The organism is Elioraea thermophila (ex Habib et al. 2022) (genome assembly GCF_003336755.1).
Lineage (GTDB): Bacteria > Pseudomonadota > Alphaproteobacteria > Acetobacterales > Acetobacteraceae > Elioraea > Elioraea thermophila.
In genome coordinates, this window is record NZ_QMDI01000003.1 from 1 (window position 1) to 55,737 (window position 55,737).

52 protein-coding genes and 1 tRNA gene (1 of these 53 only partly in view) are annotated in these 55,737 nt (G+C 70.6%); 26 read left to right on the plus strand and 27 right to left on the minus strand.

The features are described from left to right. Positions 1–115: 115 nt before the first annotated feature. The 4 genes from DWB05_RS07520 (at position 116) to DWB05_RS07535 (ending at position 3,065) form a co-directional block, all read left to right on the plus strand. On the plus strand, positions 116–427 hold the full coding sequence (locus tag DWB05_RS07520) for a 4a-hydroxytetrahydrobiopterin dehydratase (protein WP_114376610.1): 312 nt from the start codon (positions 116–118) through the stop codon (positions 425–427). 225 nt (positions 428–652) lie between these two features. After that, positions 653–1,618: an NUDIX domain-containing protein gene (locus tag DWB05_RS07525; protein WP_114376611.1), complete on the plus strand. Its 966-nt coding sequence runs from the start codon at positions 653–655 to the stop codon at positions 1,616–1,618. Positions 1,619–1,630: 12 nt separating this feature from the next. Next, positions 1,631–2,647 carry a sodium-dependent bicarbonate transport family permease gene (locus tag DWB05_RS07530; RefSeq protein ID WP_114376612.1) on the plus strand — a complete coding sequence of 339 codons (1,017 nt, stop codon included), beginning with the start codon at positions 1,631–1,633 and terminating at the stop codon, positions 2,645–2,647. A gap of 88 nt (positions 2,648–2,735) precedes the next feature. Next, a complete protein-coding gene (locus tag DWB05_RS07535) occupies positions 2,736–3,065 on the plus strand; it encodes a DUF3240 family protein (RefSeq protein ID WP_114376613.1) in 330 nt (109 codons plus the stop codon). Between the two features lie 108 nt (positions 3,066–3,173). Here DWB05_RS07535 and DWB05_RS07540 read toward each other — a convergent pair. After that, positions 3,174–3,263: transfer RNA gene (locus DWB05_RS07540), tRNA-Ser, on the minus strand. A gap of 194 nt (positions 3,264–3,457) precedes the next feature. On the opposite strand from DWB05_RS07540, the gene DWB05_RS07545 reads away from it, so the two are divergent. The 4 genes from DWB05_RS07545 to DWB05_RS07560 all read left to right on the plus strand — a co-directional run bounded on the left by DWB05_RS07545 (position 3,458) and on the right by DWB05_RS07560 (position 7,663). Next, the gene (locus DWB05_RS07545; RefSeq protein ID WP_114376614.1) at positions 3,458–3,718 is read left to right on the plus strand and encodes a twin-arginine translocase TatA/TatE family subunit; all 261 of its coding nucleotides are present in this window, start codon (positions 3,458–3,460) and stop codon (positions 3,716–3,718) included. Positions 3,719–3,881: 163 nt separating this feature from the next. Further along, positions 3,882–5,858 (plus strand): TRAP transporter permease, encoded by a 1,977-nt coding sequence (locus DWB05_RS07550; RefSeq protein ID WP_114376615.1) that lies wholly within the window; start codon positions 3,882–3,884, stop codon positions 5,856–5,858. 72 nt (positions 5,859–5,930) lie between these two features. After that, positions 5,931–6,569, plus strand: a complete 639-nt coding sequence (locus tag DWB05_RS07555) for an exopolysaccharide biosynthesis protein (RefSeq protein WP_157967125.1) — start codon at positions 5,931–5,933, stop codon at positions 6,567–6,569. 74 nt (positions 6,570–6,643) lie between these two features. Beyond that, on the plus strand, positions 6,644–7,663 hold the full coding sequence (locus DWB05_RS07560) for a magnesium transporter CorA family protein (protein WP_114376617.1): 1,020 nt from the start codon (positions 6,644–6,646) through the stop codon (positions 7,661–7,663). 48 nt (positions 7,664–7,711) lie between these two features. Here the strand turns inward: DWB05_RS07560 and DWB05_RS07565 are convergent, their stop codons facing one another. Both DWB05_RS07565 and DWB05_RS07570 read right to left on the minus strand, forming a co-directional pair. After that, positions 7,712–8,644, minus strand: coding sequence for a histone deacetylase family protein (locus DWB05_RS07565; RefSeq protein ID WP_114376618.1), 933 nt, complete (start codon positions 8,642–8,644; stop codon positions 7,712–7,714). Next, a complete protein-coding gene (locus DWB05_RS07570; protein ID WP_114376619.1) occupies positions 8,641–8,889 on the minus strand; it encodes a sulfurtransferase TusA family protein in 249 nt (82 codons plus the stop codon). The genes DWB05_RS07565 and DWB05_RS07570 overlap by 4 nt, the downstream gene beginning before the upstream one ends. A 116-nt stretch (positions 8,890–9,005) precedes the next feature. On the opposite strand from DWB05_RS07570, the gene DWB05_RS07575 reads away from it, so the two are divergent. The 6 genes from DWB05_RS07575 to DWB05_RS07600 are packed head-to-tail and all read left to right on the plus strand — an operon-like array spanning position 9,006 to position 15,411. Next, positions 9,006–10,214, plus strand: coding sequence for an acyl-CoA dehydrogenase family protein (locus DWB05_RS07575; RefSeq protein ID WP_114376620.1), 1,209 nt, complete (start codon positions 9,006–9,008; stop codon positions 10,212–10,214). Beyond that, positions 10,207–11,232: a phosphotransferase family protein gene (locus DWB05_RS07580; RefSeq protein ID WP_114376621.1), complete on the plus strand. Its 1,026-nt coding sequence runs from the start codon at positions 10,207–10,209 to the stop codon at positions 11,230–11,232. Before DWB05_RS07575 ends, DWB05_RS07580 begins: the two co-directional genes overlap by 8 nt. Next, positions 11,229–11,594 (plus strand): DUF6285 domain-containing protein, encoded by a 366-nt coding sequence (locus DWB05_RS07585; RefSeq protein WP_114376622.1) that lies wholly within the window; start codon positions 11,229–11,231, stop codon positions 11,592–11,594. Before DWB05_RS07580 ends, DWB05_RS07585 begins: the two co-directional genes overlap by 4 nt. Before the next feature lie 4 nt (positions 11,595–11,598). Then, on the plus strand, positions 11,599–13,236 hold the full coding sequence (locus DWB05_RS07590) for an AMP-binding protein (RefSeq protein WP_114376623.1): 1,638 nt from the start codon (positions 11,599–11,601) through the stop codon (positions 13,234–13,236). After that, on the plus strand, positions 13,236–14,132 hold the full coding sequence (locus DWB05_RS07595) for an ROK family protein (RefSeq protein WP_114376725.1): 897 nt from the start codon (positions 13,236–13,238) through the stop codon (positions 14,130–14,132). Before DWB05_RS07590 ends, DWB05_RS07595 begins: the two co-directional genes overlap by 1 nt. A gap of 28 nt (positions 14,133–14,160) precedes the next feature. Next, on the plus strand, positions 14,161–15,411 hold the full coding sequence (locus tag DWB05_RS07600) for a DNA polymerase IV (RefSeq protein WP_114376624.1): 1,251 nt from the start codon (positions 14,161–14,163) through the stop codon (positions 15,409–15,411). A gap of 8 nt (positions 15,412–15,419) precedes the next feature. On the opposite strand, the gene DWB05_RS07605 is transcribed toward DWB05_RS07600, so the two are convergent. Next, positions 15,420–16,220 carry a cell envelope integrity EipB family protein gene (locus DWB05_RS07605; protein WP_114376625.1) on the minus strand — a complete coding sequence of 267 codons (801 nt, stop codon included), beginning with the start codon at positions 16,218–16,220 and terminating at the stop codon, positions 15,420–15,422. 229 nt (positions 16,221–16,449) lie between these two features. Between DWB05_RS07605 and DWB05_RS07610 the strand changes: the two genes are divergently transcribed. Beyond that, a complete protein-coding gene (locus DWB05_RS07610) occupies positions 16,450–17,124 on the plus strand; it encodes a GGDEF domain-containing protein (RefSeq protein WP_198669103.1) in 675 nt (224 codons plus the stop codon). Positions 17,125–17,156: 32 nt separating this feature from the next. Here DWB05_RS07610 and aspS read toward each other — a convergent pair whose 3' ends face one another. After that, positions 17,157–18,941, minus strand: a complete 1,785-nt coding sequence (aspS, locus tag DWB05_RS07615) for an aspartate--tRNA ligase (protein WP_114376627.1) — start codon at positions 18,939–18,941, stop codon at positions 17,157–17,159. Positions 18,942–19,048: 107 nt separating this feature from the next. Between aspS and rnd the strand changes: the two genes are divergently transcribed. Next, a complete protein-coding gene (rnd, locus tag DWB05_RS07620) occupies positions 19,049–20,248 on the plus strand; it encodes a ribonuclease D (RefSeq protein WP_114376628.1) in 1,200 nt (399 codons plus the stop codon). Positions 20,249–20,385: 137 nt separating this feature from the next. Here the strand turns inward: rnd and DWB05_RS07625 are convergent, their stop codons facing one another. The 7 genes from DWB05_RS07625 to DWB05_RS07655 form a co-directional block, all read right to left on the minus strand. Next, a complete protein-coding gene (locus tag DWB05_RS07625; protein ID WP_157967127.1) occupies positions 20,386–22,527 on the minus strand; it encodes a hypothetical protein in 2,142 nt (713 codons plus the stop codon). Between the two features lie 185 nt (positions 22,528–22,712). Further along, positions 22,713–24,221, minus strand: a complete 1,509-nt coding sequence (locus DWB05_RS07630) for a Ppx/GppA family phosphatase (RefSeq protein WP_114376630.1) — start codon at positions 24,219–24,221, stop codon at positions 22,713–22,715. 11 nt (positions 24,222–24,232) lie between these two features. Next, positions 24,233–26,407 (minus strand): RNA degradosome polyphosphate kinase, encoded by a 2,175-nt coding sequence (locus tag DWB05_RS07635; RefSeq protein ID WP_232818464.1) that lies wholly within the window; start codon positions 26,405–26,407, stop codon positions 24,233–24,235. 138 nt (positions 26,408–26,545) lie between these two features. Continuing rightward, on the minus strand, positions 26,546–27,232 hold the full coding sequence (locus DWB05_RS07640; RefSeq protein WP_114376632.1) for a P-loop NTPase family protein: 687 nt from the start codon (positions 27,230–27,232) through the stop codon (positions 26,546–26,548). Beyond that, on the minus strand, positions 27,229–28,317 hold the full coding sequence (locus tag DWB05_RS07645; RefSeq protein WP_114376633.1) for an AI-2E family transporter: 1,089 nt from the start codon (positions 28,315–28,317) through the stop codon (positions 27,229–27,231). The genes DWB05_RS07640 and DWB05_RS07645 overlap by 4 nt, the downstream gene beginning before the upstream one ends. 2 nt (positions 28,318–28,319) lie before the next feature. Continuing rightward, the gene (locus DWB05_RS07650; RefSeq protein WP_114376634.1) at positions 28,320–28,862 is read right to left on the minus strand and encodes a CDP-alcohol phosphatidyltransferase family protein; all 543 of its coding nucleotides are present in this window, start codon (positions 28,860–28,862) and stop codon (positions 28,320–28,322) included. Between the two features lie 9 nt (positions 28,863–28,871). Next, on the minus strand, positions 28,872–29,492 hold the full coding sequence (locus DWB05_RS07655) for a hypothetical protein (RefSeq protein WP_114376635.1): 621 nt from the start codon (positions 29,490–29,492) through the stop codon (positions 28,872–28,874). An 83-nt stretch (positions 29,493–29,575) separates the two neighbouring features. On the opposite strand from DWB05_RS07655, the gene purM reads away from it, so the two are divergent. The 3 genes from purM to DWB05_RS07670 are packed head-to-tail and all read left to right on the plus strand — an operon-like array spanning position 29,576 to position 31,463. Beyond that, the gene (purM, locus tag DWB05_RS07660) at positions 29,576–30,634 is read left to right on the plus strand and encodes a phosphoribosylformylglycinamidine cyclo-ligase (RefSeq protein WP_114376636.1); all 1,059 of its coding nucleotides are present in this window, start codon (positions 29,576–29,578) and stop codon (positions 30,632–30,634) included. Beyond that, positions 30,631–31,269 carry a phosphoribosylglycinamide formyltransferase gene (purN, locus tag DWB05_RS07665; protein WP_114376637.1) on the plus strand — a complete coding sequence of 213 codons (639 nt, stop codon included), beginning with the start codon at positions 30,631–30,633 and terminating at the stop codon, positions 31,267–31,269. The genes purM and purN overlap by 4 nt, the downstream gene beginning before the upstream one ends. A 35-nt stretch (positions 31,270–31,304) precedes the next feature. Beyond that, complete coding sequence (locus DWB05_RS07670; RefSeq protein WP_157967128.1) at positions 31,305–31,463, plus strand: aa3-type cytochrome c oxidase subunit IV; 159 nt, start codon at positions 31,305–31,307, stop codon at positions 31,461–31,463. Positions 31,464–31,522: 59 nt separating this feature from the next. Here DWB05_RS07670 and ndk read toward each other — a convergent pair whose 3' ends face one another. Further along, complete coding sequence (gene ndk / locus DWB05_RS07675; RefSeq protein ID WP_114376639.1) at positions 31,523–31,945, minus strand: nucleoside-diphosphate kinase; 423 nt, start codon at positions 31,943–31,945, stop codon at positions 31,523–31,525. A gap of 125 nt (positions 31,946–32,070) precedes the next feature. Between ndk and DWB05_RS07680 the strand changes: the two genes are divergently transcribed. After that, on the plus strand, positions 32,071–33,945 hold the full coding sequence (locus DWB05_RS07680; RefSeq protein ID WP_114376640.1) for an ABC-F family ATP-binding cassette domain-containing protein: 1,875 nt from the start codon (positions 32,071–32,073) through the stop codon (positions 33,943–33,945). Here DWB05_RS07680 and rsmA read toward each other — a convergent pair. The 9 genes from rsmA to cysQ are packed head-to-tail and all read right to left on the minus strand — an operon-like array spanning position 33,905 to position 44,745. Beyond that, complete coding sequence (gene rsmA, locus DWB05_RS07685) at positions 33,905–34,750, minus strand: 16S rRNA (adenine(1518)-N(6)/adenine(1519)-N(6))-dimethyltransferase RsmA (RefSeq protein ID WP_114376641.1); 846 nt, start codon at positions 34,748–34,750, stop codon at positions 33,905–33,907. The genes DWB05_RS07680 and rsmA overlap by 41 nt on opposite strands. Then, positions 34,747–35,751, minus strand: a complete 1,005-nt coding sequence (pdxA, locus tag DWB05_RS07690) for a 4-hydroxythreonine-4-phosphate dehydrogenase PdxA (RefSeq protein WP_114376642.1) — start codon at positions 35,749–35,751, stop codon at positions 34,747–34,749. Before pdxA ends, rsmA begins: the two co-directional genes overlap by 4 nt. Next, on the minus strand, positions 35,748–37,016 hold the full coding sequence (locus DWB05_RS07695; RefSeq protein WP_114376643.1) for a peptidylprolyl isomerase: 1,269 nt from the start codon (positions 37,014–37,016) through the stop codon (positions 35,748–35,750). The genes pdxA and DWB05_RS07695 overlap by 4 nt, the downstream gene beginning before the upstream one ends. 60 nt (positions 37,017–37,076) lie before the next feature. Continuing rightward, complete coding sequence (locus tag DWB05_RS07700) at positions 37,077–39,254, minus strand: LPS-assembly protein LptD (RefSeq protein ID WP_114376644.1); 2,178 nt, start codon at positions 39,252–39,254, stop codon at positions 37,077–37,079. Then, complete coding sequence (gene lptG / locus DWB05_RS07705) at positions 39,255–40,367, minus strand: LPS export ABC transporter permease LptG (protein ID WP_114376645.1); 1,113 nt, start codon at positions 40,365–40,367, stop codon at positions 39,255–39,257. Between the two features lie 11 nt (positions 40,368–40,378). Next, a complete protein-coding gene (lptF, locus tag DWB05_RS07710) occupies positions 40,379–41,497 on the minus strand; it encodes an LPS export ABC transporter permease LptF (RefSeq protein WP_114376646.1) in 1,119 nt (372 codons plus the stop codon). Positions 41,498–41,519: 22 nt separating this feature from the next. Then, a complete protein-coding gene (locus DWB05_RS07715; RefSeq protein WP_114376647.1) occupies positions 41,520–42,962 on the minus strand; it encodes an FAD-binding oxidoreductase in 1,443 nt (480 codons plus the stop codon). A gap of 32 nt (positions 42,963–42,994) precedes the next feature. After that, positions 42,995–43,987, minus strand: a complete 993-nt coding sequence (locus DWB05_RS07720; protein WP_114376648.1) for an L-threonylcarbamoyladenylate synthase — start codon at positions 43,985–43,987, stop codon at positions 42,995–42,997. Next, positions 43,984–44,745: a 3'(2'),5'-bisphosphate nucleotidase CysQ gene (cysQ, locus tag DWB05_RS07725; RefSeq protein ID WP_114376649.1), complete on the minus strand. Its 762-nt coding sequence runs from the start codon at positions 44,743–44,745 to the stop codon at positions 43,984–43,986. Before cysQ ends, DWB05_RS07720 begins: the two co-directional genes overlap by 4 nt. Positions 44,746–44,832: 87 nt before the next feature. Here cysQ and DWB05_RS07730 point away from each other — a divergent pair, with 87 nt between their 5' ends. Genes DWB05_RS07730 through DWB05_RS07740 form a run of 3 tightly spaced genes read left to right on the plus strand, consistent with a single transcriptional unit; the run spans position 44,833 to position 48,263 of the window. Further along, positions 44,833–46,347 (plus strand): leucyl aminopeptidase, encoded by a 1,515-nt coding sequence (locus tag DWB05_RS07730; protein ID WP_114376650.1) that lies wholly within the window; start codon positions 44,833–44,835, stop codon positions 46,345–46,347. A gap of 31 nt (positions 46,348–46,378) precedes the next feature. Beyond that, the gene (locus tag DWB05_RS07735) at positions 46,379–47,806 is read left to right on the plus strand and encodes a leucyl aminopeptidase (RefSeq protein WP_114376651.1); all 1,428 of its coding nucleotides are present in this window, start codon (positions 46,379–46,381) and stop codon (positions 47,804–47,806) included. A 10-nt stretch (positions 47,807–47,816) separates the two neighbouring features. Next, complete coding sequence (locus DWB05_RS07740) at positions 47,817–48,263, plus strand: DNA polymerase III subunit chi (protein WP_114376652.1); 447 nt, start codon at positions 47,817–47,819, stop codon at positions 48,261–48,263. Here DWB05_RS07740 and DWB05_RS07745 read toward each other — a convergent pair. Beyond that, positions 48,260–49,030: a DUF3891 family protein gene (locus tag DWB05_RS07745; RefSeq protein ID WP_114376653.1), complete on the minus strand. Its 771-nt coding sequence runs from the start codon at positions 49,028–49,030 to the stop codon at positions 48,260–48,262. The genes DWB05_RS07740 and DWB05_RS07745 overlap by 4 nt on opposite strands. A 4-nt stretch (positions 49,031–49,034) precedes the next feature. Continuing rightward, on the minus strand, positions 49,035–49,988 hold the full coding sequence (locus DWB05_RS07750; RefSeq protein WP_114376654.1) for a Bug family tripartite tricarboxylate transporter substrate binding protein: 954 nt from the start codon (positions 49,986–49,988) through the stop codon (positions 49,035–49,037). Positions 49,989–50,159: 171 nt separating this feature from the next. Here DWB05_RS07750 and DWB05_RS07755 point away from each other — a divergent pair, with 171 nt between their 5' ends. From DWB05_RS07755 to DWB05_RS07765, 3 genes are all read left to right on the plus strand, one after another. Further along, positions 50,160–51,230, plus strand: a complete 1,071-nt coding sequence (locus DWB05_RS07755) for a tartrate dehydrogenase (RefSeq protein ID WP_114376655.1) — start codon at positions 50,160–50,162, stop codon at positions 51,228–51,230. Positions 51,231–51,395: 165 nt separating this feature from the next. Further along, positions 51,396–51,635: a hypothetical protein gene (locus tag DWB05_RS07760; RefSeq protein WP_114376656.1), complete on the plus strand. Its 240-nt coding sequence runs from the start codon at positions 51,396–51,398 to the stop codon at positions 51,633–51,635. Between the two features lie 48 nt (positions 51,636–51,683). Next, entirely contained in the window at positions 51,684–52,604 is a 921-nt protein-coding gene (locus DWB05_RS07765) for a glycerophosphodiester phosphodiesterase (RefSeq protein ID WP_114376657.1), read from the plus strand. Here the strand turns inward: DWB05_RS07765 and DWB05_RS07770 are convergent. The 3 genes from DWB05_RS07770 to DWB05_RS07780 all read right to left on the minus strand — a co-directional run. Further along, on the minus strand, positions 52,593–53,243 hold the full coding sequence (locus DWB05_RS07770) for a hypothetical protein (protein WP_114376658.1): 651 nt from the start codon (positions 53,241–53,243) through the stop codon (positions 52,593–52,595). The two genes, DWB05_RS07765 and DWB05_RS07770, sit on opposite strands and share 12 nt — an antisense overlap. Positions 53,244–53,642: 399 nt before the next feature. Next, positions 53,643–54,950 carry a citrate synthase gene (gltA, locus tag DWB05_RS07775; protein ID WP_408608477.1) on the minus strand — a complete coding sequence of 436 codons (1,308 nt, stop codon included), beginning with the start codon at positions 54,948–54,950 and terminating at the stop codon, positions 53,643–53,645. Positions 54,951–55,084: 134 nt separating this feature from the next. Next, on the minus strand, positions 55,085–55,737 hold the 3' portion of the coding sequence (locus DWB05_RS07780) for a hypothetical protein (protein ID WP_232818459.1). Its footprint extends 280 nt past the window's final position; 653 of the gene's 933 nt are visible here — the last part of the coding sequence; its start codon lies off the right edge, out of view — the gene reads right to left on this strand; it ends in the stop codon at positions 55,085–55,087.

The following is a 55,737-nucleotide window of genomic DNA, read 5'->3' on the forward strand; positions in this document are numbered from 1 at the left end:
CCTGCGAGCGGGTCGGCGACGGCCTGGCGGCGGCGCACATCATCGCCCGCCCGCACGCCGAGGTGGAGCAGATCCTGCCGAAGTCTCCGGTCGCTGACGGGCAGCCGCCCGTTTCATGACGGGCGCTGTCACGCTGCTGGATGGTCGAGGCGAGGCGGTGAGCGACATCCCGGAGGGCTGGTCGGTGATCGGCCGGGGCGGCAGCCTGTTCCGCCGCTTCGAGTTCCCCAACTACGCCGCGACCTCCGCCTTTCTCGATCGCCTGGCGAAACTGTCGGAGCAGACCGGCCGCTACCCCGATCTGAACTTCGCCTCCCGCCACGTCAACGTCACCATTCACCTCGAAGGGCAGGGTGATGAGGCGGCGGCGGAAGCAGCGCGGTTCGCCCTCGCGGTGGCGGCCCTCCTGGAGGGGGAATCGTCGTGACGGGGGGCTCGAAGCGAGGCGGGGCGACCGGCAAGGCAGGCGCTGGTCGCCGGGCATCGGGGCCCACGACGGCGGCCGACGCCACGGCGCTGGCTGAGCGGATCGAGTCCGCTCCCGCCGCCCCGCCGTCTTCTCCTCGGCGTTCGGCGGCGATCGGCCCGGAGGTCTGGCCGGACTGACCGCCGGGTCGGTCCCGCGGGCAGGGCAGCAAGGGGGAATCGAGCGATGTCCACGCGCTGGCCGCGCCCCCTGATCGACGCCGGTGTTGCGATCGTGCGGGATCAGGCCGGGAAGGTCCTGCTCGCCGAACGTCAGGCCTTCCAGCTTTCTCCCGGCTTCTGGGAACTGCCGGGCGGCAAGATCGAGGACGGGGAGACGCCGGCGCAAGCTGCGGCGCGCGAACTTGCCGAAGAGGTGGGGCTCGAGGCTCTCGCCCTCGTGCCCTTCGCGGTTCACGAGCACCTCTTCGCCACCCGGCGCATTCGCCTGCACCTCTTCCTCGTCACCGCTTGGCGCGGGACCGCGCAGGGGCGGGAAGGTCAGCGCATCGCCTGGGTTGATCCTCGCTTCCCGGAGGTCGGGCCGATCCTGCCGTCGAACCTGCGCGTGATGGCGGTGCTCGGCCTGCCGCCGGTGATCCTCAGTACGCGCGCCGGCCCGCACGCGATGGACGCCGCGTTGGCGCTTGCGCCGGCTTTGGCCGCCGCCGGCCGCGCCGCCCTTCTGGTCGACGAACCCGAGCTCGCTCCGGCGCCACGACGCATGCTGGCGCGTCGCCTTGTCGGGCTTGCGCGCGGTGCGGGCGGTGTCGTGCTGGTGCGGGGGGATCTGCAGGCGGCAATCCAGGCGGGGGCCGCCGGGGTGGCCGATATGCCCGACCGTCTTCCGGTGCCGACGGCGCGCGCCCCGTTTCTCCGTTTCGCGACCTGCGCCTCCGCTGCCGATGTCGCGGCGGCAGCGGCGGCGGGAGCGGATGCCCTGCTGATCGACGCTCCGACGGAACGCGCGCTCGCTTGGCTGCATGGCCTGCCACCCTGTCCGGTCTTCCTGCGCGACGGTCCGACTGCGGGGATGGAGAGCGCTGACGGGCGGCGCCTCGGCGCCTGGCACACGCTCGCCGAGGTCGCCTCATCGGGCACGGCTTCGACCGTCGGGCACGCAAGCGGCCAGCGGCGGCAAGCCGCGGCCTGAGAGGAGGGAGGGATGCTCGAGGCGGCTGCGCGGAATCTGCTCGATCCGGCGATCCTCTTCTTCGTTCTCGGCGTCGTCGCCGGACTGATCCGTTCCAATCTCGAGCTTCCCCAGCCGGTCACGAAGTTCCTCAGCCTCTACCTGCTGGTGGCCATCGGCCTGAAGGGTGGTACCACGCTCGCTGTCGAGGGTTTGTCGACGTCGGGGGCGCTCGCCGTTCTCGCCGCGCTGATCATGGCGATCCTCGTGCCGATCTTGACGTTCCTGATGCTGCGTCGGCTCGTCGACCCGTTCAACGCCGTCGCGGTCGCCGGCACCTACGGCTCGGTCAGCGCGGTCACCTTCATCGCCGCGCAGCAGTTCCTCACGAAGAACGGCATCCCGTTCGGCGGCCACATGGCGGTCGCCATGGTGCTGATGGAAACGCCAGCCATCATCCTCGCCGTGATGCTGGCCAGCGTGCTGCGCGCGAAGACGGCGCCGGCCGCCCAGTCCCTGTCCGCGGCCGTGGTGCAGGACGAGGTCATCCCGGCGCTGTCGCTCCGAAGGACGATCTACGAGGCGGTCGCCTATGGCGGTCATGTTCTTCTGGTCGGCAGCCTGATCATAGGCGTCCTTGCCGGCGCGCAAGCCCAGGAGCAGCTGAAGCCGCTGTTCGCGGACCTCTTCAAAGGGATCCTTGCGTTCTTTCTCCTCGACATGGGCTTGGTCGTCGGCCGCCAGTTCGGCGAGAAGGAGTTCCGCCTCGAGCACGTGCTGACCGCCTTCGCGCTGATCGCGCCGATGGTCTACGGCTCGCTCGCGCTCCTCCTGGCGCGCGCGTTCTCCCTCGCACAGGGCGATGCGGTGCTGCTCGCCGCCCTGTCGGCTTCCGCCTCCTACATCGTGGTGCCCGCCATCCTGCGCTATGCGGTGCCGGAAGCGCGGCCGGGCATCTACTTCACCATGGCGCTCGGGCTCACTTTCCCGTTCAACATCATCGCGGGAATCCCTCTCTACCACGCGATCTCGGAGCTCATGTGGCGTTGACGAGCCACGCCCCGGCGGGAATGGCGGGAGAGGCGAGGAGGACTTACCCTCAGGGCCTCTTTCCTGGCGGACGTGCAAGGAGCCGGCGATGCGCCCCCTCGAGAACAAGAAACTCCTCACCCTGATCGCCCCGGTCGAACTGCAGCGCCTGCTCATCGACACGCTGAAGCGGCGCGAGATCGGCGGCTACACCCTCGTTCCCTGCACCGGGGCGGGCACGACGGGGCTGCGCTCGGGCATGCTCGGGGTGGACAGCAACGTGCTGATCTATGTGATCATGTCGGAACAGCGGCTCGAGCGGGTGCTCGAGGACATCGATGCGCTGATGCGCGGGGGGTACCGTGTGAAGGCGATCGTGCAGGACATCGCGATCATGCCGCGCAAGGTCACGGCCCGCGGCATGGAAGGGGTGGAGTGAGGTCAGGCTTTCGTCCGGCGCCCGCGGCAGGCTTTCCGCCTGGTCCTCGGCCTGCCGGGGCGGTCAGGACCATCGACGGCTTCGACCTGCACCCCCGCTGCGGGCAGCTGGCGGAGGGAGTGGGATTCGAACCCACGACACGGTCGCCCGTGTACGCGCTCTCCAGGCGCGCGCCTTAGACCACTCGGCCATCCCTCCCGATGCGCGGACAATCGCAGCGCCGACGCCAGCCGACAAGGGCCCTGCACGCGGCCATGGCTTGCCTGGCGGCGCAAAACCGCTCCCTCCCCCTTCGCGGGCCCCTTCGCTTCGGCTAGTGTCCGCCCCACATAAGCGAAAACGCCGGGGCGGTCCCGGTTGCCGCCATCCACTTCGGGACGGACGAACACGCGATGGGTACCTTCAGCATCTGGCACTGGCTCGTCGTCTTGCTGGTCATCCTGCTGCTGTTCGGCAGCGGCAAGATCAGCGGGCTGATGGGAGACCTCGCCAAGGGGATCAAGTCCTTCCGGCAAAACCTGAAGGACGAGAAGGAGGAGACGACGACCGCCGCCGACGCGCAGGCCAAGCCTTCGGGTACCCTGCCGGGCCCCGAGACGCAGACGGCGGCCCGTCAGGCGGAAGCGGCCTCGTCTTCGGCGCCGCGCAGCTGACAGTCGCCGCCACTGACGGAGGCGCCGCCACGCGGCGCCGGTCCGGCTTGGCCGTTCCATTGACGTCCGCTCTGCCATAGTCTCCGGCCTCACGCCGCCGCGAGCACGCACGCCGCTCTGGCTGCCGGCGACGCTGCCCAGCTGGAGCACAAGGGGGGACTGGATGGCACAGGCGACTGCCCAGGACCGCGACGAGGCCAACCGCATCCTGGAGCTCGAAGCGCCGTCCCTGCGCCGCCGCCTGGACGGCCTTCTCGCCTCCGCCTTCCGCTGGTTCGGCATCGCGTTCGTCGCCTTCCACCTTTGGGTCCTGCTCGTCTCGCCGATCGACCCCACGATCGGCCGCCCCATTCATGTCTTCCTCGGCGCGGTGCTTGGGCTCGGGTTGTTTGCCGCGCACAAGCGGGGGCGACCCGACCGCATTCCCTGGTACGACTGGCTGCTGATCGCCGCTTCGGTCGCCGTCGTGGCGCACTTCGTCCTCGATGCGGATGGCATCGAGATGCGTTCGTTCCTCGGCCCGAACTGGCGCGACACCGCGATCGGGCTCGCCGCGCTGCTGATCCTCCTTGAATTCGCGCGGCGCACGGCGGGGCTCGCGATGCCGATCATCGCGCTCGTCTTCATCGCCTACGTCTTTGCCGGCCCCTGGCTGCCCGGTGCGCTCTATCACCGCGGCGTGCCGTGGCGCGAGGCGCTGAACTTCCTCATCGGCACCGAGGGAATCTTCGGCATCACCACCTCGGTCTCCGCCACCTTCATCATCATGTTCGTCACCTTCGCCGCCTTCCTGCAGACCTCGCGCGCGGGCGACTTCTTCAACGACCTCGCCATGGCGCTCGTCGGCTGGTCGCGCGGTGGTCCGGCCAAGGTGGCGGTGGTGGCGAGCTCCATGTTCGGCACCGTTTCCGGCTCGTCGGTCGCCAACGTCGTCGCCTCGGGCACCTTTACCATTCCGATGATGAAACGGGCTGGCTACGATCCGGACACTGCCGGTGCCGTGGAGGCGACCGCGTCGACGGGCGGCCAGCTCGCGCCCCCCGTCATGGGCGCGGGCGCCTTCATCATGGCCGAGATCCTCGGCGTACGGTACACGGAGGTGTTGATCGCCGGGATCATTCCGGCCCTGCTGTACTACGTCGCCTGCTTCATGCATGCCGACCTGCATGCGCTGAAGGCGGGGCTCAGGGGCTTGCCGCGCTCGGAACTGCCGCCGCTCGGGGCCTTGCTGGTCAGGGCCTACCTGTTCGCTCCGCTCGCCATCCTGATCGCCACGCTCTTGTCCGGCTACTCGCCGTTTCGCGCTGCGGGCCTTGGCATTGCCGCCACCATCGTGATCATGGCCGGAACGTTCCTCGCCCATCGTCTTTTCCTGCAGGGCGAAGGCGTGCTTGCCGCCGTCGGCGGCAGTGTGCTGCAGCTCTGGGAGGCGATCTGCGAAGCGCTGTGGGTCGGCGCCCGCGAGGCGCTGCAGCTCATCGCCGTCTGCGCCACGGCCGGCATCGTCGCCGGCGTGATCGGGCTGACGGGGATCGGCGGCCGCTTCGCCACCATCCTGCTCGAGCTCGGAAGCTCGATGCCGGTGCTCGCCCTCACGTTTGCAGCCGTCGTCGCCCTCATTCTCGGCATGGGCGTGCCGACCACCGCGGCTTACGCCATCGCCGCTGCCGTGGTCGCGCCGGGGCTGATCCGCATGGGTGTGGAGCCGCTCGTCGCCCACATGTTCATTTTCTACTACGCCGTGCTGTCGGCCATCACGCCGCCGGTGGCGCTCGCATCCTTCGCCGCTGCCGGGCTCGCTCGCGGCAACCTGTGGGGCACCAGCCTCACTGCACTCAAGTTCGGCATGGCGACGTTCATCGTTCCGTACATGTTCTATTTGAACCCCGCCCTGCTGGCGCAGGGGCCGCTGCTTGCCGTCGCCCAGGCCTTCCTCACCGCCTTCCTTGGCGTCGTGTTGCTGGCCTGCGCAACCGAGGGCTGGCTGGCCGGGCGTCTTTCCCTGCCGCTGCGCTTTGCGTGCGGCGCCGCCGCGGTGCTCTGCATCATTCCCGAAGGCTACACGGACGTCTTCGGCGTCGCCCTCGGTGCCGCCATCGCGCTGTGGCAGCGTGTCCGGGCTTCGCGAGCGCTTGCCTGACGCTGAGCGGTTGCCTGGCCAAGGGCGGGCTGGCAGGGTCGCGGCCGACCGATGGAGTGGCGCGAGCAAGCGATGCGGAGCCCAGACCCGCCGGGCACGGCCCAGCGCGAGCGCAAGCGCGCATCCGACCTGCTGCTTGACCTTTGCCGCGCTTGGCCCGCCGAGCGGATCGCCATCGGCGACCTGCTGAGCGCCCTTGGCGACCGTGGCTACGGGCTGCTCATGCTCGTGCTCGCCCTGCCGAACCTGATCCCGGCGCCGATCCCCGGGCTGTCGGGCGTGCTGGGGACCCCGATCATCCTGCTCGCGCTGATGATGCTGGCGGGTTACCCCCAGCCCGTGCTGCCGAAGGTGATCCGCGAACGGAGCGTCCCACGCGCCGCCCTCGAGGCCGTGATCCTACGCGCCAAGCCGTGGCTCGCCCGGCTTGAGGCACGGGTCCGTCCCGGCACGCTGCCGCTGCCCAACCGCACGGTCGAGGTGGTCGCCGCGGTCCTGCTGTCCATCAACGCCACCTTGCTCGCCTTGCCCATTCCCTTCGGCAACCCGGCACCGGCGCTTGCCATCGTGGTGATGTCGGTCGCGTTGATCGAGGCGGACCGGCGCCTGTTCGTGGTCTCGATCGTCGTGCTGCTGCTCGCGATCGCCATCGACATCGCCATCGTGCTTGCCATCGTGGGCCTGGGCGCGCGGCTTCTCGGCTACGTTTGAGCCTGCTTTCGACTTTCGGAAGACAAAGGCGCTTCGCTAGAAGGCGGGGCAGTGAGGGATGAGCGGGGGCCCGGATGATCACCACCTATCGCGTCGAAGCCGGCCAGTTGATCGTCGGCGAAGCTTTGCCCGCGTTGGCCTACGCGCCGGCCGCGCTGCCCGATCAGCCGCCGCCGCCACCCGCCCTGCCGGTGTGGATCGACCTCCTGCAACCGACGGAAGCCGAGGAGCGGCTGGTGGAGCGGCTGATCGGCGCGGAGTTGCCGACGCGCGAGGAGCAGCAGGAGATCGAGGCCTCGTCGCGCCTCTATCGCGAAGGCGATGTGCTCTTCCTCACTGCCCCCTTCATGTACGGGTCGGAGACGGGGGAACTCGGCTCGGCGGCGATCACCTTCGTGCTCACGAGCCAGACTCTGGTCACCGTGCGCCACGCCACCCCCAAGGCCTTCGGTATGTTCGCCGCGCGGGCGCAGAAGAACCCATCGATGCTGACCACCTCGGACGGGGTGATGCTCGGCCTGTTCGAGCATGTGGTCGATCGCTTGGCCGACATCCTCGAACGCGTCGGGGCGGAGATGGACCGCCGCAGCCACGCCGCCTTCAAGCTGGCGAAGAGTCGCGAGACGGCCTCGGCCAAGGACGCCGCGTTGAAGGATGCGCTGATCGCGCTCGGCCAGGTGGGTGAGACAACGGCGCGCGCCTCCGACACGCTGGTCGGGCTCTCGCGCATCCTCGCCTTCATAGCCGCCGAGAAGGAGACGGCGATACGGAAGGAGAACAAGCCGCGCATCAAGACGCTGGCGCGCGACGTGCGGGGCCTGCAGGAGCACGCGCATTTCCTCAACGAGAAGGCGACCTTCCTGCTCGATGCGGTCCTGGGCCTGATCAACATCGAGCAAACGGCGGTGATCAAGACCTTCTCGGTGGTCGCGGTCGCATTGATGCCGCCGACGCTGATCGCCTCCATCTACGGCATGAACTTCCAGTTCATGCCCGAACTGGAGTGGGGGATCGGTTATCCCCTGGCGCTGGTGCTGATGATCGTTTCGGCCGTGTTGCCCGTTCTCTACTTCCGCCGCAAGGGCTGGCTGTAGTCGCGCCGCCGGATGGCAGGACTGGGAACGTGCGGTCGAGAGCGCCCCTCAGCTTCGCATCAGCGCGCGCACGTGCACGGTGGCGCATTCGCGAAGCGCGACGAGATCGTATCCGCCTTCCAGGATCGAAACGATACGCCCTCCGCACAGCTCATCCGCGAGCTCGACGAGCGCGCGGCTGAGCCACGAGAAGTCGGCCGTACGCACCTGCAGGGTGGCAAGCGGGTCGCGCTCATGCGCATCGAACCCGGCCGAGAGGATGATCAGATCGGGCCGCCAAGCGCGCACCGCCGGAATGATCGCGTCTCCCCACGCGGCGCGGAACTCCGGCCCGCCGGTCAGTGGGGCGAGCGGCACGTTCAGCACGTTGTCGGCGACCCCGCGTTCGTGCGGATGCCCGGTACCGGGGAAAAGCGGCATCTCGTGGCTCGAGGCGTAAAAGAAGTTGCCGTCGTCCTCCAGGATCGCCTGGGTGCCGTTGCCGTGATGGACGTCGAAGTCGAGCACTGCCACCCGCTCCACCCCCCAGCGCGCCCGCGCATGATGCGCCGCGATCGCCGCGTTGCAGAACAGGCAGAACCCCATCGGGCGCGCAGCCTCGGCGTGGTGGCCGGGCGGGCGCGTGGCGCAGAACGCCGCCCGCGCCCAACCCTCCATCACCGCATCGACGGCGGCGACCGCGGCCCCGGCCGAACGCAGCGCCGCTTCGCGCGACCCTGCACTCATCACCGTGTCGCCGTCCAGCATCACGCTCTCGCCGATCGGCGGGGCGATCGAGAGGATCCCCTCGACATAGCGCTGCGGGTGGGCTCGTGTGAGCTGCTCCACCGTCGCGCGCGGCGCCTGCTCGCGGGCGAGGGTGGCGAACTCCTCCGCCTCCAAGGCCCGCTCGATGGCGCGGATCCGATCCGGCCGCTCCGGATGGCCGGGACCGGTGTCGTGGTCGAGGCAGGCCGGATGCGTGAAGAGGGCGACCGTCATGCCGAACCCTCAGCGGAGCGTCCGCGCTTCTGGATGACGAAGGACCACACCCCTTGCGCCTCGCTCACCGCGATCAGCGCGTGCCCGGTCGTTTCGCAGTAGTTGCGGAAATCCGCCACCGACGCCGGGTCGGTCGCCAGCACGCGCAACCGTGCCCCATCGGGTAGGGTGCGCAGCGCCTTGTTGGCGCGCAGCACGGGCAACGGGCAGGTGAGGCCCTTGAGGTCGAGGGTCGTTTCCTCCATGCCCCGATGGTGCGCAGCCGCTGCGCGCTCGGCAAGCCCGGCGTCTTGCCCCCGACCTCCAGGCCGTGGCACCTCGGTACGGGACGACGGGCTGAACCGCCGCACGGGGAGGACCGATGGACTTCGCTTTGCCGGCCGAACTCGAGGAGCTGCGTGCGCGCATCGCCCGCTTCGTCGACGAGCGGCTGATCCCCCTCGAGGCCGACCCTGCCTCCTACGACGCGCACGAGAACCTCGCCCCTCCCTTGCTGGCGCGCCTGCGGGAGGACGCGAAGCGCGAAGGGCTGTGGGCCTTGGCGATGCCGAGGGCGCGCGGCGGCGGGGGGCTGTCGCGCGTCGGCATGGCGGTCGCCTACGAGGAGATGAACCGCTCCATCTTCGGCCCCGTCGTGTTCAACGCCGCCGCACCGGACGACGGCAACATGCTGCTGCTGGAGCGCATCCTGCCCGAGGAGATGAAGGAACGCTGGCTGCAGCCGATCATCGACGGCCGCGTGCAGTCGGCCTTCGCGATGACCGAGCCCGACGGCTGCGGCTCCGACCCCTCCCTCACCTATACCCGCGCCGAACGCGCGGGCGACGCCTGGCGCATCACCGGCCGCAAGTGGTTCATCACCGGGGCGGAGAACGCGAAGATCTTCATCCTCATCGCGCGCACCTCCGAAGATGAGCGCAAGGGCCTCACCGCCTTCCTGTTCGACGCCGAAAGCCCCGGCTGGTCGATCGTGCGGCGCATTCCGATCATGGGCCCCGAAGAGCACGGCGGGCACTGCGAGCTCGTCTTCGACGGACTGCTCATTCCGGACTCGCAGCGCCTGCTCGGTGTCGGGGACGGGCTGAAGGTGACGCAAATCCGCCTCGGCACCGCGCGTCTGACCCACTGCATGCGCTGGCTCGGTCTCGCGCGCCGCTGTCTCGAAATCGCGACCGATCACGTGGCGCGCCGACGGTCTTTCGGGATGACGCTGATCGATCGCGAAAGCGTGCAGGGCCTGCTTGCCCAAGCCGCGATGGAAATCGAGATCGGCCGTCTGCTCGTCATGCGCGCGGCCTGGGCGCTCGATCAAGGGAGTTTCGCGCGGAAGGAGATCTCGATGGCCAAGGTGGTGGTGGCTGATGCGCTGCACCGCGCGGCGGACACGGCGCTCCAGCTCCTCGGCGCCAAGGGATACTCGAAGGACACGCCGGTGGAGTGGATCTACCGCTACGCCCGCCAGGCGCGGCTTGTCGATGGCGCCTCGGAGGTGCACCGCATGGTGCTGGCAGGCTTCCTGCGCCGGGAAGGGAGGCACTTCTTCGCCTGGGGAGCACGCCGCGATGGATGAGGGGCGTCGCGAGCGCCTGCGGTCGTGGCTCGCGCGGGCGGCCGACGACGCCGGCCTCACCATCACCGCGCTCGAGCGGCTGTCCGGCGGCGCCATACAGCAGAACTGGGGTCTCACCGTGCGCCGCGGCGACGGGCGGGAGGAACGCTGGGTCCTGCGCACCGACAACCCGGCCACACTCGAGATGTCGCACGGGCGCAGGGAGGAATTCGCGCTGCTCCGTGCCGCCCATGCCGCCGGCGTGAGGGTCGCCGAACCGCTGTTCGCCTGCGACGATGCCGGCGTGATCGGCGCGCCGTTCCTCGTCATGCGCCGGGTCGAGGGCATCGCCGCGGCGCACCGCGTGGTGAAGTGGGACGCGGTGGGTGGCGGGCGCGAGGCCGCTGCGCGCGCGATGGGGCGGGAACTCGCCCGCATCCACAGCCTGCGCCCGGCGGGGGATGATCTCGCCTTCCTCGGCGTGCCCCCGGCCGACGCTTGCCTCGCCTTCTGCGCCGAACAGGAGCGCGCGCTCGATGCCGCCGGCCCGCACCCGATCCTGGAGTGGGGCTTGCGCCACCTGCGCCGCACCGCGCCCGGCCCCATCGCGGCCTCGCTCTGCCACAACGACTTCCGCACCGGGAACATTCTCTGGACGGACCAGGAGCTCGCGGCCGTGCTGGATTGGGAGTTCGCCGGCTGGGGCGACCCGCACGCCGATCTCGGCTGGCTGTGCGCCCGTTGCTGGCGTTTCGGCAATCTCGCCATGGAGGCTGGCGGTGTCGGCTCTCGCGCCGCACTGTACGCGGGCTATGTCGAGGCGGGCGGTGCGGCGCCCGATCCGGCGCGCGTCGCCTGGTGGGAACTCGCCGCCCATCTGCGCTGGGCGACCATCGCGCTGGCGCAAGGGGCGCGCCACCTCTCCGGTCGCGAGCCTTCGCTCGAACTGGCACTCACGCCGCACATCGTGCCGGAGCTCGAGTGGCATATCCTGCGCGAGGTGGCGGCGCGCGAGGCGGCCCTGGAGCGGGCGGCATGAGCGGCGTGCTCGAACGCCCCGACGCGGCGGATCTGCTCGCGATCGCGCGCGCCACCGTGCTGGAGGAACTCCTGCCCGCCTTGCCGGAGACGCATCGGCTGGCCGCGCGCATGGTGGCGAACGCGCTCGGCATCGCGCAGCGGATGATCGCCGTCGATCCCTCCCGCCTCGCGGCACTCGAGCCGCGCGCCGCCGCGCTTGGCGGGAGGGTGGATGACCCTTGGGCCGGGCTCTGCGCGCTGATCCGCTCCGGCGCTGCCGACCCGGGAAGCGAACGGCACGACGTCGTGGCCGCACTGCTCGCCGATCTCGCTCGGCTCCGATGCGAAACGAGCGCACCGAAGACGCTCGCGGGAGGATGACGCCATGGAAGACGACTTGCCGAAGCACGGGGCGAATTTCGTGCCGCTGAGCCCCGTCTCGTTCCTCAGGCGTGCGGCGCATGCGTGGGGCGCGCGTCCGGCCGTGCTGCATGGGGCTCGGGCGTACACCTATGCCGAACTCCTCGAACGCGCGCGTCGCCTTGCCTCAGGCCTCGTGCGCCTCGGTGTAGGCCGCGCGGACGTGGTCGCCGCCCTGATGCCGAACATCCCCGAGATGCTCGAGGCGCACTACGGCGTGCCGATGGCCAATGCCGTGCTGTGCCCGATCAATATCCGGCTTGATGCCGGAACGATCCGCTTCATCCTCGCCCATTCGGGGGCGAAAGTGCTGCTGGTGGATCGCGAATACGCCGCGATCGCCGCCCGGGCGCTCGAGGAGCTCGACACGCCGCCGATCGTGGTCGTGATCGACGATCCGGAGGGCCCCGACGGGGCGGCGATCGACGCCATGCCATACGAGGCCCTGCTCGCCTCCGGTGATCCGTCGTTCCCCGTCTCGCCGCCCGCCGACGAGTGGGATGCGATCAGCCTGTCCTACACCTCCGGCACCACCGGTGACCCGAAGGGCGTCGTCGTCCACCATCGCGGCGCCTACCTCAACGCCTGCGGCAACGCGCTCTCCTTAGGGCTTTCGCCGCGCAGCGTCTATCTCTGGACGCTGCCGATGTTCCACTGCAACGGTTGGACCTACACCTGGGCGGTGACGCTGCAGGGCGGCGTGCATGTCTGCCTGCGCAAGGTGGAGCCCGCGCGTGTCTTCGCGCTGATCGCCGAACATGGGGTGACTCACTTGTGCGCGGCGCCGGTGGTGTTGACCATGCTGATCAACGCACCGGCCGAAGCCCGTCGCAATTTTCCGCACCGCGTGACGGCGGCGACTGGGGGGGCCGCCCCGCCATCGCCGGTGATCGCGGCGATGGAGGCGATGGGTTTCGACATCGTGCATCTCTATGGGCTGACGGAATGTTACGGGCCCAGCCTGATGAACGCCTGGCAGCCTGGGCTCGACGCCCGGCCGCTCGCCGAACGTGCTGCCTTCCTCGCCCGGCAGGGGGTGGGGCTTCCCACCCTGGAGGAGGTCGCCGTGCTCGCGCGCGATCGGGCGGAACGCGTGCCGGCGGACGGGGCCACGATCGGTGAGATCGCCATTCGCGGCAACACCATCATGAAGGGCTACCTGCGCAACCCGAAGGCGAACGCGGCGGTGTTCGACCAGGGCTGGTTCCGCACCGGCGATCTCGGCGTCATGCACCCGGACGGCTATGTCGAGGTGAAGGACCGGGCGAAGGACATCGTCATTTCGGGCGGCGAGAACATCTCGAGCCTGGAGGTGGAGGAGGTGCTCTACGCCCATCCCAAGGTCATGGAAGCCGCCGTCGTCGCGCACCCCGATCCGTTCTGGGGCGAGGTCCCGCACGCCTTCATCGCCCCCAAGCCCGGCTGCGAGGACGACATCACCGCCGAGGAGATCATCGCCTTCTGTCGCGACCGCCTTGCCCACTTCAAGGTGCCCAGGCACGTCACCTTCGGCCCCTTGCCGAAGACGGCGACGGGCAAGATCCAGAAATTCGCCCTGCGCGCGCGCCTGCGCGGCGAGGCGGGCGCGGAGGCGGCGGGATGATGCGCTACGGCATCGATCTCGGCGGGACGAAGACCGAGATCATCGCGCTCGATGAAACGGGGGCGGAACGGTACCGTCGTCGCACCGCCACCCCCGGCGACTATGAGGCCGTGGTGCGCATGATCGCCGACCTCGTCGCGGCGGCCGACGGCGCCACGCAGGCCCGCGGCAGCGTCGGCATCGGCATGCCGGGTTGCCTCAGCCCCGCCACGGGCCTCGTCAAAGGGGCGAATTCGACCTTCCTCAACGGTCGGCCGTTCGACCGCGACCTCGAGGCGGCGCTTGGGCGCCCGGTGCGCATCGCGAATGACGCCAACTGCTTCGCGCTGTCGGAGGCGACCGACGGCGCGGCCGCCGGGGCGCGCGTCGTGTTCGGCGTCATCCTCGGCACCGGTTGCGGCGGCGGGGTGGTGGTGGAGGGGCGCGTGCTGACGGGCCCGCACGCGATCGCCGGCGAATGGGGGCACACGCCGTTGCCCTGGCCCTCCGCCATCGAGACCCCGGGGCAACGCTGCTGGTGTGGTCGCCACGGTTGCCTGGAGACCTGGATCAGCGGCACGGGGCTCGCCCAGGACTGCGACGGGCCCGGTGCGCGCGACGCCACCTCGATCCCGGCCCGCGCCGCGGCCGGCGAGGAGCGGGCGCGCGCCGCGCTCGCCCGCCATGCCGATCGCCTCGCCCGCGGGCTCGCCGTGGTGATCGATCTGATCGACCCGGACGCGATCGTGCTCGGTGGGGGACTTTCCAACATGGATCACCTGTATGAGGTGGTGCCCCGGCTTCTTCGACCCTACGTCTTCTCCGACGTGGTCACGACCCCCATCCTGAAGGCGAAGCACGGCGATTCCTCCGGCGTGCGCGGTGCCGCCTGGCTCTGGGGGCCGGGGGAGGGCTGAGCGGAGCCGGTGGGGGCGGGGAGGGGGCGTGCCCTGGCTCTGCCGAGACTGCATCGCGTTCGGCGCGGGCGACGACGAGAGCCGGTGTGCTGCCTGCGGGTCGGCGGCGCTCGTCGCGCACCCGGACCTGTTTCGCCTTGCCATCGCGCACATCGATGCCGATGCCTTCTACGCTGCGGTCGAGAAGCGGGATCGGCCCGATCTCGCCGACCGGCCGGTCATCGTCGGCGGCGGGCGTCGCGGCGTCGTCACCGCAGCCTGCTACGTCGCGCGCCGCTTCGGCGTGCGTTCGGCGATGCCGATGTTCAAGGCGCTCCGGCTCTGCCCCGAGGCGGTGGTGATTCGCCCCGACTTCGCGAAATATGCCGCGGTCGGCCGGGCCTTGCGGGAACGGATGCTGGCGCTCACGCCGTTGGTCGAGCCCCTGTCGATCGACGAGGCCGTGCTCGATCTGACGGGGACCGAGGCCGTGCATCGCGCCCCACCCGCGGTGGCGCTCGCCCGGTTCGCGCGCGCGGTCGAACACGAGCTCGGCCTCACCGTTTCGATCGGGCTCGCGCCGAACCGACTGCTCGCCAAGCTCGCGGCGGAGCGGGACAAGCCGAGGGGCTTCTCCGTCATCGGGAAGCGCGAGGCCCGATCGGTGCTCGCGCCTTTACCGGTGTCCGCCTTGCCCGGTATCGGACCGAAAGCGGCGGCGCGTCTCGCGGCAGCCGGGGTCACCACGCTCGGCGCGCTCGCCGCGCTCGCCCCCGACGAGGCAGGGCGTGTTTCGAGGCACGGCCCGGCGCTGGTGCGGCTTGCCCGTGGCGAGGACGATCGCGCGGTGGTGCCCGATCGGCGACCGAAATCGATCTCGATCGAAACGACCTTCGACCGCGACCTCTCGGACCTCGCCTCGCTCGAGACGGCGCTGTGGCGTCTCGCCGATGGGCTCGCCGCGCGTCTCACCGCGAAGGGCCATGCCGCGGCGGGGGTCGTGCTGAAGCTGAGGACGGATCGCTTCGTGACGCGCAGTCGCCACGCACGGCTCGCTTTTCCCACCCAGCTCGCCGAGGTGCTGTTCGAGGCGGCCACGCCGTTGCTCGCGCGCGAGGTGGGCGAGGTGCGCTATCGCCTGCTCGGGCTCGGGGCGGAGCCGCTGGCGCCGGCCGAAGTGGCCGACCCGCCCGATCTCGCCGACCCCGAGCGGGCGCGGCGCAAGGCGCGGGCGGAGGCGATCGCCAGCTTGCGTGCGCGCTTTGGGCCCGCGGCGGTGCGGCGAGGGCGCGAGCTCTGAGCGGGGCGTCAGTTGCAGCCGCCCGGCAGCTCCTCGTACTCGACGAGCTCTCCGCGCACCGCGAACTCGCCGAAATCCATCCGCAGGTCGTCCGCGACACCGTTGACGAAGTAGCGGATGCCGACCTCGTACTCCGGTTGACCGCTGCCCTGCGGATCGAAGAAGGCGATGCGGACGCGGAACGACGGCAGCGCGCGGAGTTTCGGCTGAGCGTGCGAAGCATCGGGGGCGAGGCGGGCGATGATCACCGTATTGGTGTCGCGTGCGCCATCCTCCTCCGTGCCATCGAAGATCGGCGCGGGGAAGACGCGCGCTCCGCGCTCGGCCGCCTCCAGCAAGCGCAGCGTGTGCAGCATGGGGAACATCGTGCCGCGCGGGAGGGCAACGGTCTGCTGGTCCGGGGCCGTGTAGCGCGCCTCGCCGGCAGACGTTACAGGGTCGATGCGCGCCTCGCCGATCAGTGTCTGCACGACCGTTCCGTCCGTGGCTTGCCGCAGCCGGAAGCGGAAGCGGCTGCCGTCCTTCTCCTCCCAGGTCACGTAGTCCGAGGCCATCTCGTAGGCTTGGCCGCTGCGCGAGACGACCTGCAACGTGAAGCGCTGCTCCACCGTCCAGCCTTCGCAGCGATCGACCACCTCATAGAGCATCGCCCCCGCCGCGCTCTCCACGTCCTGGCTCGGGCGCGTGGTGTCGAGGGTGAGCCGATAGCCCGCGCGATGCGAGATCAGCGAGACGGCCTCGGCCGGGACGGAGGGGGCAATCACTGCCGCGATGGCGGCAAGGGCAAGCAGAGGTCGGATGCGGTGCATGGGTCACTCGATGAACGGGCGCGTGCGAGAGTAGGCGAGAAACGGGGCGCCTGCCCATGGCTTCCGCGCGAGCCGGGTCGCTTCTGCCGCCCCGGCAAGCGGGGCGCGGCAGGATTTGCCGGGAGCGGCATGGCACCCGCCTACTTGGGTGCTGACGCGGGCTTTCCGGCCTGGCACGGCCCTTGCCAAGCCTTCCGCGTCAGTCGTGACGATGCACGCGAGGACGACCATGCCGCTCGATGGCGCCACCGCAGCCGCCTTCGCCAAGGATCTGCCCGATCCGCTTGCCGCCCTGTTCGCCGACACCGCGGCCGCGTTGCCCGAGGGCGACCCCTGTCGGATGTTGCTCGCCCGTGCCGAACGGATCGCTCTCAGGGCGAGCGAGGTGATCCGCGCCCAGGCGGCGCGCATTCGCGAACTCGAGCGGCTGGCCGAGGCCGATCCGCTGACGGGCCTGCTCAACCGGCGCGGTCTGGCTCGCCGGCTGGCGGAGCGGCTCGCCGAGGCCGCCCGCCACCGCGAGCCGGGGGTGCTGATGTTCTGCGACATGGACGGGCTGAAGGCGATCAACGACCGCCTCGGCCATGCCGCCGGCGATGCCGCCATTCTCGCCACCGCTCGCGCCATTCGCGATGCCGTGCGCGCGACCGACACCGTTGCGCGAATCGGCGGGGATGAATTCGCGGTGGTCATGGCGCGCGTCGGGGCGGATCAGGGCTTGGCGCTCGCCGCCCGCCTCGCCGCCACGGTGCGCCGCACGGCGTTCGACTGGCAGGGCGAGCGCCTCTCGCTCGGGCTCTCCGTCGGCATCGCTCCCTTCACCGGCGAGGAGGAGCCTGAGGCCCTGCTCGCGCTGGCCGACCGTGCCATGTACGCCGAGAAGCGGGCTGGCCGCGCCGCCTGAACGAGGGACGCAGGTCGCGTTGTCGTCCCGCCTCAGCGCGGCTTCGGCGGCGGCAGGTCGAGCTTGATGTGCAGTTCCTTCAGCCGCTCGGGCGGCACCGGCGCCGGTGCCCCCATCATCAGGTCCTCGGCCTGCTGGTTCATCGGGAACAGGATCACCTCGCGGATGTTCGGCTCATCCGCCAGCAGCATGACGATGCGATCGATTCCAGGGGCGGAGCCGCCGTGCGGCGGCGCGCCGTAGCGGAAGGCGTTGAGCATGCCGCCGAAGCGCGCCTCCACCTCCTCGCGGCTGTAGCCCGCGATCTCGAAGGCGCGCAGCATGATCTCCGGGTCGTGGTTCCGAATGGCACCGGAGGAGAGCTCCACCCCGTTGCAGACGATGTCGTACTGGTAGGCCTTGATGGTGAGCGGGTCCTGCGTGTTCAGCGCCTCGAGCCCACCTTGCGGCATGGAGAAGGGGTTGTGGCTGAACTCGATCGCGCCGGTGTCCTCGTTCCGCTCGTACATCGGAAAATCCGTGATCCAGCAGAAGCGGAACGCGTTCCGTTCGACGAGGTCGAGCTCGCTACCGAGCCGGAGACGCACCTTGCCGGCGAAGGCGGCGGCCTCTTTCGGTGCGGCGCAGACGAAGAACACGGCATCGCCATCCGCGAGATCGAACCGGCGGCGAATGGCCGCGCTGCGCTCCGGCTCGAGATTCTTCGCGATCGGCCCCTTCGCCTCGCCAGCCTCGAAGACGATGTAGCCGAGACCGCCCGCACCTTCCGCCCTCGCCCACTCGTTCAGCCGATCGAAGAAGCTCCTCGGCTTCGCGCCAGCGCCGGGGGCGGGGATGGCGCGCACCACCGCCCCCTTCTCGATGGCGCGCGCGAACAGGCCGAACCCCGAGCCCGCGAAGGCTTCCGTGACATCGGCGATGCGCAGCGGGTTGCGCAGATCGGGCTTGTCGGTGCCGTAGGCGAGCATCGCCTCGTCGTAGGCGATGCGCGGAAAGGGTGGGGGTGTGACGCTGCGGCCGTTCGCGAACTCCTCGAACACGCCGGCGAGCACCGGTTCGATCGCGGCGAACACGTCCTCCTGGGTGACGAAGCTCATCTCGAAGTCGAGCTGGTAGAATTCGCCCGGCGAACGATCCGCCCGCGCATCCTCGTCACGAAAGCACGGCGCGATCTGGAAGTAGCGGTCGAAGCCCGCCACCATGCAGAGCTGCTTGAACTGCTGCGGCGCCTGCGGCAGGGCGTAGAACTTGCCCGGATGGAGCCGCGAAGGGACGAGGAAGTCGCGCGCACCCTCCGGGCTCGAGGCGGTGAGAATCGGCGTCTGGAACTCGATGAACCCGGCTTCGATCATTCGCCGCCGGATGGAGGCGATGACTTGCGACCGCAGCACGATGTTGCGGTGCTGTCGTTCGCGCCGGAGGTCGAGGAAACGGTAGCGCAGGCGCAGCTCCTCCGGGAATTCAGCATCGCCCGCGACCTGGATGGGCAACACCTCGGCCGCCGACTGCACGGTGATCGCCTCCGCGCGCAGTTCGATCTCGCCGGTGGGGATCTTCTGGTTCACGGTGTCGGGCGTGCGCCGCACCACCGTTCCGGTGACCGTGATCACGCTCTCGGGGCGGATCCGTTCCGCTTCCGCCAGCAAGGGCGAATGGGCATCGATCACCACCTGGGTGATGCCGTAGTGGTCGCGCAGGTCGATGAACAGCAGGCCGCCGTGGTCGCGCTTGCGGTGCACCCAGCCGGAGAGGCGGACGGTCTGGCCGGCATGGTCGGCGCGAAGCGCGCCGCAGGTGTGCGTGCGGTAGGGGTGCATGGCTCGATCTGGGCTGGAAGCGGAGCCTCGAGGGAACCGGCACGGGCGGGGGAAGTCAAGCCGCCCGCTTGGTGCCCGTGCAGTGGGGGTGTAGAAGCGCGCCGCCCATGAGCCAGCGTGCCAAGCCGGCCTTCCCCGACCCCGTCCTGATCGAGACCACGGACGCGCTCGCCGCTCTTTGCGCCCGGCTCGCCGCGGCGGAGTTCGTCACCGTCGACACCGAGTTCATGCGCGAGCGCACCTACTGGCCGGAACTCTGCGTTGTGCAGATCGCGGGACCCGAGGACGTGGCGGTGATCGACGCGCTCGCACCGGGCCTCGATCTCGCTCCTCTCTATGCGCTGTTCGACGATGAGCGGGTGACCAAGGTGTTCCATGCCGCCCGGCAGGATCTGGAAATCTTCCACCTCCGCACCGGTCGGCTGCCCACGCCGCTGTTCGACACCCAAGTCGCGGCGATGGTGGCAGGCTTCGGCGATCAGGTCGGCTACGACGCGCTGATCGCCGCGCTGACGGGAGCGACGATCGACAAGGCGTTCCGGTTTTCGGACTGGTCGGCCCGGCCCCTCACGCCGCAGCAGATCGCCTATGCCGCGGCCGACGTCACCCATCTCCGGCGCGCCTACGTCAAGCTGCGCGCCCGGCTGGAGCGCAGCGGGCGGCTCGCTTGGGTGGCGGAGGAGATGGCTGCCCTCGCCGACCCTGCCACCTACCGGCTCGACCCGGAAGAGGCTTGGCAGCGGCTGAAACCCCGCAGCACCAACCGCCGCTTCCTGGCGGTGCTGCGCGCGGTGGCCGCCTGGCGCGAGCGTGAGGCGCAGCGCCTGAACATTCCGCGCCAGCGCGTGGTGAAGGATGAGACGGTGCTGGAGGTCGCGGCCCAGGCGCCGTCGGACGTCGCGGGGCTCCTGCGCGCGCGGGGTTTTCCCCGCTCGCTCGCGGAAGGGAAGTCGGGTGCGGCGCTGCTCGCGGCCATCTCTGCAGCGAAGGCTCTGCCCGAGGAGGCGCTGCCGGAAGTGGAGGAGAGGCGCAACGGCGGGCGGGCCTCGCCGGCGCTCGTTGCGTTGCTGAAGGTGCTGCTGGCGGCGAAGTGCGAGGAGCATGACGTGGCGCAGCGCCTCGTCGCCTCGGCGGAGGATCTCGAACGCCTGGCGGCGGAGGACGAGCCCGACCTTCCTTGCCTGCACGGCTGGCGTCGCGCCGTGTTCGGCGAGGCGGCGCTGGCGCTGAAGGCCGGCAAGGTCGCGCTCTCCGCCGCGGGGCGGCGCGTCAGCCTGGTGCCTCTGCCATCAACGGCGGCCGGTTGAGCTGAGGGGGCGACGAAGGCCGGGTCGTGCCACGGCAGCCGGCGGCGTGGACGGTCTCGGCCGTGGGTTTGGCCCGCTGTGGGCGTGCTTGCACCGCGAGGGGGGCTCCGGCGATGCCTCCCCGGCGCGGCATTCCGTCAGCGTGCGGCCGTGGCCGGACCGATCATGCGCCGCAGCAGGTTGTCGAAGAGGGAGAACAGGCGATCGCCGGCGAACCCGAAGAGCAGGGCGAGGGCAGAAATTTCGAGCGCCGCCCACAGCTTGCCGTCGCCGAACAGCTTCAGCCCGGACAGAAGCACGCCGATCATGCCGCCGACGACGGCGCCGAGCAAGATTCGGCGAAGGAACAGGCGGCCCTCGGTGCGGGTGAGAGCGAAACTTTGCAGGCGCCCACGCAGCGAACGCTCGGCCGCCATCCAGCCGCCGAGGGCACCGTAGAGGGCAGGCAGGAGGAAGGTGCTCAACGCGGCGAGCGTGGCCTGGGGATAGACGTGAAAGGCAAGCCAATTCGGCGGGCGGTCTGCCTGGACTTGGTTCGGCGGCGCCGGCCCCCTGGCGGCGTCGTTGCCAGAACGAACATGAGGCGTGTTCGCGTCGGCGTCGGCCGACTTCGCGTCCGACAATGGGTCGGCGACGGACGACGCCGCTGCCGAGGGCCTTTTCAGCCAAGCCGCGACCTCGCCGCCGGCCCTTGCGAGGAGATCGCCGATGCCGGTCGGGAGGTCGTGAACGAGGAACCGCGGTAAATCGTTGAAAACCACTCGCGGCACATCCTGGAAGAGGACGGTCGGCAGCAGGACGGCCACCGCCCGAGCCGGGCGCATCCAGCCGTCGATGGCGTCGTATGCGGCCTTCCGTTGCGCATCGAGCGTCTCGTACGCGAAGCAGAAATCGCGGATCCGCTCATTCGGAAAAACTCGTGCTTCGATCGCGTATGTCCGGATCTCGTCGGACTTGCCCCTTTCATCCCTCACGCGTGCGGTCCACGCGTATCCGGAGGCGAGTTTGGTGTCCTGGGGCTCAAGAACGAGGAACAGGTTCGTCGGCCCGTTGTGGAGATTTGGACTGGCATCGACTTTCCTCAGGGGGTTCGAAACCGGTTGGAGGGTGATCGTACGGTCCGTGGACTGGGCGGACCACGCGGCACGCGCTTCGGAGACCAGGAACAGTTTCCCGCACGGATCGGCAACCCAGCCGCGGACGTTCGCCTCACGCGCGCTTTTCTCGAGGCGCCAAAGCGCATGACTGAGCGGGATTAGGACCGTGCTCTCCTTCAGCCTCACGTCGGTGATCGCCGCCAACGCGCGCTGGATGTCGGCATCCTTCTGCGCCTGCTCGGTCACCGCCTTCAAGTCATTCTCGATCCTCTGCAGGTCGGCGAGGAACTGCTTCCCCATGGTGGCGTAAATCGAGAGGGTCAGGGTGAGCGCGAAGATGATGACGGCGAGCAGGCGGCCGCGATTGATCCGCCAGGCCAGCAACTCCGCCTCCGCCTCCGCCGAACGCATCGGCGCACTTGCCTCGGTCAGTCCGCGCGGCACGGTGCCGTGCGATTCCCCTCCGCCCCCCTCCTCTCCCGGCGGTGGCCGCCCGCGGCCGACCACGCCGCCTGCCCCGGCCGCCGCCTCGGGCGCCGCCCGCCCCGCACCGTTGCCCGCATTCGGCGCGGCGACCGCCTCCACGCCGGCGGTGCCCGGCGAAGCCGCGCGGGTCTGCCCTGACCTCGCTGCCCCCTGGCCATCTCTTCGTCCGCCGTCCAGGGCGACCACGGCAAGCGGGCCGAGAGCGAAGACCACTCGGTGGCGGCCCTCGGCGTCGACCGGCCACTCCCGCGAGCGCTGCCAGACCACCGCCAAGCTGCCGAGGCGGAGCAGCACCGCCGGGAACATCCCGTTGCGGCGATGTAATTGCCGGCGATCGCCCACCAAGCCCAGATAGCCGGCGGTCACGCGGATACTGTCGGCGCTCACGTCGGGATGGAAATTCTGCGCCCGGTTCGATTCCCGTCGGTACGCGTTGAACAGTTCCACCACGCGGCCGCTGTCCTTGGCGATGGTGACAGGATCGAGCGTGAGAAGCGTGCCGAGAGCGCCGGGCGTCCAAGCCGGCGCCGCTTGCCCGTCCCCAGCTGCGTCCTCCGGTTTCAACGCGTCGTCGTCCTCTGACCCCGTCGGATGTGCGGCGTTGAAGTAGACGAGCGTGCGGAGATCGTCTTGCGCGCGCGCGACCAGCGCCACGAACGCCGAACTTGGCTCCCGCTGTTCCGTTTCGCTGACCACCGCCAGTCCCCCGAACTCCCCCGGGTGTGCCCGGACAGCAGACGATCGCATGCAGAAGTATCGGCGCTTCGTTCGCAACGATCAACGTGCGGCCGAGCCGTGCGCACGGGGAAGCCCGGGGCGGCGGACAGCAGGCGAAGGCAGAGAGGGGGATAGCGTGCGACGGGCGGGCTACGGGCGGGGGCTCAGGCCGCCGCCACCGCCTCCGGCGCGAGCTCCGTCGCCGGTTCCCGTCCCACCGCCTCGGCCAGACGCTCCAGCCGCCGCCAGACGGACTCGCCCGCGAACACGCCCCCGCCGCGCGCAAGCCTCAACACAATCCGCTCCTGTTCCATGCGCAGCGCGGTCAACGCCAACAGGGCGGAGGTGCCGCCGCACAGCGTGTAGGCGAGCCGCAACGCCGCCCCCAGCACCTCGGCGCGCTTGGCCGAGGCGACGTCGAGCAGAGCCCGCGCCGGCGCCAGCCACGGCGCCAGCGGGTCCGCCTCGTGGCGGATCGCCAAGGTGAGGGCGAGAAAGGCGCGCGCGTGGTGATCGAGCCCGATCCCCGGTTGGCGCAACAGGCGGAGGAACGCCTGCTCGGCCTTGTATTCGGGGTGCTCGTGCGCGCCGATGTCGGACACCCAGCACGCGGTCTCGCGCAGGCGTCGCAGCGCCGGCGTCTCGTCCGGGAAGATGGGGTCCGTCCAGGCGATCAGCGCGGGCGGAAGATCCTCGCTGCGCCCGAAACGTCGGCAAAGGTCGCGCCCCGCTGCGATCACGGGGTCTTCGGCCGCAACCTCGGGGTCCAGATGCGTGGCGTACCACCCTTCGCGCAGGCCGTTGGCGCTGAACACCACGCGCCGGGCTCCAGTGGCGCGCAACAACCGACGCAGCACCACGGCGGCGAACGGCAGGGTGTCGAGGCGGCGGCGCGACACGCCCGGAATGCGCTCGAGCGTCTTGCGCGAGAGGTTGGTGATGACGCCGGTGAGGTCGCGCGCCTCCTCGCGCGAGAGCGTGTAGTGATGCACAACGGAGAGCGGGTAGCCCGTCTGCCCGATGTGGATGCGAGCGAGCGTTCGCCACGCACCGCCGACCAGATAGAGGTCGCGCCCAGCCCCCTCCGCAAGCCAGGGAATGTCGCGCAACGTCTCCTCGACGATGGCGCGCGCCCGCACCACGTCATTGCCGGAACGGTCGATCAGCCGCAGCGCGCCCAGCGGCAAGGTGGCAGTGCGAACGACACCGCGATCGAGCCGAACGAGCTCCAGGCTACCGCCGCCCAGGTCGCCGAGGATGCCGTCCGCCTGCGGGATCCCGCACAGCACGCCGAGCGCGGAGAGGCGCGCCTCCTCCTCGCCGCCGAGCACGCGGATCGGCAAGGATGGAAAACGTCGACGCAGCATCTCGACATAGGCGGGCCCGTTCTGCGCGTCGCGCACCGCTGCGGTGGCCAGGACCTCGACGGGGTCGGCCCGCATCGCAGCCGCAACGACGGCGTAGCGTTCCAGCACCGTGACGGACTGCGCGATCGCCTCCTCATTCAGCCGGCCGGTCATTTGCAGGCCGCGCCCGAGGCCAAGGATCGCCTTCTCGTTGAACACGATCTGCGGGTTGCGCGTCAGTCCCTCGAACACGACGAGGCGAACGGAGTTCGAACCGAGATCGATCACGCCGAGCCGCGGCGGCTGAGGCGAAAGGGGCGCGTGCATGGCAGGTACCTTCAGTCCTCCAGCACGCGGTCCGGGCGGTCGCGGCCGAACACCGAGGGCGGGACGTTCACTGCGGCCGGCCCGTGCAGCGCGCTGCCCCGGCCCGACAGGGACGGATTGGTCATGAAGTACTCGTGCGCGGACACCGCGCCCTCGCGCGCGGCACGTCGGCGATACGCGCCGGTCGGCAGCAGGTCCCAGGTCTGCATCTCGTCCTGCAGGTTGACGACCATGATCTGGTCGAGGATCTGCGCGTGCACCGTTTCGTTGAAGATCGGCACCATCACCTCGACGCGCCAATCCATGTTGCGCGGCATCCAGTCCGCCGAAGAGATAAACACCTTGGCACGACGCGACGGCATCGTCTCGCCGTTGCCGAAGCAGAAGATCCGGCTGTGCTCGAGGAAGCGGCCCACGATCGACTTCACGCGGATGGTTTCGGAGAGGCCGGGAACGCCGGGGCGGAGGCAGCAGATGCCGCGGCAGACGATGGCGATGTCCACCCCCGCCTGCGAGGCGCGATAGAGCGCGTCGATCAGCGTCGCGTCGACCAGGCTGTTCATCTTCAGCCAGATCGTACCGGGCCGGCCGGCGCGCACATGCGCGATCTCCTCCTCGATCAGCTCGAGCAGGCGCGGGCGCAGGGTGGCCGGAGCGAAGGCGATCGCGTCCATCGTTTCGGGGCGCGCATAGCCGGTCATGAAGTTGAACAGCCGTGCGGCGTCGCGCGTGAGATCGGGATCGCAGGTGAAGAAGGAGAGATCCGTGTACACGCGCGCGGTGTAGGGATGGTAGTTGCCCGTGCCGTAGTGCACGTAGGAGCGGAGCGCCCCACCTTCGCGACGCACGACCAAGCTCACCTTGGCGTGGATCTTCAGTTCGACGAAGCCGTACACCACCTGCACGCCGGCCGCTTCCATCTCGCGCGCCCAGCGGATGTTCTGTTCCTCGTCGAAGCGCGCCTTCAGCTCGACCATGGCGGTGACGGACTTGCCGGCTTCGGCGGCTTCGATCAGCGCGCGCACGATCGGGCTGTCGCGGCTCGTGCGATAGAGCGTCTGCTTGATCGCCACAACGTTCGGGTCGCGCGCCGCCTGGCGCAGGAACTGCACCACCACGTCGAACGATTCGTACGGATGGTGGACGACGATGTCCTTGTGCCGGATGGCGGCGAAGCAGTCGCCGCCGAAGTCGCGAATCCGTTCGGGAAAGCGGGCGGTGAAGGGCTTGAAGACGAGATCGGGGCGATCATCGACGATGATCTGCTTGACGTCGCCGATGCCGAGCATGCCGTCGACGACGAAAAGTTCGGCCCGCGGCGCATCGAGCTCGTCGGCGACGAACTCGAGCAGGTCGGGCGGCATCTCGCGGTTGACCTTGAGGCGGATGACACGGCCGCGCCGGCGCCGTTTCAGCGCCGTCTCGTAGGACCGCACGAGGTCCTCGGCCTCTTCCTCGAACTCGACATCGGAATCGCGGATGATGCGGAACATGCCGCGGCCGGCCAGCGTGAAGCCGGGAAAGAGGCGATCGAGAAAGAGGTCGATCACGTCTTCGACGATGAGGAAACGAATTCCACCGCGATCGGGCAGGCGAACGAAGCGGTCGACCTGCGGCGGGATGGGCAGCAGCGCGCGCATCACCGTGCCGTCATCGCCGCGGGCGAGTTTCAGCACCATCACGAGACCCAGCGACGGGATGAAGGGGAACGGATGGGCCGGATCGATGGCGAGCGGGGTGAGAACCGGGAAGATCCGCTCCATGAACCACTGCGCGAGCCAGGCGTGATCCTCGGCGGACAGTTCGCCCGGTTCGATCACGGCGAGGCCCTGCTCGCGCAACAGCCCCCGCAGGTTGCGCCAGACGCGCTGCTGTTCCGCCATCAGCGCCTGCGCGCGGGTGTGGATGGCGGCGAGCTGCTGACCGGGAGTGAGGCCGTCCTGGCTCACCACGTTCAGCCCCGCCGCCGCCTGCCCGACGAGCCCCGCGACGCGGACCGAGTAGAACTCGTCGAGGTTGCTGGCGGAGATCGAGACGAAGCGCACGCGCTCGAGCAGCGGATGGCGTGGATTGTCCGCCTCCTCCAGGACGCGCGCGTTGAACGCGAGCCAGGAGAGCTCGCGGTTGATGAAGCGGGCCGGATCGTCGATGCCGATGGGCGGGGCCGTGATCGTTTCGCTCGGCACCTCGCCTGCGAGCTCGCGACGCTCGCTCACGCTCGTCTCCTGCACCGGGTGCGCGGCCCCGTGCCGCGCCGCACTTCCCTCCCACGACTGGCCGGGGGGCGGCAAGGGGTTCCGGGTTCGCGGACGGCGCGGCAAGGATCAGTCCTCGGCCAGTGCGGCGAGCACGCGTGCGGCCTGCGCGCGGCCAAGCCGTCGTCCCTCGGCCAGGGTGAGGGCGTCGAGCCAGCGCACGACCCGGGCGATCGCGGCAAAATCCCGCGGCAGACGGGTGGCCAGATAGGTCACGACAGTAGGCTCACAGACGATCTGCCGATCGGCGAGCTGCTTGGCCAGCACGGCAGCGAGCAGAGCCTGGTCCGGTGCCCCGATGGTCGCCGTCGCCGAGGCGACGAGACGGGAGCGGAGATCGGGCAGCGCGAGCGGCCAGCGGGAAGCGGGCAAGCGCGTCGTGAGCAGCACGGTTCCGCCCTGTTCGGCGACAAGGTTCAGCAGGTGCAGAAGCGCCCTCTCACGCGCGGCCTCGCCAGCCGCCGTCTCGGCGTTTTCGACCAGCACATGCACAGCCGAACCGAGCTGATCCGGCACGTCGGCAAGGCGAAGTGCGGCGGCGGAAACCACGGCCGCGCCGCTTCGCGCACGCCAGATCGCGCCGAGATGACTTTTCCCCGAGGCCTCGGGCCCCACCAGCACGAGCCGCCCTGCCGGCCAGTCGGGCCAGCAGGCGAGCCAACGTTCGGCCTCCTCCGTGGCCGCCGCCGAGACGAAGTCGGCCGCGGCGAACGAGGGCTTGGCGGGAAAGTCGAGGGCGAGCTGCTCGGCGCTCACAACCGCCCCTCATCGCGATAGAGCTCGCTCGCCAAATAGCGTCTCAGCCAGTGCCGAACGATGACGCCGATCGCCGCCGCGATCGGCACGGCGAGCAGAACGCCGAGGAAGCCGAACACCGCCCCGCCGGCGAACAGGGCGAAGATCACCCAAACCGCGTGCAGCTCGACGCGCTCGCCGAGCAGGCGCGGATACAGCACGTATCCCTCGACGACGTTGCCGAACACGAAAATCGCCGCGATGGTCAGCACACCCGACCAAGTGCCGAATTGCGCCGCCGCCATGCCGACGCCGACGACGAACCCCGTCAGCGTGCCGACATACGGGATGAAGGAGAGGATGCCGGCGGTGAGCCCGACGATGAGGCCGAGCTGCAGCCCCGCCGCCGTCAGCGCGGTGGCGTAGAACAGAGCGAGGATGAGGCAGACCAGGGCCTGCCCGCGCACCCAGGCGGAGAGGATGCGGTCGATCTCGGCGGCGATCTCGCGCACCGTCGGCGCATAGCGACGCGGCACCCAGGAGTCGAGGCGGGCGATGATCTTCGGCCAATCCCGCAGGAGGTAGAAGGCGACGATCGGGGTGACGACGATCAGTGTCAGCACGTTGATCAACTGCACGCCGCCGCCCACCACGCTGGCGATCGCGCCCGTCAGCCAGCCGATCATCGTGTTCACCTGGTTCAACGCGAGCTGCCGCAGGCGCTGGTCGACGAACTCGGGCCCGAGATTCTCTTCGAGCCACAGCAGCGACTGCTGGATGAGGTCGCCGAGCAGGCGGATGTACTGCGGGATCAGCGAGATCAGGATGCTGATCTGGGCGAGGATCAGCGGGTAGAACAGCAGCAGGAAGGCGATGATGAGCGCGAGCAGGGCGACGACCAGCAGGATCGCGGCAAGGCCCCGCGGCACGCCGACCGCTTCCAGCCGATCGGCGATCGGATCGAGCAGGTAGGCGATCAGGGCGGCGAGCACGAAGGGAAGGAGGATCGACGAAAACAGGTGCAGCGCGAACAGGAGTGCTGCGATCGTACCCAGGATGAGCAGCAGGCGCTGGCGACGCGCCGCGATTTCGGCCGGCGTTTCCATCGTCACATCGCCGCCGCACCGCCGCCGCGCACCCAGCGCGCGAGATAGGCCGCACCGGAAGCCACCGTGCTCGCCGCCACTACCCACTCCAGGACCGTCACCGCTGTCTCGCCTGGCACGCCGTAGGCCGCGTGCAGCAGCACGGCGGCGGCGAGCACGATCTGCGCCGCCGTGTTGGCCTTGCTCACGAACAGCGGGCGAATCACGACCTCCTGGCCGAGAACATAGAGGGTGAGCACGCCGCCGACGATCAGCACGTCGCGGAACACGACAAGGATGACGAGCCACGAGGGCAAGGCCCCGATCGCGCCCAGGGTGACGTAAACGCTGACCAACAGGGCCTTGTCCGCCACGGGGTCGAGAACGGCGCCGACGCGCGAACGCAGCCCGAACCGCTTGGCGATGAAGCCGTCGACGGCATCCGAGATGCCGGCAGCGACGAACAGCCAGAACGCCCAGGCCATCTCACGCTGCAGGATGAGCCACACCGCGGCCGGCACGGCGCACAGGCGGAGGAGGGTGATCAGGTTGGGCGCGGTGATCATCGCCCCGGTTCAATCGCGCGCCCGGTCCTCGGCCGCTACCGACGGGGCGAGGGCAAGGCTGCGCCGCTCGCCGTCCGTCGCCAGCACGAGCCCGGCGGCGGCAAGAGCAGGTTCGGCCCTCGCCGCACCGCCGAAGAGCGTGAGGGCAAGGCGAGCCTCGCCGGCGCCGAGGCCGCGCAGCTCGACCCGCGAAACGACAGGGATGGCGGATAGGCGGCGCCTGAGCTCCGCCCACTCGGCGGGCGAGGCGAAGCGCGCCCGCACCTCGATGGTCTCGCCGGGGCCGAGCTCGCGCGCAAGCAGGGCGCGGACGGCCTCGGGGCGAAACAGAACCGTCAGGGTCGCGCGGTAACGCCGCGCCGTGATCTCTTCCTCGGCGACCTCGAAGCCCTCGACCAAGTGGTCGAGCTCGCTCTCGGGCAACCGCCGAAGCCGTGCCGCCGCTTCCGGCGCCTCGCGGGCGAGGAAACGTTCCCAGGCCGCCCGCCGGCCGGTCGCCTGCGCCGCGGCCCTGGCCGCCAGCGCGTCCGCCGCCGTCTCGTCCACCGCGATGCCGCCGACCCGGAACCCCCACTCGCCGGCCTGCGCCGCCCCGCACCAGAGCGCGAGCGCGACCAGCGCCCCCAACATGCTTGCTCTTGACGACACGCCCCTTCCCCGACACGACCCGGCGGTGACCGGGTGCATGCTGCCTTAGCCGATCGGGGGAGACCATCGCCAGAGCCACCTACCGCGACGCCGGCGTCGACATCGAGGCGGGCGAGGCGCTTGTTGAGCGGATCAAGCCGCTCGCCCGCGCCACTGATCGGCCCGGCACGCTCGGCGCTTTGGGCGGGTTCGGCGCGCTGTTCGACCTGCGCGCGGCGGGTTTCGCCGACCCCGTGCTGGTCGCGACCACGGATGGTGTCGGAACGAAGCTGAAGATCGCGATCGAGACCGGCCGCCACCGGGGGGTGGGGATCGACCTCGTCGCCATGTGCGTCAACGACCTCGTGGTGCAGGGGGCAGAGCCCCTGTTCTTCCTCGATTACTTCGCCACCGCCCGGCTGGCGATCGACCACGCGGCGGACGTGATCGCCGGCATCGCCGAGGGCTGCCGGATTGCCGGCTGCGCCCTGGTGGGGGGCGAGACGGCGGAGATGCCCGGGATGTATGCGGCGGGCGACTACGACCTCGCCGGTTTTGCGGTGGGGGCGGCCGAGCGCGGCAGCTTGCTGCCGCGCGCCGACCTCGCGCCCGGCGACGTCGTGCTGGGGCTCGCTTCGTCGGGGGTGCACTCGAACGGTTTTTCGCTCGTCCGCCGCATCGTCGCCGAAGCGGGGCTTGGCTGGTCCTCGCCCTGTCCGTGGCATGGTGCGGTGACCCTCGGCGAGGCGTTGCTCGAACCGACGCGCATCTACGTGGCACCTGTGCTGGCTGCGCACCGCCAGGGGCTGATCAAGGCCGCGGCGCACATCACCGGCGGCGGCCTGCCCGGGAACCTGCCGCGGGTGCTCCCGGAGGGGCTGGTCGCCTCCATCGATGCCGCCACGTGGCCGGTGCCGCCGGTGTTCGCCTGGCTCGCGCGCACGGGCGGGGTGGCGGCTGAGGAAATGCTGCGTGTGTTCAACTGCGGCATCGGCATGGCGGTGGTGGTCGCTCCCGCCGAGGCCGAGCCTGCGACCGCGATCCTCTCCGCATGCGGCGAGCGGGTCTTCCGGATCGGCACCCTCGTCGCCGGGGAGGGGCCGGCCCGGGTCGAGGTCGCGGTGCCGGACGGCTGGCTTGCATGAAGACGAAGGTTGCGGTGCTGATCTCCGGGCGCGGCAGCAACCTGCGCGCCCTCCTCGAGGCCTCGGCCGACCCGGCGTTTCCGGCCGAAATCGCGCTGGTCGTCTGCAACGAACCCGCCGCCGGAGGGCTTGCCATCGCGCGGGCGGCGGGGGTGCCGACGGCGGTGATCGACCACCGCCCGTTCCGCGGCGACCGGGCGGCGCACGAGGCGGCGATCCAGGCTGCGCTGCACGGGGCGGGGGTCAGCCTCGTCTGCCTCGCCGGCTGGATGCGCCTGCTCACCCCCTACTTGGTCGGTCTGTGGCGCGGCCGGATGCTCAACATCCACCCGAGCCTGCTGCCGGCCTTCCCAGGGCTTGATACGCATGCTCGCGCCCTCGCCGCCGGCGCCAAGCTGCACGGTTGCACCGTCCATCTCGTCACCGAGGCGATGGACGACGGCCCGATCCTCGCCCAGGCGGCCGTGCCCGTGCTGCCGGGCGACACGGCGGACAGCCTCGCCGCGCGGGTGCTGGCGGCCGAACACCGTCTCTATCCGACCGCGCTTGCCGCCTATCTCGGGGTCGCCACCGGCCCGGCTTCGGCCGAGACCGTCTTGTTCAACCCCTTGCCGCTGGTGCCTCGCTCCGCCTAAGGGAGGGGGGCCTGATGGAGAAGGGGAGGGCAGCCATGGCAGGAACAGGTGGTGCGGTCAGGATGGACGACCCGAAACTCGACGAGTTCCTCCGCACGCGCGAGGAGATGTATCGGGGCTTCAACCGGGCGATCGTCTGGACGGTCGCATCGGTCGCCGCGATCCTGATCCTGCTCGCGGTGTTCCTGCTCTAGTCGCTGCCGAGAGAGGCGCTCGGGAGGGCGGCCCTCGACGGTCCGCCCCGGCGCGCCCTTCAGCCCACGATCTCGGTCTGGGCGAAGAAGAAGGCGATCTCGCGCGCCGCGTTCTCCGCGCTGTCCGAGCCGTGCACCGAGTTCGCCTCGATGCTTTCGGCGAACAGGGCGCGGATCGTTCCGGGTGCCGCCTTGGCCGGGTCGGTCGCGCCCATCAGCTCGCGGTTCTTCGCCACCGCGTTCTCGCCCTCGAGCACCTGCACCACGACGGGGCCCGAGCACATGAAGTCGACGAGGCTGGCGTAGAACGGCCGCTCCGCATGCACCTTGTAGAATTCCTTCGCATGCGCGCGGCTCATCCAGATGCGCTTCTGGGCGACGATGCGCAGGCCGTTCTCCTCGAAGATCGCATTGATCTTGCCGGTGAGGTTGCGTCTTGTCGCGTCGGGCTTGATGATGCTGAGGGTGCGTTCGACGGCCATGCGGCCTCTCTCCATCTGCCAGGGTGAACGATGGTGCGGTGCGGCCGCCCTGTAGGCGAGATGGGGCCGCGCGTGAACCCCTGCCGCGCGCGGGGGAGCGCTGCCGGCACGGTTGAGGCGCGGCGATGACGGTGCTGGCCATCGAGGGCGCTGTCCTGCGCCTCGCCGGACGCACCTTGCTCGATGGGGCCGACCTCACCGTGGCGGCAGGGCGGAAAGTGGGCCTGGTCGGGCGCAATGGGGCCGGCAAGTCCACCCTGCTGCGGGCCATCCTGGGCGAGGTTGCGCTCGATGGCGGAACAATCCGTCTCGCGCGCGGGGTTCGCCTCGCCGCCGTCGCCCAGACCGCGCCTTCGGGCGCGGCGAACCTGCTCGCGACCGTGCTCGCGGCCGATGCCGAGCGCACGCGGCTGCTCGCCGAAGCCGAGCACGCGCCGCCCGAACGCCTCGCCGAGCTCCACGACCGCCTGCGGGCCATCGGGGCGGATGCGGCCCCGGCGCGCGCGGCCGCCATCCTCTCAGGCCTCGGCTTCGACGAGGCGCAGCAAGCCCGCCCGCTCTCCTCGTTCTCGGGAGGCTGGCGGATGCGGGTCGCTTTGGCCTCCGCCCTCTTCCTCGAGCCCGACCTCCTGCTGCTCGATGAGCCGACCAACCATCTCGATCTCGAGGCGACGCTCTGGCTCGAGGGCTGGCTCGCGCGCTTTCCCGGGGCGGCGATCATCGTCAGCCACGACCGCGGCCTGCTCGATCGGGCGGTCGATGCGATCGCCCATCTCGATCGCGGCCGGATCACGCTCTATCCCGGCGGCTTCTCGGCGTTTGTGCGCCTGCGCGAGGAGCGGGCGGCGCGCGAGGCGGCACTGGCGGAGCGGGTGGCGCGCGAACGCGCCCGCCTGCAGGCCTTCGTCGACCGCTTCCGCGCCAAGGCGACCAAGGCGCGCCAAGCGCAGTCTCGCCTGAAGGCGATCGCCCGCCTGCCCGCCATCGAGGCGATCGTCGAGGAGAGGCCGACGCGCTTCGCCTTTCCCACCCCCGTGGGACTTGCTCCGCCGCTCCTCGCCCTGGACCGCGTCGCCGTGGGCTACGACGGTCGTCCGGTGCTGCGCGGCGTCAGTCTTCGCCTGGATGCCGACGACCGCATCGCGCTGCTCGGCCGCAACGGCAACGGCAAATCGACGCTCGCCAAACTGCTGGCGGGAAGGCTCGAGCCGCTCGCGGGCAGCGTGTTCCGCACGCCCCGCCTGTCGGTCGGCTTCTTCGCCCAGCACCAGGAGGAGGAACTGATCGGCACCGAGACGCCGATCGACCACATGGCGCGCGCCCTCCCGCGTGCGTCTCCGCCGGAGGTGCGCGCCCAGCTGGCCCGTTTTGGCCTCGATGCGGATCGCGCCGACACACCCGTCGCCGCATTGTCGGGCGGAGAAAAGGCGCGTCTTCTGCTCGCGCTCGCCACACGGCACGCCCCACAGCTGCTCATCCTCGACGAACCGACCAACCATCTCGACCTCGATGCGCGCGAGGCGCTGATCCGGGCGCTGGCCGACTACGAGGGCGCGGTGGTGCTGATCACGCACGACCCGCACGTCGTCGAGCTCGTCGCGGATCGGCTGCTGCTCGTCGCCGAGGGCACGGTGCGGCCGTTCGAGGGCGATCTGGACGACTACCGCGCCATCTTGACCGAACAGACGCGGCCGGTGGCGCGCGCGGAGACGGTACCGAGCCGGGCGGAGGAGCGGCGGCAGAGGGCGGAGGCCCGCGCCGCGGTGGCCCCGTTGCGCAAGCGCATCGCCGCGCTCGAGGCCGAGATCGCGCGCCTCGGCAAGGAGCGGGAGCGCCTCGAGGCGGCGCTGGCCGACCCCGCCCTCTACGCCGGTGGCGGCGACGCGGCGACCATCGCGGCGCACGGCGCGCGGCTTGCCGAAGTGCGCCGCCTGCTCGCCGCCGCCGAGGAGGCCTGGCTCACCGCATCGGAGGCGCTGGAGGCCGCCGCGCAAGCATGAGCCGCGCGAGGCGGTCGAATTCGGCCACACTCAGCGTCTCCGCCCGACGGTCGGCAGCGATCCCGGCTGCCGCGAGCAGCGCCTCCGCCTCGCCCAGGGACTTCAAGGCGGCGCGCAGCATCTTGCGGCGCTGGCCGAAGGCCGCCGCCGTGACGCGTTCCATCGCCGAAAAGAGGTCACACCGGGGTTGATCCTGGCGCGGAACGAGCCGGACCACAGCGGAGGCGACCTTGGGTGGGGGGGTGAAGGCGCGCGGGGGGAGGCGAAGCACGATGCGCGCATCCGCCACCCACTGCGCCAAGACGGCGAGGCGTCCGTAGCCGGGGGAGCCGGGGCTCGCCGTGATCCGCTCCGCCACCTCGGCCTGGAACATCAGGGTCAGGCTCTCGTAGGCCGCGATCTCGCGCAGCCAGCCGACCAGCAGCGGGGTGGCGATGTTGTAGGGCAAGTTGGCGACGATCGCGCGCGGTGGCGGGACGAGCGAGGCCGCCGGCACGGTCAGCGCATCGGCCTCGATCACCCGAAGCCGCCCTCCGCTCTCCGCCACCAGGTCGGCGAGTGCGGCCACGCAGCGGGGATCGCGCTCGATCGCGGTCACGCTCGCCACCCCCGCATCCAACAGCGCCCGCGTGAGGCCGCCTGGCCCAGGGCCGATCTCGATGACATGTCGGCCGGCGAGGGGCCCCGCCTCGCGCACGATGCGCGCGAGGAGATTGGGATCGAGCAGGAAATGCTGGCCGAGGGACTTGCGCGCGGCGAGCCCGTGTTCGGCGATGACCTCGCGCAGCGGCCGGCGTGCGCTCACGCCGCGCGGGCGAGGCGGCGGCGGGCGGCGATCTCGGCGGCGAGCCGCAGCGCGGCGATCAGGCTCGAGGGGTCGGCCTTGCCCTGGCCCGCGATGTCGTAGGCCGTGCCGTGATCGGGGCTCGTGCGCACGATGGGCAAGCCCAGCGTGACGTTCACCGTGCCGGCGAAGTCGAGCGTCTTCACCGGGATCAGCGCCTGGTCGTGGTACATAGAGAGGGCCGCGTCGTAGCCTTGCCGCGCGCGGTTGTGGAACAGGCTGTCCGCCGCATGGGGCCCGCTCACGTCGAGCCCCATCGCGCGCAAGGACGCAATGGCGGGGCGGATGATGCGCTCCTCCTCATCGCCGATCGTGCCCCCTTCGCCCGCGTGCGGGTTGAGGCCGGCGACCGCAAGACGCGGCCGGGCAAGGCCGAAATCGGCGGCGAGGGCAGCGGCGGTGATGCGCCCCGCGGTGACGATCCGCTCAACGGTCAGCACGCGCGGCACCGCGGCGAGCGGGATGTGGACGGTGACGGGGACGACGCGGAGCTTCGGCGAGGCGAGCATCATCACCGGATCACCACCACCCGCGAGTTCCGCCAGCCACGAGGTGTGGCCGGCATGCGGCAGCCCGGCATCGAACAGGGTGGTCTTGGCGATCGGGTTGGTGACGACGGCGGCGACCTCGCCGGCGCGGGCAAGCGCGACGGCGCGGCGGATCGAGGCGAGGATGGTGGGCCCGTGGGCCGGGTCGGGCCGGCCGGGGCAGGCCGGAGTCGGCAGCGGTTCGGCGAGCACCGGCAAGGCGCGAGGGAAGACGGCGGCGGCCTCGGCGACGGAGGAGACGGCGCGCACGGGGACCCCTTGTGCGAGCGCGGCGGCGAGGGTGGTGAGACGCGCGGGATCGTCAATGGCGACGAAGACAGGGCCTTCGCGCCGAAGTGCCTGCCAGGCGGCAAGCGCGATCTCGCCGCCGATGCCGGCGGGATCTCCCATGGTGAGGGCGAGCACGCCGCTCATGCGCGGAATTCGATGTCGGCGCGACGACGCAGATCGCGCATCATCTGGCGCGACAGGAGATCCACGCGCTCGCGCAGGATGGTTTCCGCCACCGCCTCCGGCGTGGGGATGGCGAGGTTCTCCTGGCGACGGTTGCAGACCATGAACAGCACGATGCCGTCGGGGGCGATCAGCGGCTCGCTCGGGCGCCCCGGCGACAGTCCGTTGAGGATGCGCTGCAGCTCGGCGGGCTGCTCGTCGAGCCGAACGTCGCCCGGCGGCACGGTCAGCCGCGCGCCCGGGCTCGCCTGCACCTGGCGTTCGAATGCGTCGCAGCTTCGCGCGGTCTCCGAGATTCGGCGTGCCGTCTCCAGCGTGCGGATCTGCTGCGGTGTCGGCGCGCGCGGATCCAGGATCGCGTCGAAGGGCAGGAACGCCTGACGCAGCGTGAGCAGGGTGGCGATGTCGCGCCCGACCTCGCGCCGCCCGCGCAGAGTGACCACCGTGTAGCCGCCGGCGGTGCGGATCGGCAACGAGATGGCGCCGACGGGCATCTGGGTCAGCACCGCCTCCACCTCCGGCTCAAGCTGGCCCAGCCGGACCCAGCCGAGATCCCCCCCCTCCTCGGCCGACTGTGCCTGGCTGAACTGGGCGGCGACGGCGGCGAAGGGGGCGCCACGGCGAAGCTGGTCGATCAGGTCGGCAGCGGTTCGTTCCGCCTCGCGCTCCTGGGAGGGGTCGTCGACCGCGATGAAGATTTCGGAGACCAGGAACTCGGGCTGACCCGTCGCCGCCTCGATCTCGCGGATGCGCTGGCGCACCTGCTCGGGGTCGATGTCGGCCTGCGGGCCGAGCTCGGCGCGCACCAGCTTCGCCCAGGCGATGGTCGCGCGGAGTTGCGCGTAGAGCGCCCGCACATCGATGCCTTGGCGGGCAAGATTGGCACGAAGCCCGCCCTCGGGCAGGCGGTTCTGCCGCTCGATGCGGGCGATCGCGGTCGCGATCTCGGCATCGGTCACCGGGATTCGCCGCCGCTGCGCCTCCTGCAGCCGAAGCCGCTCATCCACCAGCAAACGGCGCACCTGAGGCGTGATCCGATCCAGCACCTCCGGCGTCAAGGGCAGGCCGGCGGTGGCGGCGAACAGGCGACGACGCGACTCGACATCGAAGGTGGTGATGATGTCGCCGTTCACCACCGCGACGATACCGGCCGACTGCGCCAGCGCCGGTGGCGCGGCGAGGATCAACATCAGCGCGGCGAGGAGGCGAAGGGCCCTGGGTGCCATGAGCCGCTGCTTAGGCGCGATGCCATCGGTCCGCAACGGACTCGTTCGGCCGGGGCGGTATCACAGGGCGGAGAAGCCGAATTCGCCCACCGTCTTGAAGACGACGGTGAACAGAAGGTCCGTTCCGGCGCCGTCCGATACGCCCGCTGCGTCGCGCACGGCGCCGAACCGCCTCAGATAGGTCACGGAGAACACGAAACACTCGTCCTCGTAGCGCAGCCCGCCGAAGGAGGCGACCATCTTTTCGCGCGCGAGGTCGCGCCGCGAACCGAAGAAGCCCGACCAGTTTCCGCTGATCCGCCCACCGATCGTGCCGCCGATCTCGCGCCGGGCTAGGGGTTGCAGCGCTTCGGGCTGGGCCGGGGCGGTGAGGTAGGAGAGCGTGACGTAGCGACCGAAGCCGGAGAGGGTGGTCGAGACGTCGGCGAGTTCCGTCGCCAGCGTGTCGCGATCGAGCCGGGTTCGGTACGACAGGCTGAGATGCTGCGAGGGGACCACCGTCAGCCTGGCCACGTAATCGGAGCGGCGGCCCTCCAGCCCTGAGCCCGCGGGGTAGAGATCGTCGGCCGCGGCGCGGAAGGCTTGGCCGAACAGGCCTTCCACGCTCTGCCCCCCCGGCAGGAACCAGGCCCCCCGCAGCCCCGTATTGAGCCGTGCTCCGCCGTCCAGCCGATCGCGCCCGGGGAAACGATTGAAGCCGAACAGCGAGGCATCGGTGAATTCGAGATCCACACTGTCCTCGTTCGGAATGCGCGGGTTGCGTCCCGTGTTCGGCCCGACGACGCCTTGCACGATGGGCTCGATGAGCTGGCTTCCCCATGCCCCCCCGGTGCGCAGGAAAGGCCAGCGCCAGGTGAGCGCGACCTGCGGCTGGACCCTGCCATCCTCACCGGTGATGCCGCCCGGCACCGGCGTGCTCTGCGGATCGCCGCGCACCGCATAGCCGATCAGGTCGAGGTTGCCGTCGAGCGACCAGACTTGGCCGATCGGCCCCCGCCAGGGCAGCGTGTAACGGAGCCGCGAGGCGATGCGCTGCGTATCGGTCCCGCGCCTCCGGGCGGCCACGAAGACGCCGGCATCGGCGTGCCACTGACCACCGAGCCGATCCGGTTCGGTGCGGAATTCGGCGAACAGCCGCGGCAGCACCATCGGTGTGCGGCGATCATCGTCCTCAGAGCCGAGGCCCTGAAAGAAGAATGCGTCGGCACGCAGATAGGCCGTCGGCGAGAAGCCTTCGAGGAATGGGGTCGAGACGAGCACCGGCTGGTTGTTGAGGGAGCCGACCCGGTAGCGCCGCAAATAGGTGTTGTCGGAGGAGCGCTGGAGATCGAGCCCCGTGCGGAAGGTCTCGTTCACCGTGAAGCGGACCGTGCCGAACAGGTGGCCGCGCCAACGGTCGTCGCGGCTGTCGCGCGCCCCGCTGCCCTGCAGGGTGACGAGGCCCGCATTGAAGCGCTGGCGGTACTCACCGAACAGGGCAGGGCCGCGGTTGCCGGTGATCATCGGGGCGATGGTGGCATCCGCCGACGGCGAGATCACCCAATAGTAAGGTTGGCGGAAATAGGGCCCCAGATAGGTGGAGCGGCCGAACTGTGGGGCGAGCAAGCCGGACTTGCGGCGCACGGAGGGGTCGGCATGCCAGAAATACGGCACGTAGAGGACGGGTATGCCGCCGAGTTGGAGGGTGGCGTCGAAGTATTCGACGATCTTGTCCTGCTCGTCATGCACGACGCGATTGGCACGAATCTGCCACAGCGGGGGGCGAAGCGGATCGCGCGGGCAGGCCTCGCAGGTCGTGTAGACGGCACGGCGCATGTCGGTGAGCCGTCCCTCAGACCGCACCGCTCCGGAGGCGGCAAGGCGCCCTCCCTCGGCAAGCAGGGCGCGCAATTCGCGGATCACGCCCTCGCGCAGGTCCTCGGTGAGCTCCGCTTCTTCGGCGAAGAACACCTGGCCGTCGGGCTCCATCAGCACCACGTCGCCGCGGGCGGCGGCACGGCCCGTCCGCCTCTGGAAGGTGATCTCGCGTGCACGCAGGATCCTCTCGCCCTGCCATGCCTCCACGCCACCGCGGGCGATCACCAGGTCGTCCCGCTCGTCGTAGACGACTTCGCCCGCGGTGAAGACGACGGGTTGGCGGTCGGCTTCCGTCAGCCGCCGCGGCTGGGCGTGGGCCTCGGCGGCCGCAAGGAGCGCGGCGCAGGCCAGGGCTGCGCCGGCGAGTGGGGGGCGCCGCACTCAGCCGTCCTCCAGGTGGAGGAGGAGAGAGACGGCGAGCATCAGGCCGACCACCGTCGGCGTCCACGCCGCCATGGCGACGGGAACCGCGCCGCCGACGCCGAATTCGCCGACGACCTTGGTCAGCACAAAAAGGCTGAACCCGGCGGCGACACCGGACCCCGCGAGCAGCGCGACACCGCCGCGGCGGGCGGGCCGCATCGCGAAACCGGCGGCGACCAACGCCATGGTGGCGGCGAGCACCGGCAGGGCGAGCAGCATGTTGAAGCGCAAGCGGTGCCGCTGGGCGGGGAATCCGGCCTCCTCCAGCAGCCGCGCGAACGCCGGCAAATCCCAGAACGACAACGTGTCAGGCGGCGCCAGCCCCTCCTCGAGGCGCTCGAGCGTGAGATCGGTCGGGAGCGCGAGCACAGGGGTCGGGGCAAGGAGCCGGTCACCAGCGAGGACGGCTGCATTCTCCAGCCGCCACCGCCCCGGCTCCAACACCGCCCGCTCCGCCTCGATGCGTCCGATCGGCCGATCATCCGGGCCGAGCCGGAACACCGTGACGCGTTCGAGGACGAGGCGATCGGCGACGACTTGCACCCGTCCGCCATGCAGGATCGCACTGCCGTCGGGCACGATCCCGCCGTCCCGCTGCTTCAACCAGAGCCCTCCGCCGGTGAGGCCGAGCGGTCCGGCCCCGCCGCGCAGCAGGCTCGCATCCAGCCGTTCGGCGCGGGCGAAGAGCGCGGCCGAGATCGGGCTGACCAGCGTGATCGCCACGACACCGAGCAGGGCCGCGGCGAGAGCCGGCAGCGAGAGGAATTGCCAAGCCGACAGCCCGGCGGCGCGGGCGACGATGAGCTCGGAACTGCGGGTCAGCCGCCAGAATGCGACCAGGCCGCCGATGAGCACCGCAAAGGGCAGGATCTCGATGGCCAGGAACGGCAGCTTGAGGGCGGTGATCTCCGCCAGTCTCACGAACGCGACGTCGGTGCGCCCGGCTGCCCGGCGGGTTAGTTCGATCACGTCGAGCAAGGCGACGATGGCGAGCAGGCCGGCCAGCACCGCGAGGGTGGCGACCAGGAACACCCGGCCGACGTAGAGGGGAAGGACCAGTGGCAGGCGCATCGAGAGCGTCCTCACCCGCGGATGCTCTCCCGTACCGGCCGCAGGCTCTGCCACGGGGCAGCGAGCCAGAACCCGGCGATCAGCCCCGGCAGAACGGCGTGCGCCCAGATCAGCGGCAGAAGGGCGAGGTGACGCACGGCGACATTGCCGAGCGCCACGCCCGAGGCGATCAGGCCGGCACCGACGGCCACCGCGGCAAGCAGGCGGCGCGTCTTGCCGAAGCGGCTGAAATCGCCGCCGAGCAGGAAAGCCAGGGCGACCAGGACAAGGGAGACGGCCAGGAACGGCCCGCTCAGTCGCTGATGCGCCTCCGCAACGAAGCGGCGGCGGTCGCGGTCGCTGATCCGCTCGGCCGGATCGGGATGGAGAAGCTCGCTCAGCGTCCGTTCGCGCGCCTCGCGGTAGCGGGCCTCCTCGCGCATCGCTGGCGTGGCGATAGTCACCGTATTCTCGGCGAAGCTCAGCGTGCGCACGGTGCCGGTGCGCGGATCGAGCTCCTGGCGTGAGCCGTTGACCAGAACGACCCGCGGCGCGTCCCTCTCGAGGGCGAACCAGCCGCGTTCGGCGAACACCGTGGCCGGGGCACGCGCGTCCCGCGCATCGTGCAGCAGGATGCCGCGGAACGAGCCGTCGGCCTCGCGCGCGCGCACGAACACGGTGAGCCCATCGCCGAGGCTCGAAAACACGCCTTCCTGCAACAGGACGGCCGCCATGCGATGGCGGATGTCGAACTGATATTCGCGGAAGGATCGATATGTCTCCGGAACCACCCACAGGTTCATTATCCAGCCGATGGCGGCCACCGCGGCGGCGATGAGAAGGGCGGGGCGGGCGAGCGCGAGGGGACTGAGGCCCGCCCCGCGCATCACCACGAGTTCGCGATCGTTCTCGAGACGGTGATAGACCGCGAGCACGACGATGAACGTGGTGACGGGGAGGACGATCGCGACGAAATTCGGCAGCATGTAGAGCGTGAGCTCGAGGAACACGCCGAGCGACAGCCCGCGGTTCAGCACGAGCTCGAGGAAGCGCAGGCTCTGGGTCAGCCAGACGAGGGCGGCAAGCCCGCCGGTGACGGCGATCAGCCCGAGCACGAGCTGGCGCAGGATGTAGCGGGTCAGGCGGGGCATGCGCGCGCGGTCAGATCCGCCCTCACGCGACCAGCTTGCCCGGATTGAACAGACAATCCGGGTCGAGCGCCCGCTTGAGCCGCCGCATCACCTCGAGCTCGGGCCCGGCCCGCCACGCCGCCAGCGTGCCGGTCTTCAGCCGCCCGATGCCGTGCTCGGCGGCGAAGCTGCCGCCCAAGCGCCGCACCACGGCGTTCACCGTGGCAACGATGTCGTCCCAGCGGGCGAGGAAATCCCCGTCGCTCATGTCGAGCGGGCGGGAGAAGTTGAAGTGGATGTTGCCGTCGCCGAGGTGGCCGAAGGCGCAGGGACGGACCCCGGGGATCAGCGCGCGGACGGCCGCGGTTCCCTCGCGCAACAGCGCGGGAATGCGCGAGATCGGGACCGAGACGTCGTTCTTCACCGACGCACCTTCGCGTTTCTGCGCCTCGGCGTGTTCCTCGCGCAGGCGCCACAGCGCGCGCCGCTGCGCCTCGCTCTCGGCCAGCGCGGCGTCACGGACCACGCCCTCCTCGATCGCCTCCGCCAGCACCGCCTCGAGGGTCGCGCGCAGCCCGGCGTCGTGGGCGGGCGAGGAGAGCTCGATCAGGCAATAGTGGGGATGAGGCTCGGCGAGCGGATCCTGGGTGCCGGGGATGTGCTTGAGCACGAGCCCCACCCCGAAACGATCCATCAGTTCGAAGGCGTTGAGCGAGGGGCCGGCACGCCGCCGCACGCGGCCCAAGAGATCGAGCGCCGCTTCGACCGAGGCCACGCCGGCGAGCGCAACGGCCACCTCGGTGTTCGCGGGCAAAAGGCGCAGCACCGCGCGGGTGACGATGCCGAGCGTGCCTTCCGCGCCGATGAACAGCTGGCGCAGGGCGTAGCCCGTGTTGTCCTTGCGCAGGCGCCGCATCAGGTCGAGCGTGCTGCCGTCGGCGAGCACCACCTCGAGCCCCAGCACCTGCTCGCGCATGTTGCCATAGCGCAACGTCGTGTTCCCGCCCGCATTGGTGCCGATCAGCCCGCCGATCTGCGCCGTGCCCTCGGAGGAGAGGGAGAGCGGAAACAGGCATCCTGCCGCCTCGGCCGCCTTCTGCACCTCGGCGAGCACTGCCCCCGCCTCGACCTCCATGGTGAGATCCACCGGATCGATGGCGAGAATGCGGTTCATCCGCGCCACCGACAGGATGACCTCGTCGCCGCGGCCGAGCGGGGTCGAGCCGCCGACGAGCGAGGTGTTGCCGGCCTGAGGGACGATCTTCAGCCCCGCTTCGGCGCAGATGCGCACCGCGGCGGCGCACTCCTCGGTGGAGGCGGGCCGCAGCACGGCGAGAGCCGAGCCCGCGAAGAGGCCGCGCCAGTCGGCGGCATAGGGCGCCACCTCGCGCGGCTCGACGAGAAGGCCGCGCGGGCCGAGCGCGGCGAGGAGGCGATCGCGCACGGCGGTCGGCAGCGCGGGCGCTGGGGCGGCGGCATCAGGCATGCGGCGAGGCTTGCGCCCTGAGCGGGTGCCGGTCAACCGCCGTTGAGTTCGGCGCGCGGCGGACGCGGTGCGGCCGCGCGGCGCAACCGATCGGCAATGGCAAGGCCAAGCCCTCTGCGGGGGATCGGCATCACCGCGATCCGGGTCAGTCCCCGCTTTCGGGCTTCCGCATCGAGGCTGCGCAACGCCGCATAGAGCCCTGCCGCCGCCTCCGTCAGGTCGCCCTCGCGCGAGAGATTGATCGCGAGGGGGGCGGGCGGGGGGGCGGGGCCGAAGGCGAGCAGGGCCTCGTCGGGCGCAACCTCGAGGACGTCGAGCCGAAGCGGCAGGCTCGGCGCGTAGTGGCTCTCCAGGCGCCCCGGGCTTCTCGGCGCCGAGCCGTCGCTCCGGCCCGCGAGGGCGATCGGCCCGATCACGGCTTCGATCGCTTCCACCGTCACCCCACCCGGCCTGAGCAGCGTCGGGCTCGCGCCGGAGAGGTCGAGCACGGTGCTCTCCAGGCCGATCGGGCAGGGGCCGCCGTCCAGCACGGCGTCGATCCGCCCACTGAGGTCGTCGAGGACGTGGGCGGCAGTGGTCGGACTCACGTGGCCCGAGCGGTTGGCGGACGGGGCGGCGATGGGCAGCCCGGCCACGGCGAGCAGAGCCTGGGCGACGGGGTGAACGGGGACCCTGAGGGCGACGGTGTCGAGCCCGGCGCGGGCGAGAAGCGAGATGGGACAGTCTTCGGCGGCGGGCAGCACGAGGGTGAGGGGCCCGGGCCAGAGGGCGGAAGCGAGGGCGCGCGCGCGCGCGTCGCCGCGCCCGAGGCGGAAGGCCGCCTCGCCATCGGAAACGTGCACGATCAACGGGTTGAAGCGCGGCCTTCCCTTCGCCGCGAAGATTCGCGCGACGGCGCGGTCGTCGGTCGCATCCGCACCGAGGCCGTAGACGGTCTCGGTCGGGAAGGCGACCAGGCCACCGCCGCGCAGGATGTCGGCCGCAGCGGCGATGCCGGCCGGATCGGCGGCGAGCAGCCGCGTCACGACCGGCCGCGGCAGACGAAGTCCGGGTTGACGAAGCCGGGCTTGCCGTAGGCGAGGGGGGCGCCGTCGGCTGTGGTGACGCTGCCCCCGGCCGCCTCGACGACCGCCTGCGGCCCCGCCGTGTCCCATTCCATGGTGCGGCCGAAGCGCGGATAGAGGTCGGCCGCACCCTCGGCAACGCGACAGAACTTCAGGGCAGAACCGGCGTTGACGAGGCGAGCCAGCGGAAGCCCGGCGACGAAACGGGCGATGCGTGGGTCGTCGGCGTGGTGGCGCGAGGCGAACACCGTGAGCCCCTCGGGCGGCGGCTTGCGAGCGCTGATGGGGCGTCGGCCGGTCGCATCCTCCTTCCATGCTCCGTGGCCGACCCGGCCCCAGAACAGTTCACCCGAAGCGGGGAGAGCGACGGCGCCGAGCACGGGACGCCCCTTCCGGACGAAGCCCAGGCAAACGGCGAACTCGTCGCGGCCTTGCGCGAATTCGCGCGTGCCATCCAGGGGGTCGATCAACCACCAGGAGTCGCCGAGCGGGCCCACCTGCCCAGCGGCCACTTCCTCCTCGGCGATCACCGGCATGCCGGGATCTTCGGCGCGCAGGGCGGAGACGATCAGCCGTTCCGCCGCGTGATCCGCTTCGGTGACGGGGGTGAGATCGCCCTTCGCCGACACCGTCACCCCGGCGCGGCGAGCGGCGAGGATGACCGCTGCCGCCTCGCGGGCGAGGCGGGCGGCAAGGGCCAGTCTGTCGTCATCGGTCATTGCCCCCGTGTAGCGTCCGGTTGCCGACCCTGGCAAAGCCCCTCGCCGTTGCTACAGTCGGATCAGGCTCGTTGCACGGGGAGTCGCATGCTCGAGGTCAGTTTCGCCAAGCCCGCCCTGCCGGAGGCCGGGGCACTCGCCCTGCTGGTGGGGGAGGACGAACCGCCGTCGGGGCTGCGCGCCGCGGCGGACGACGCGACGGGCGGGGCGATCGGGCGCGCGCTCGCCGCCGCCAACTTCAAGGCGAAGAAGAACGAGACCGTGACCATCCTCGCACCCGGCGCGGGCCTGTCGCGGGTGGTCGTGGTGGGCTTGGGCAAGCGGGCCGAGGCGGGCGGCCGCGCCACCGAGGAGGCGGCCGGCACCGCGGCGGCGGCGCTGGCGCAGGAACCCGCCGCCGTGCTCGACCCCGGCCCGGTCGGCCCGGCGCAGGCGGCCGAGGCGGCCCTCGGCGCCACTCTGCGCGCTTGGCGCTTCGACCGCTACCGCACGAAGGAGAAGCCGGAGGACAAGCCGAAATTCGCGCGCCTGACCGTCGCGCACGACGAGCCCGCGAAGGCGCGCGCCGCCTGGGGCTCACTCAAGGCCGTCGCCGAGGGCGTGTTCTTCACCCGCGAGGTGGTGACCGAGCCGCCGAACGTGCTCACCCCCGCCGCCTTCGCCGAGCGTTGCCAGGGCCTCGCCCGGCTCGGGCTCGAGGTCGAGGTGCTGGGCCCGAAGGAGATGAAGAAGCTCGGCTTCGGCGCCTTCCTCGGCGTCGCCCAGGGCAGCGCGAACGAGCCCCGCCTCGTGGTCCTGCAATGGCACGGGGCGACGGGCGGCGAGGAGAAGGCCGCGAAGGGCAAGGGCAAGGCGAAGGCCGACGCCTCGAAGCCGCTCGCCTTCATCGGCAAGGGCATCACCTTCGACACGGGTGGCGTCTCCCTCAAGCCCGCCCAGGGCATGGAGGACATGAAGTGGGACATGGCCGGGGCGGGCGCAGTGGCCGGGCTGATGGCCGCACTCGCCGGGCGCAAGGCGAAGGTCGACGCGGTGGGCCTCTTGGGGCTCGCCGAGAACATGCCCTCGGGGACTGCCCAACGCCCGGGCGATGTCGTCACCACCGCCTCCGGCCAGACGGTGGAGGTGCTGAACACCGACGCCGAAGGCCGCCTCGTCCTGGCCGACGTGCTCTGGTACTGCCAGGACCGGTTCGATCCGCGCGTGATGATCGACCTCGCCACGCTGACGGGGGCGATCGTGATCAGCCTCGGCCACGAGCACGCGGGGCTCTTTTCGAACGATGAGGAGCTCGCCCAGAAGCTGATCGCGTGCGGCCAGGCGACCGGCGAACTCCTCTGGCGGATGCCGCTCGCCGAGGCCTACGACAAGATGCTGAAGTCCGACATCGCCGACATGAAGAACATCGGTGGGCGCCCGGGTGGCGCGATCACCGCCGCCCAGTTCCTGCAGCGTTTCGTCAACGGCAAGGCCTGGGCGCATCTCGACATCGCCGGTACCGCCTGGACGACGAAGGACAAGCCCTGCGTGCCGAAGGGGGCGACCGCCTTCGGCGTGCGCCTTCTGGATCGGCTGGTTGCCGAGTACTACGAGCGGGGCTGAGGGCAGCGCGGGCGAGGGTTGGGCCGGGCCGATGCTCTCGGTCCGTTTCCGCAAGCGCGATCGGCACCCCAAGGGAGCACTCGCCCGCCTTCTCACGGCCGAGGAGGCGGCGGCCGACCCGTTCGCCCGGCTCATCGGCTTCGCCGGCAGGGCGGACGAGGTGGCGGCGGGGCGAGATGCGACCGGACGTCTGGTCGTGCTCGCAGGGCTCGGCGCGCGAGCGGACGCGGCCTCCGTGCGCGCCGCAGCCGGGCGGGCTGCCGGGGCGGCGTTGGGCGAGAAACGGCTTGTCCTCGACGCGCGCGGCTTCGCGCCGGAACTCGCCGCCGAAGCGGCGGTCGGCGCCAGCCTGCGCGGCTGGCGGTTCGACCGGCTGAAGACCCGCCCCGACCCGGATACGGTTCCGCCGCGGCTGAAGCACCTCGAGGTCGTGACGGCGGCGAAACGCGACGCCGGCGCGGTGTGGGAGACGCTCTCGGCCGGCGTGGCCGGCACTCTCCTCGCGCGCGATCTCGTCTCCGAACCGGCAAACCGCCTCACGCCCACCGTGTTCGCCGCCCGCCTCAGGGGGCTTGCCGAGGAGGGGCTGGAGGTCGAGATCCGCGACCGTGACTGGCTTGCGCGTCGCGGCTTCGGCGCGATGCTCGGCGTCGCGCGGGGCTCCGCCAACCCGCCCTGTCTCGCCGTGCTGCGCTGGAAGGGCACGATCGACCGCGCCCCCATCGCCTTCGTCGGCAAGGGCGTGACCTTCGACACCGGGGGCGTCGATCTCAAGCCGGCCGAGCGGATGTGGGAGATGCGGGCCGACATGGCCGGTGCCGCCGCCTGCGCGGGGGCGATGCTCGCCCTCGCGCGCCGCCGTTCGCCCTGCCCCGCCGTCGCCGTGCTCGGTCTGGTCGAGAACATGATCGGGTCGGAGGCGCAACGACCATCGGACGTGGTGCGCGCGGTAAACGGCACCACGATCGAGGTGATCGACACCGACGCGGAAGGCCGGCTCGTGCTGGCCGACTGTCTCGCCTGGACGCGCCTCGCCTACGCACCGGCGGCGATCATCGACCTCGCCACGCTGACCGGCTCGATCGTGGTGGCACTCGGCAACCATCGCGCCGGCATGTTCGCTTCCGACGCCGCGCTCGCCGCCCACCTCGCCGCGGCGGCGGAGGCGGTCGACGAACCCGTCTGGCCGATGCCGCTCGATGAGGCTTACGCCGAGGCGCTGAAGAGCGAGATTGCGGATGTGAAGAACTGTGTCGCCGAGCGGTTCCAGCCCGATGCCTGTCACGCCGCGATCTTCCTCAAGCGTTTCGCCGCCGACACGCCCTGGGTGCATCTCGACATCGCCGGGGTCGATCTGCGGGCGGAGGACGGCGACCTCGGTCCGGCGGGAGCGACGGGGTTCGGCGTGCGGCTGCTCGATCGGCTGGTTGCGCTGCGCTTCGAGGACGCGGACGCGTGAGGCGGCGCGGATGGCCGAGATCGGCTTCTATCACCTCACCCGCACCGCGCTCGAGGTCGCGCTGCCGAGACTGCTTGGTCGCGTGCTCGCCTCCGGCGGGCGAGCGGTGGTGAAGGCGGCGACGGCGGAGCGGATCGCGGCGCTGGACACGGCGCTTTGGCTGTCGCCCGACCCTGACTGGCTGCCGCACGGCTCCGCCGCCACCGGAGAGGCCGATTTGCAGCCGATCTGGCTCACCACCGCGGATGAGGCGCCGAACGGCGCGCGCCACCTGTTCCTGGTCGAGGGAGCGGAGAGCGCGATCCTCGATCGGTTCGATCGCGTCTTCGACCTGTTCGACGGCAACGACGAGGCGGCGGTGGCGGCGGCGCGGGAGCGCTGGCGCCGTGCCAAGGCCGCAGGACACACCCTGACCTACTGGCGACAGACCGCGACGGGGTGGGAGAAGGCAGGCTAGCGCGGCGTGACCAGCACGCGGTGGTCGAACTCCTCGGCCTCGCGCAGAGTAGCGCGCATCGCCGCCTCGTCGGCGAAAGTGATGGCAGCAAGACGGCGGGCTCGGCAGGCGACCTCGAAGCACCGCTCGCGGAACGGCCAGGGATCGATCTCCAGCCGGTTCGGAGCGGTTTGGAAACGGAGATCGAGGCGCGCATCGGCCGCGGCAAGGCGCGCCGGCGGTGCGCGCTTCTCGCCCTCGCCGAAGGCGCCGCAGGCGACGAGGGCGAGGAGGTCGAACAGGAACAACAGCCGCGCGCGTTCGCGGAGCGTGGCATCGTCGTGCGCAATCCTTGGCCGCAGCCGCGCCTCGAGGGCGTCCTGTTCGGCGCGGAAGCGCGCGATGGCCGCGCGGTCCTCGGCACTGCGCGCCTCGTCCGGCGTCAGGGCGTACACCGCGCGCCCGTGACGGGAGATCAGCAGCGCCACCTCCGCACCGTAGCAGGCCTCCGCCGTCGCCACGCCGTCGGACCACAGAGCGGTGTGCAACGGCCGCGGCAGGGTGAGGAAGTCGTGCGGCCGGCCCGTGGCGGGGTCGCGCACCGGCGCCCGCTCCAGCGCGTGCCAGCCGATGTCGTGCTGTTCGACGGCGAGGATCAGCGTCTCGTCGAGACGCTCGACCCCCGCCACCGCGCCACCCCAGGCGCGCGCGAATTGGGCCGAGACCCAGGCATGCGCGGGCTGGGTGATGGCGATGCCGCCGCCGTCGTCGGTCGGGCGGAGGATCACGCCCTCACTCCATGCGGATGCCGGTGAGTTCGGCGAGTGCGGTCCAGCGCGCGACCTCCTCGCGCTGGAAGCGGGCGAACTCGGCGGGGCTGAGCGGAGCGGCGACGAAGCCCATGCCGGCGAGTCGCTCCTGCATCGCGGGTTCGCCCACGATCGCCACCGCTGCCTCGCCGAGTCTGCTCACGATCGGCTCCGGCGTGCCGGCCGGCGCCCACAGCCCGAACCAGGCATCGACCGCGAGCCCCTGCGCGCCCACCTCGTCGAAGGTCGGCACGTCGGGCAGCTCTGGGTGGCGCGCGGGCGAGCCGATGGCAAGCGCGCGCACCCGGCCCTCGCGCAAGAGCGGCATCATCGTCGGCAGGGTGGAGACGTAGTAGTCGACGATGCCGGCGACCGTGTCCTGGGTGGCGGGGGCGGCGCCGCGATAGGGCACGTGCGTCGCTTCGAAGCCGAAACGGCGTGCGATCCCCTCGCCGATGACGTGGCTCGCACTGCCCACCGAGGAGGAGGCATAGGTGACACGCCCCTTCGCCTTCAGCTCGGCGATCGTTCTCGCCCCCGAGGCCGGCACGATGATCGCATGCGGCACGGAGGCGAGGCGCGCGATGGGGGCGAAACTGTCGAGCACGTGGTAGGGCAGCACCCGCATCATCGCCTGGTTCGAGGCGTGGGTCTGATTGTTGCCGAGGGTGAGCGTGTAGCCGTCGGCCGGCGCCTGGGCCGCGGCGACGGTGCCGACGATGCCACCACCGCCGGCGCGGTTTTCCACCACCACCGCCGCCCCATTGAAACGCGCGGCGAGGCGTTCGGCGAAGGCGCGCGCGAGGAGGTCGGTCGACCCGCCCGGTGGATACGCGACGATGATGCGGATCGGGCGCGTCGGATAGGCGGGGGCTTGGGCCCGTGCGGCGAAGGGTGCGAGGGCTGCGGCGGCGAGCAGGGCGCGGCGTCGTGTCATCGTCGTTTCTCCCAAGCTCGCTTGTCCGACGGCACGCCGGTCCGGTCAAGGACACCGGCCCATCCGCTGCAAGAACAAAACGAACATGGCCGTCCCGCGCGACCGCGGCGTTGACGTGCGGAGCCGCCTTGTCGAGCCTGCCTGCCGATCGAGAAAGGGAGCAGCGGCCGAATGAGCGAGCGGCGATACCGCATCGCGGTGATCCCAGGCGACGGCATCGGGCGCGAGGTCGTGCCCGAGGGGTTGCGCGTGCTGGAGGCTGCCGGGCGCCGCTTCGGCTTTTCCCTCGCCTGCACCGAATACGACTGGTCCTGCGACCGCTACCTGAAGACCGGCGCGATGATGCCAGCGGACGGTCTCGATCGCCTGCGTGAAGCGGATGCGATCTTCCTCGGCGCGGTCGGATGGCCGGGGGTGCCGGACCATGTGTCGCTCTGGGGTCTCCTGATCCCGATCCGCCGCGGCTTCGACCAGTACGTCAACCTGCGGCCCGTTCGGCTTCTCCCCGGCATGAAAAGCCCGCTTGCCGGGCGCGGGCCCGAAGACATCGACTTCGTCGTGGTGCGCGAGAACACGGAGGGCGAGTATTCCTCGCAGGGCGGCCGGATGTTCGCCGGCACCGAGCGGGAATTCGTCCTCCAGGAGAGCGTGTTCACCCGCATCGGGGTCGATCGCATCCTGCGCTACGCCTTCGACCTCGCCCGCTCGCGGCCGAAGAAGCACCTCACCAGCGCGACGAAGTCGAACGGCATCACCTTCACCATGCCGTATTGGGACGAACGCTTCGCCGCCATCGGCAGGGACTATCCCGACGTGCGGCAGGACCAGTTCCACATCGACATCCTGTGTGCGCACTTCGTCCAGCACCCGGACTGGTTCGACGTCGTGGTCGGGTCGAACCTGTTCGGCGATATCCTGTCCGACCTCGGTCCGGCGGTGGCGGGCTCGATCGGGGTGGCGCCTTCGGCGAACATCGACCCCGAGCGTCGGTTTCCTTCGATGTTCGAACCCGTGCACGGTTCCGCACCCGACATCGCCGGCAAGGGTGTGGCCAACCCGATCGCGCAGATCTGGTCAGGGGGGATGATGCTCGACCATCTCGGCGAGGCCGAAGCGGCCGCCGCCATCCTGCGTGCCATCGAGCGGGTGCTGGCCGACGGCCCGCGCACGCGCGACCTCGGCGGCCAGGCCGGGACGCGCGAAGTCGGCGAGGCGATCGCCGCCGCGGTTCGTTCCGGCTGAGGGCCGATGGTTGAACGGCCCGGTTGGGCAGCCTACACTGCGCCTGTCAGTTGCGAGCGATTCTCAGTTGGCTCGCGTCACGGAGGTCTCACAGCGTCCACCGCGGCGAAACGCCGACGGGGCGGCGGGACGGACGGGCCGGCCAGAGACGGGGGCGAACGGCGCATGGGTCGTGACTTCAGCTACATCGCACGGCGGTGCGAGCGCGCGGTGGTCTCCGCCTATCGGGAGTTGCGCGCCCACGGCACGGCTGATCCGGAAGCTTTTCGCGCCTGCACCATCCTCTACCGGATCCACCACCCCGAGGCGTCGATGAACGAAGCCCGACGGCTGGTGGCGGAATGGATCGACCATCACGTGGTGCGCGAGAGCACGGCGCCGACGCGCGGCTGTGCCTGCGATTGAGCGGCTGAGCTGAACGGATCGTTCGGCGGCGCGCCGACAGCGCTGGTGATGCGCGGCTTCGATCTGCAGGGCCATCGCGGCGCGCGGGGCCTGGCCCCGGAGAACACGCTTGCCGGCTTCGCCCGGGCGCTGGCCATCGGCGTCACCACGCTGGAGATGGACATCGCGGTGACGGCGGACGGCGTGGTGGTCGTCAGCCACGACCCGGTGCTGAACCCGGACCTGACGCGGGGGCCGGACGGGGCTTGGCTGGAGGCGCCGGGGCCAGCGATCCGCAGCCTCACCCTGGCGGAGCTCCGGCGCTACGATGTCGGCCGCCTGAAGCCCGGCAGCCGCACCGCGGCGCTCTTTCCGCAACAGGTTCCGCTCGATGGCGAACGCATCCCCACCCTGGCCGAGGTGATCGCGCTCACCCGTGCCGTGGGGGCGGATGGCGTCCGGTTCAATATCGAGACGAAGCTCTTTCCCGACCGTCCCGACCTTACCGTCGCGGCGGAGGAGATGGCCGAGCGCCTAGTGGCGGTGCTGATCGCGGAAGGCGTGGCGGAACGGGCCATGGTGCAGTCCTTCGACTGGCGCAGCCTGCTCTGGGTGCAGCGCCACCACCCGACGATCACGACCTCCTTCCTCACCTCCGCCCGCACGCTCGCGCCACGGGGAGCGGACCCGTCGCCCTGGCTGGCGGGCATCGACCCGCGCGCGCTTGGCGGCTCGACCCCGCGTTCTGTTCAGGCCGCCGGCGGACGGGTGTGGTCACCCGACCATCGCGACCTGACGGCTGCCCAGGTGGACGAAGCACGCAGCCTCGGCCTCGCGGTCATTCCCTGGACGGTGAACGAACCTGCCGACATGGAGCGCCTGATCGCCTGGGGTGTCGACGGTCTGATCACCGACTATCCGGACCGCGCCCGTGCCGTGCTGGCACGGCGCGGCCTGCCGCTGCCGCAACCCCTGCCGTCAGCCAGGTGAGCGATCCTGTGGCAGGTCGTAGAAATTCGCCGTCGTCGAGAGCCGACTGAGCAGCGCCTGCATGGCGGGAGACTCGTAGCCCTTGTCGGCAGTCAGTGCCGTCATCGGGCAGAAGAATTCATGGGCATGCGGCACCTGCCCCTGAGCGAAGGGGCGGTAGTGCTTCTCGCGCAGGCCGTAGAGGACGCGGATGTCGCGCACGGGCAGGGTGAGCGGCCCCGTCGGCTCCGACGCCACCACCCCCGTCAGTCGCCAGCGCGGGGTCGGGTCTCCTTCCGTCGCCGGGGCGAGGAGCCACGGCAAGGGGCAGACCGCCAGCAGCGAATGCGTGGAAGGCGCGAAGCGCGCCCGTTTGTCGAGCAGGTTCTGGAAAGAGGAACAGGCCTCGATCGCCACCACATCACACCACGGCTCGGCGGGGGTACCGCCGAACTGCAGCCACATCCCGTCAGGCAGGGTCTTCAGCCGATCGGTGCCCGGGATCTTCAGGAACGGTGAGACGGCATTCGCGGCATCGGCCGGGCGGCCCCGAAGGACGCGTGGGGTGCCGGACAGGCGCGTCCAAAGCCCGGGGGGATGCTGGGGCCATTTGCGCAACTGGTGGCGGACCAGCGCATCCAGGCTCGCGTACCGTTCCATGGGGCTGCCTCCTGGGGGGTGCATTCCGTGCCTCCAGGACGCATTCTGAATACAACCGTCGGGAAAGTGCAAGCGGGGCTCATCAACCTATGATAGAAAATTCACGCTTTGCCCCCGCCGGCGAGTCGCGTGTCACCCTGTGAGTCGAAATGCGGAAAACCCAGCGCTCCTGCCCGTGCCTCGGCCGGCTCCGCCTGATCGGAGCAACACCGGAAAGGCTGTGAGTCCTGGGGACGACACGCCCGCGCAACGTAACTTTTGCGCGCACGATGAGTCGGCGTCAAGACTCGCCAGACGCCGGATCGTGGCGTGAGTCGGGCTCACGCCATGGGACGTTGCTGCCTCGCGTTTCCCGACTGTCGTAGGGGGATTTCGCCGCCCGAGCCGCCCGGCTCACCCTCAGCCCCGTTCCGAAAGCGGCACGACGTCGCGCTGGCCGGCTCCCGTGTAGACTTGGCGCGGGCGGCCGATGCGCTGCGACGGATCCTCGATCATCTCCTTCCACTGGCTGATCCAGCCGACCGTGCGGGCGACCGCGAACAAGGCGGTGAACATGCTGGTGGGCAGCCCCATGGCCTTGAGAATGATTCCAGAATAGAAATCAACGTTCGGATAGAGCTTGCGGCTGATGAAGTACTCGTCGGAGAGCGCGATCCGCTCGAGCTCCATCGCGATCTCGAGCAGGGGTTCGTGCTCGATGCCGAGGTCGGCCAGCACCTCGTGACAGGTGCGTGCCATGATCTTCGCCCGCGGGTCGTAGTTCTTGTAGACGCGGTGCCCGAAGCCCATCAGCCGGACATTGCTGTTCTTGTCCTTCACCTTGGCGATGAAGTCCGGGATGCGATCGACCGAGCCGATCTCGGCCAGCATCTTCAGCACCGCCTCGTTCGCCCCGCCATGGGCGGGCCCCCACAGCGTCGCGATGCCGGCGGCGACACAGGCGAAGGGATTGGCCCCGGTTGAGCCGGCAAGACGCACCGTCGAGGTCGAGGCGTTCTGCTCGTGATCCGCGTGCAGGATCAGGATGCGATCCATCGCGCGTGCGAGCACCGGATTGACGACGTAGGGCTCGGTCGGCACCGCGTTCAGCATGTAGAGGAAGTTCTCCGCGTAGCCGAGATCGTTGCGCGGATACATGAAGGGTTGCCCGACCGAGTACTTGTAGGCCCAGGCCGCGATGGTGGGCAGTTTCGCGATCAGCCTGTGGGCGGAGATCTCGCGCTGATGCGGGTCGTTGACGTCGCTTGAATCCGGATAGAAGGCGCTCATCGCGCCGACCACGCCGGTGAGCACGGCCATCGGATGCGCGTCGCGGCGGAAGCCGTCGAAGAACCGTCGCAGCTGTTCGTGGATCATCGTGTGGCGCGTGATGGTGCGCGCGAACGCCTCGTATTGCGCCTTCGTGGGCAACTCGCCGTAGAGCAGGAGATGCGCGACCTCGAGGAAGGTGCACTGCTCGGCGAGCTGCTCGATCGGATAGCCGCGATGCAGCAGGATCCCCTGATCACCGTCGATGTAGGTGATGGTGCTCTCGCACGCCGCGGTCGCCCCGTAGCCGGGGTCGTAGGTGAACATGCCGAGGTCCTGATACAGCCGCCGGATGTCGATCACCGAAGGTCCGAGCGTGCCGGGGATGACCGGCAGCGTGGCCGAGCGGTCGGTGCCGTCGAGCGTGATGGTCACCGTCTGCGCGGCGGGCTTCGACATCTCGTTCATGGCGGCTCTCCCGGGGCCTTGGGGCGCATCCGATCTCGCCCCTTTCGTTCACGGCCGCGTCAGATTAGGCCGGCCGCCGTCCCACGGCAATCTGCCGCGGTGCAGCAAGGCCATTCTCTCGCCAGTCAGGGGCGAACCAGCCGGCGATAGAGAGGCTTGAGCAGGAACGGGCTGAGAAACAGGGGGAACTGGCAGAGCGCGAAGAAGGCGAGGATGTCGAACCCGGTCTGCGGCGGCAGCACGGCCAGGTAGAGCGCCATGTTGCGATTGCCGGAAAGGAGGCCCGTGGCCAGCGCGATCTTGCGGCCGAACGGGAGCAAGGCGAGCGCCGTCGCTGCGTTCAGCCCGTAATTGCCGGCGAAGGCAAGAACGAGCGCCAAGGCCATGAACTGCGGCCGTTCGAGGAAGCCGGCAAGGATGCCGTCCATCACCCCGATGCCGTAGAGAGCAACGAGCAGCACCGCCGCCCCATCGATTGCCCGCCCCCAGGGCGCGAGCCGTTCCTCTCCCACCAATCGGCGAATGGCGAGGCTGAGCAGCAGCGGCAGACCGACGACAAGGGCGAGCCGCGCCGACAGCCCTCCCACCGTCAGCGGCAACGCGACGCCGAGCAGGCCGAGCGCGAGCGGCGGCGCGGTGAACGGCACCGCCAGCGTGGACAGGACGGACGCGACGAGGGAGAGCTGCGGATCGAGCCCGACCAGCCGGGCAAAGGCGGGGGCCGATGTGGCGGCACAGCCGGTTGCCATGATCACCAGGGCCTCGGCGAGCGCGCCCT

Bases quoted from the DNA above. Each gene is read 5' to 3' on its own strand.
- DWB05_RS07520 (WP_114376610.1), top strand. From the start codon at position 116: ATGACGGGCGCTGTCACGCTGCTGGATGGTCGAGGCGAGGCGGTGAGC.
- DWB05_RS07525 (WP_114376611.1), top strand. From the start codon at position 653: ATGTCCACGCGCTGGCCGCGCCCCCTGATCGACGCCGGTGTTGCGATC.
- DWB05_RS07530 (WP_114376612.1), top strand. From the start codon at position 1,631: ATGCTCGAGGCGGCTGCGCGGAATCTGCTCGATCCGGCGATCCTCTTC.
- DWB05_RS07535 (WP_114376613.1), top strand. From the start codon at position 2,736: ATGCGCCCCCTCGAGAACAAGAAACTCCTCACCCTGATCGCCCCGGTC.
- DWB05_RS07545 (WP_114376614.1), top strand. From the start codon at position 3,458: ATGGGTACCTTCAGCATCTGGCACTGGCTCGTCGTCTTGCTGGTCATC.
- DWB05_RS07550 (WP_114376615.1), top strand. From the start codon at position 3,882: ATGGCACAGGCGACTGCCCAGGACCGCGACGAGGCCAACCGCATCCTG.
- DWB05_RS07555 (WP_157967125.1), top strand. From the start codon at position 5,931: ATGCGGAGCCCAGACCCGCCGGGCACGGCCCAGCGCGAGCGCAAGCGC.
- DWB05_RS07560 (WP_114376617.1), top strand. From the start codon at position 6,644: ATGATCACCACCTATCGCGTCGAAGCCGGCCAGTTGATCGTCGGCGAA.
- DWB05_RS07565 (WP_114376618.1), bottom strand. From the start codon at position 8,644: ATGACGGTCGCCCTCTTCACGCATCCGGCCTGCCTCGACCACGACACC.
- DWB05_RS07570 (WP_114376619.1), bottom strand. From the start codon at position 8,889: ATGGAGGAAACGACCCTCGACCTCAAGGGCCTCACCTGCCCGTTGCCC.
- DWB05_RS07575 (WP_114376620.1), top strand. From the start codon at position 9,006: ATGGACTTCGCTTTGCCGGCCGAACTCGAGGAGCTGCGTGCGCGCATC.
- DWB05_RS07580 (WP_114376621.1), top strand. From the start codon at position 10,207: ATGGATGAGGGGCGTCGCGAGCGCCTGCGGTCGTGGCTCGCGCGGGCG.
- DWB05_RS07585 (WP_114376622.1), top strand. From the start codon at position 11,229: ATGAGCGGCGTGCTCGAACGCCCCGACGCGGCGGATCTGCTCGCGATC.
- DWB05_RS07590 (WP_114376623.1), top strand. From the start codon at position 11,599: ATGGAAGACGACTTGCCGAAGCACGGGGCGAATTTCGTGCCGCTGAGC.
- DWB05_RS07595 (WP_114376725.1), top strand. From the start codon at position 13,236: ATGCGCTACGGCATCGATCTCGGCGGGACGAAGACCGAGATCATCGCG.
- DWB05_RS07605 (WP_114376625.1), bottom strand. From the start codon at position 16,220: ATGCACCGCATCCGACCTCTGCTTGCCCTTGCCGCCATCGCGGCAGTG.
- DWB05_RS07610 (WP_198669103.1), top strand. From the start codon at position 16,450: ATGCCGCTCGATGGCGCCACCGCAGCCGCCTTCGCCAAGGATCTGCCC.
- aspS (WP_114376627.1), bottom strand. From the start codon at position 18,941: ATGCACCCCTACCGCACGCACACCTGCGGCGCGCTTCGCGCCGACCAT.
- rnd (WP_114376628.1), top strand. From the start codon at position 19,049: ATGAGCCAGCGTGCCAAGCCGGCCTTCCCCGACCCCGTCCTGATCGAG.
- DWB05_RS07630 (WP_114376630.1), bottom strand. From the start codon at position 24,221: ATGCACGCGCCCCTTTCGCCTCAGCCGCCGCGGCTCGGCGTGATCGAT.
- DWB05_RS07645 (WP_114376633.1), bottom strand. From the start codon at position 28,317: ATGGAAACGCCGGCCGAAATCGCGGCGCGTCGCCAGCGCCTGCTGCTC.
- DWB05_RS07650 (WP_114376634.1), bottom strand. From the start codon at position 28,862: ATGATCACCGCGCCCAACCTGATCACCCTCCTCCGCCTGTGCGCCGTG.
- DWB05_RS07655 (WP_114376635.1), bottom strand. From the start codon at position 29,492: ATGTTGGGGGCGCTGGTCGCGCTCGCGCTCTGGTGCGGGGCGGCGCAG.
- purN (WP_114376637.1), top strand. From the start codon at position 30,631: ATGAAGACGAAGGTTGCGGTGCTGATCTCCGGGCGCGGCAGCAACCTG.
- DWB05_RS07670 (WP_157967128.1), top strand. From the start codon at position 31,305: ATGGCAGGAACAGGTGGTGCGGTCAGGATGGACGACCCGAAACTCGAC.
- ndk (WP_114376639.1), bottom strand. From the start codon at position 31,945: ATGGCCGTCGAACGCACCCTCAGCATCATCAAGCCCGACGCGACAAGA.
- DWB05_RS07680 (WP_114376640.1), top strand. From the start codon at position 32,071: ATGACGGTGCTGGCCATCGAGGGCGCTGTCCTGCGCCTCGCCGGACGC.
- pdxA (WP_114376642.1), bottom strand. From the start codon at position 35,751: ATGAGCGGCGTGCTCGCCCTCACCATGGGAGATCCCGCCGGCATCGGC.
- DWB05_RS07695 (WP_114376643.1), bottom strand. From the start codon at position 37,016: ATGGCACCCAGGGCCCTTCGCCTCCTCGCCGCGCTGATGTTGATCCTC.
- lptG (WP_114376645.1), bottom strand. From the start codon at position 40,367: ATGCGCCTGCCACTGGTCCTTCCCCTCTACGTCGGCCGGGTGTTCCTG.
- lptF (WP_114376646.1), bottom strand. From the start codon at position 41,497: ATGCCCCGCCTGACCCGCTACATCCTGCGCCAGCTCGTGCTCGGGCTG.
- DWB05_RS07715 (WP_114376647.1), bottom strand. From the start codon at position 42,962: ATGCCTGATGCCGCCGCCCCAGCGCCCGCGCTGCCGACCGCCGTGCGC.
- cysQ (WP_114376649.1), bottom strand. From the start codon at position 44,745: ATGACCGATGACGACAGACTGGCCCTTGCCGCCCGCCTCGCCCGCGAG.
- DWB05_RS07730 (WP_114376650.1), top strand. From the start codon at position 44,833: ATGCTCGAGGTCAGTTTCGCCAAGCCCGCCCTGCCGGAGGCCGGGGCA.
- DWB05_RS07735 (WP_114376651.1), top strand. From the start codon at position 46,379: ATGCTCTCGGTCCGTTTCCGCAAGCGCGATCGGCACCCCAAGGGAGCA.
- DWB05_RS07740 (WP_114376652.1), top strand. From the start codon at position 47,817: ATGGCCGAGATCGGCTTCTATCACCTCACCCGCACCGCGCTCGAGGTC.
- DWB05_RS07750 (WP_114376654.1), bottom strand. From the start codon at position 49,988: ATGACACGACGCCGCGCCCTGCTCGCCGCCGCAGCCCTCGCACCCTTC.
- DWB05_RS07755 (WP_114376655.1), top strand. From the start codon at position 50,160: ATGAGCGAGCGGCGATACCGCATCGCGGTGATCCCAGGCGACGGCATC.
- DWB05_RS07760 (WP_114376656.1), top strand. From the start codon at position 51,396: ATGGGTCGTGACTTCAGCTACATCGCACGGCGGTGCGAGCGCGCGGTG.
- DWB05_RS07765 (WP_114376657.1), top strand. From the start codon at position 51,684: ATGCGCGGCTTCGATCTGCAGGGCCATCGCGGCGCGCGGGGCCTGGCC.
- DWB05_RS07770 (WP_114376658.1), bottom strand. From the start codon at position 53,243: ATGGAACGGTACGCGAGCCTGGATGCGCTGGTCCGCCACCAGTTGCGC.
- gltA (WP_408608477.1), bottom strand. From the start codon at position 54,950: ATGTCGAAGCCCGCCGCGCAGACGGTGACCATCACGCTCGACGGCACC.